At 72.3% G+C, this 57220-nt stretch carries 53 protein-coding genes and 3 pseudogenes; 47 read left to right on the forward strand and 9 right to left on the reverse strand.

Features of this window, described 5'->3' with window-relative positions:
- Window positions 1-724 (forward strand): enoyl-CoA hydratase/isomerase family protein (locus ACFY3L_RS03620; RefSeq protein WP_389318341.1); only part of this gene is annotated, 724 nt, incomplete at its 5' end.
- A gap of 2 nt (window positions 725-726) precedes the next feature.
- Window positions 727-1212, forward strand: coding sequence for a MaoC family dehydratase (locus ACFY3L_RS03625; RefSeq protein WP_389318343.1), 486 nt, complete (start codon window positions 727-729; stop codon window positions 1210-1212).
- Window positions 1213-1267: 55 nt separating this feature from the next.
- On the opposite strand, the gene ACFY3L_RS03630 is transcribed toward ACFY3L_RS03625, so the two are convergent.
- From ACFY3L_RS03630 to ACFY3L_RS03640, 3 genes are read right to left on the reverse strand one after another with little or no spacing between them, the layout of a single operon-like run.
- On the reverse strand, window positions 1268-1780 hold the full coding sequence (locus ACFY3L_RS03630) for a flavin reductase family protein (protein WP_389318345.1): 513 nt from the start codon (window positions 1778-1780) through the stop codon (window positions 1268-1270).
- Window positions 1777-2622: a VOC family protein gene (locus tag ACFY3L_RS03635; RefSeq protein ID WP_389318347.1), complete on the reverse strand. Its 846-nt coding sequence runs from the start codon at window positions 2620-2622 to the stop codon at window positions 1777-1779. The genes ACFY3L_RS03630 and ACFY3L_RS03635 overlap by 4 nt, the downstream gene beginning before the upstream one ends.
- On the reverse strand, window positions 2619-3341 hold the full coding sequence (locus ACFY3L_RS03640) for an enoyl-CoA hydratase/isomerase family protein (RefSeq protein ID WP_389318349.1): 723 nt from the start codon (window positions 3339-3341) through the stop codon (window positions 2619-2621). The genes ACFY3L_RS03635 and ACFY3L_RS03640 overlap by 4 nt, the downstream gene beginning before the upstream one ends.
- 191 nt (window positions 3342-3532) lie before the next feature.
- Between ACFY3L_RS03640 and ACFY3L_RS03645 the strand changes: the two genes are divergently transcribed.
- The 12 genes from ACFY3L_RS03645 (at window position 3533) to ACFY3L_RS03700 (ending at window position 19067) form a co-directional block, all read left to right on the forward strand.
- Window positions 3533-5059 carry an ABC transporter substrate-binding protein gene (locus ACFY3L_RS03645; RefSeq protein ID WP_389318351.1) on the forward strand — a complete coding sequence of 509 codons (1527 nt, stop codon included), beginning with the start codon at window positions 3533-3535 and terminating at the stop codon, window positions 5057-5059.
- Between the two features lie 2 nt (window positions 5060-5061).
- Complete coding sequence (locus ACFY3L_RS03650) at window positions 5062-5979, forward strand: ABC transporter ATP-binding protein (RefSeq protein WP_389318353.1); 918 nt, start codon at window positions 5062-5064, stop codon at window positions 5977-5979.
- Complete coding sequence (locus ACFY3L_RS03655) at window positions 5961-7082, forward strand: ABC transporter permease (RefSeq protein WP_389318355.1); 1122 nt, start codon at window positions 5961-5963, stop codon at window positions 7080-7082. The genes ACFY3L_RS03650 and ACFY3L_RS03655 overlap by 19 nt, the downstream gene beginning before the upstream one ends.
- A 4-nt stretch (window positions 7083-7086) precedes the next feature.
- Window positions 7087-7974, forward strand: a complete 888-nt coding sequence (locus tag ACFY3L_RS03660) for an ABC transporter permease (RefSeq protein ID WP_389318357.1) — start codon at window positions 7087-7089, stop codon at window positions 7972-7974.
- Complete coding sequence (locus ACFY3L_RS03665; RefSeq protein WP_389318359.1) at window positions 7971-8762, forward strand: ABC transporter ATP-binding protein; 792 nt, start codon at window positions 7971-7973, stop codon at window positions 8760-8762. Before ACFY3L_RS03660 ends, ACFY3L_RS03665 begins: the two co-directional genes overlap by 4 nt.
- A gap of 32 nt (window positions 8763-8794) precedes the next feature.
- Window positions 8795-10228 carry a zinc ribbon domain-containing protein gene (locus ACFY3L_RS03670; protein WP_389318361.1) on the forward strand — a complete coding sequence of 478 codons (1434 nt, stop codon included), beginning with the start codon at window positions 8795-8797 and terminating at the stop codon, window positions 10226-10228.
- Entirely contained in the window at window positions 10228-11412 is a 1185-nt protein-coding gene (locus ACFY3L_RS03675) for an acetyl-CoA acetyltransferase (RefSeq protein ID WP_389318363.1), read from the forward strand. The genes ACFY3L_RS03670 and ACFY3L_RS03675 overlap by 1 nt, the downstream gene beginning before the upstream one ends.
- Window positions 11409-12314 carry an SDR family NAD(P)-dependent oxidoreductase gene (locus ACFY3L_RS03680; RefSeq protein WP_389318365.1) on the forward strand — a complete coding sequence of 302 codons (906 nt, stop codon included), beginning with the start codon at window positions 11409-11411 and terminating at the stop codon, window positions 12312-12314. Before ACFY3L_RS03675 ends, ACFY3L_RS03680 begins: the two co-directional genes overlap by 4 nt.
- A gap of 7 nt (window positions 12315-12321) precedes the next feature.
- Window positions 12322-12816: a VOC family protein gene (locus ACFY3L_RS03685; RefSeq protein ID WP_389318367.1), complete on the forward strand. Its 495-nt coding sequence runs from the start codon at window positions 12322-12324 to the stop codon at window positions 12814-12816.
- A complete protein-coding gene (locus ACFY3L_RS03690; RefSeq protein ID WP_389318369.1) occupies window positions 12816-14327 on the forward strand; it encodes a class I adenylate-forming enzyme family protein in 1512 nt (503 codons plus the stop codon). The genes ACFY3L_RS03685 and ACFY3L_RS03690 overlap by 1 nt, the downstream gene beginning before the upstream one ends.
- A gap of 168 nt (window positions 14328-14495) precedes the next feature.
- On the forward strand, window positions 14496-16043 hold the full coding sequence (locus tag ACFY3L_RS03695; protein WP_389318371.1) for a class I adenylate-forming enzyme family protein: 1548 nt from the start codon (window positions 14496-14498) through the stop codon (window positions 16041-16043).
- 324 nt (window positions 16044-16367) lie between these two features.
- A complete protein-coding gene (locus ACFY3L_RS03700; protein WP_389318373.1) occupies window positions 16368-19067 on the forward strand; it encodes a discoidin domain-containing protein in 2700 nt (899 codons plus the stop codon).
- A gap of 265 nt (window positions 19068-19332) precedes the next feature.
- Here ACFY3L_RS03700 and ACFY3L_RS03705 read toward each other — a convergent pair whose 3' ends face one another.
- Complete coding sequence (locus ACFY3L_RS03705) at window positions 19333-20304, reverse strand: MBL fold metallo-hydrolase (protein WP_389318375.1); 972 nt, start codon at window positions 20302-20304, stop codon at window positions 19333-19335.
- A gap of 67 nt (window positions 20305-20371) precedes the next feature.
- On the opposite strand from ACFY3L_RS03705, the gene ACFY3L_RS03710 reads away from it, so the two are divergent.
- The 13 genes from ACFY3L_RS03710 to ACFY3L_RS03770 all read left to right on the forward strand — a co-directional run bounded on the left by ACFY3L_RS03710 (window position 20372) and on the right by ACFY3L_RS03770 (window position 33167).
- Window positions 20372-21919 carry an AMP-binding protein gene (locus ACFY3L_RS03710; RefSeq protein ID WP_389318377.1) on the forward strand — a complete coding sequence of 516 codons (1548 nt, stop codon included), beginning with the start codon at window positions 20372-20374 and terminating at the stop codon, window positions 21917-21919.
- Window positions 21906-23057, forward strand: coding sequence for an acyl-CoA dehydrogenase family protein (locus tag ACFY3L_RS03715; protein WP_389318379.1), 1152 nt, complete (start codon window positions 21906-21908; stop codon window positions 23055-23057). The genes ACFY3L_RS03710 and ACFY3L_RS03715 overlap by 14 nt, the downstream gene beginning before the upstream one ends.
- Window positions 23058-23069: 12 nt before the next feature.
- Window positions 23070-24050: an acyl-CoA dehydrogenase family protein gene (locus tag ACFY3L_RS03720; RefSeq protein ID WP_389318381.1), complete on the forward strand. Its 981-nt coding sequence runs from the start codon at window positions 23070-23072 to the stop codon at window positions 24048-24050.
- Between the two features lie 84 nt (window positions 24051-24134).
- Complete coding sequence (locus ACFY3L_RS03725) at window positions 24135-25229, forward strand: LLM class flavin-dependent oxidoreductase (RefSeq protein WP_389318383.1); 1095 nt, start codon at window positions 24135-24137, stop codon at window positions 25227-25229.
- Window positions 25226-26224, forward strand: a complete 999-nt coding sequence (locus ACFY3L_RS03730; RefSeq protein WP_389318385.1) for an LLM class flavin-dependent oxidoreductase — start codon at window positions 25226-25228, stop codon at window positions 26222-26224. Before ACFY3L_RS03725 ends, ACFY3L_RS03730 begins: the two co-directional genes overlap by 4 nt.
- Window positions 26221-27753 (forward strand): class I adenylate-forming enzyme family protein, encoded by a 1533-nt coding sequence (locus tag ACFY3L_RS03735; protein ID WP_389318387.1) that lies wholly within the window; start codon window positions 26221-26223, stop codon window positions 27751-27753. Before ACFY3L_RS03730 ends, ACFY3L_RS03735 begins: the two co-directional genes overlap by 4 nt.
- On the forward strand, window positions 27750-28739 hold the full coding sequence (locus tag ACFY3L_RS03740) for an LLM class flavin-dependent oxidoreductase (RefSeq protein WP_389318389.1): 990 nt from the start codon (window positions 27750-27752) through the stop codon (window positions 28737-28739). Before ACFY3L_RS03735 ends, ACFY3L_RS03740 begins: the two co-directional genes overlap by 4 nt.
- Window positions 28740-28749: 10 nt before the next feature.
- Window positions 28750-29727 carry an enoyl-CoA hydratase/isomerase family protein gene (locus ACFY3L_RS03745; RefSeq protein ID WP_389318391.1) on the forward strand — a complete coding sequence of 326 codons (978 nt, stop codon included), beginning with the start codon at window positions 28750-28752 and terminating at the stop codon, window positions 29725-29727.
- Window positions 29724-30707 (forward strand): LLM class flavin-dependent oxidoreductase, encoded by a 984-nt coding sequence (locus ACFY3L_RS03750; protein ID WP_389318393.1) that lies wholly within the window; start codon window positions 29724-29726, stop codon window positions 30705-30707. Before ACFY3L_RS03745 ends, ACFY3L_RS03750 begins: the two co-directional genes overlap by 4 nt.
- Window positions 30704-31018 (forward strand): VOC family protein, encoded by a 315-nt coding sequence (locus tag ACFY3L_RS03755; protein WP_389318395.1) that lies wholly within the window; start codon window positions 30704-30706, stop codon window positions 31016-31018. Before ACFY3L_RS03750 ends, ACFY3L_RS03755 begins: the two co-directional genes overlap by 4 nt.
- 69 nt (window positions 31019-31087) lie before the next feature.
- On the forward strand, window positions 31088-31816 hold the full coding sequence (locus ACFY3L_RS03760; RefSeq protein ID WP_389318397.1) for an SDR family NAD(P)-dependent oxidoreductase: 729 nt from the start codon (window positions 31088-31090) through the stop codon (window positions 31814-31816).
- Window positions 31817-31889: 73 nt separating this feature from the next.
- Complete coding sequence (locus tag ACFY3L_RS03765) at window positions 31890-32573, forward strand: hypothetical protein (protein ID WP_389318399.1); 684 nt, start codon at window positions 31890-31892, stop codon at window positions 32571-32573.
- Between the two features lie 33 nt (window positions 32574-32606).
- Complete coding sequence (locus tag ACFY3L_RS03770; protein WP_389318401.1) at window positions 32607-33167, forward strand: hypothetical protein; 561 nt, start codon at window positions 32607-32609, stop codon at window positions 33165-33167.
- Between the two features lie 113 nt (window positions 33168-33280).
- Here ACFY3L_RS03770 and ACFY3L_RS03775 read toward each other — a convergent pair whose 3' ends face one another.
- Both ACFY3L_RS03775 and ACFY3L_RS03780 read right to left on the reverse strand, forming a co-directional pair.
- Window positions 33281-33715: a hypothetical protein gene (locus ACFY3L_RS03775; RefSeq protein ID WP_389318403.1), complete on the reverse strand. Its 435-nt coding sequence runs from the start codon at window positions 33713-33715 to the stop codon at window positions 33281-33283.
- Window positions 33716-35119 carry a KamA family radical SAM protein gene (locus ACFY3L_RS03780; protein WP_389319137.1) on the reverse strand — a complete coding sequence of 468 codons (1404 nt, stop codon included), beginning with the start codon at window positions 35117-35119 and terminating at the stop codon, window positions 33716-33718.
- 144 nt (window positions 35120-35263) lie between these two features.
- Here ACFY3L_RS03780 and ACFY3L_RS03785 point away from each other — a divergent pair, with 144 nt between their 5' ends.
- The 19 genes and pseudogenes from ACFY3L_RS03785 to ACFY3L_RS03875 all read left to right on the forward strand — a co-directional run bounded on the left by ACFY3L_RS03785 (window position 35264) and on the right by ACFY3L_RS03875 (window position 53934).
- On the forward strand, window positions 35264-37774 hold the full coding sequence (locus ACFY3L_RS03785; RefSeq protein WP_389318405.1) for a nitrate- and nitrite sensing domain-containing protein: 2511 nt from the start codon (window positions 35264-35266) through the stop codon (window positions 37772-37774).
- Window positions 37771-38181, forward strand: a complete 411-nt coding sequence (locus ACFY3L_RS03790; protein WP_389318407.1) for a roadblock/LC7 domain-containing protein — start codon at window positions 37771-37773, stop codon at window positions 38179-38181. The genes ACFY3L_RS03785 and ACFY3L_RS03790 overlap by 4 nt, the downstream gene beginning before the upstream one ends.
- A gap of 257 nt (window positions 38182-38438) precedes the next feature.
- Window positions 38439-38825: a DUF742 domain-containing protein gene (locus tag ACFY3L_RS03795; protein WP_389319139.1), complete on the forward strand. Its 387-nt coding sequence runs from the start codon at window positions 38439-38441 to the stop codon at window positions 38823-38825.
- Entirely contained in the window at window positions 38806-39387 is a 582-nt protein-coding gene (locus ACFY3L_RS03800) for an ATP/GTP-binding protein (protein WP_389318409.1), read from the forward strand. Before ACFY3L_RS03795 ends, ACFY3L_RS03800 begins: the two co-directional genes overlap by 20 nt.
- Window positions 39388-39449: 62 nt before the next feature.
- Window positions 39450-39990, forward strand: a pseudogene (locus tag ACFY3L_RS03805) (zinc-binding alcohol dehydrogenase); the annotation flags it as partial.
- A gap of 497 nt (window positions 39991-40487) precedes the next feature.
- A pseudogene (locus ACFY3L_RS03810) lies at window positions 40488-41039 on the forward strand (hypothetical protein); the annotation flags it as partial.
- Window positions 41036-42592, forward strand: coding sequence for an amidohydrolase (locus ACFY3L_RS03815; protein ID WP_389319141.1), 1557 nt, complete (start codon window positions 41036-41038; stop codon window positions 42590-42592). The pseudogene ACFY3L_RS03810 and the gene ACFY3L_RS03815, both read left to right, overlap by 4 nt.
- 22 nt (window positions 42593-42614) lie before the next feature.
- Window positions 42615-44204, forward strand: coding sequence for a lysine 5,6-aminomutase subunit alpha (locus ACFY3L_RS03820; RefSeq protein ID WP_389318411.1), 1590 nt, complete (start codon window positions 42615-42617; stop codon window positions 44202-44204).
- Window positions 44201-44932 carry an OAM dimerization domain-containing protein gene (locus ACFY3L_RS03825; RefSeq protein ID WP_389318413.1) on the forward strand — a complete coding sequence of 244 codons (732 nt, stop codon included), beginning with the start codon at window positions 44201-44203 and terminating at the stop codon, window positions 44930-44932. Before ACFY3L_RS03820 ends, ACFY3L_RS03825 begins: the two co-directional genes overlap by 4 nt.
- Before the next feature lie 8 nt (window positions 44933-44940).
- Complete coding sequence (locus ACFY3L_RS03830) at window positions 44941-45330, forward strand: hotdog domain-containing protein (RefSeq protein WP_389319143.1); 390 nt, start codon at window positions 44941-44943, stop codon at window positions 45328-45330.
- Window positions 45331-45354: 24 nt separating this feature from the next.
- The gene (locus tag ACFY3L_RS03835; protein ID WP_389318415.1) at window positions 45355-46659 is read left to right on the forward strand and encodes a glutamate mutase L; all 1305 of its coding nucleotides are present in this window, start codon (window positions 45355-45357) and stop codon (window positions 46657-46659) included.
- Window positions 46660-47389: 730 nt separating this feature from the next.
- Window positions 47390-49000, forward strand: coding sequence for an apolipoprotein N-acyltransferase (lnt, locus tag ACFY3L_RS03840; RefSeq protein WP_389319144.1), 1611 nt, complete (start codon window positions 47390-47392; stop codon window positions 48998-49000).
- Window positions 48997-49791, forward strand: coding sequence for a polyprenol monophosphomannose synthase (locus tag ACFY3L_RS03845; RefSeq protein WP_389318417.1), 795 nt, complete (start codon window positions 48997-48999; stop codon window positions 49789-49791). Before lnt ends, ACFY3L_RS03845 begins: the two co-directional genes overlap by 4 nt.
- 9 nt (window positions 49792-49800) lie before the next feature.
- Complete coding sequence (locus ACFY3L_RS03850; RefSeq protein WP_389318419.1) at window positions 49801-50328, forward strand: FxsA family protein; 528 nt, start codon at window positions 49801-49803, stop codon at window positions 50326-50328.
- A gap of 22 nt (window positions 50329-50350) precedes the next feature.
- The gene (locus ACFY3L_RS03855; RefSeq protein WP_389318421.1) at window positions 50351-50965 is read left to right on the forward strand and encodes a uridine kinase; all 615 of its coding nucleotides are present in this window, start codon (window positions 50351-50353) and stop codon (window positions 50963-50965) included.
- Window positions 50962-52026 (forward strand): DUF4037 domain-containing protein, encoded by a 1065-nt coding sequence (locus tag ACFY3L_RS03860; RefSeq protein ID WP_389318423.1) that lies wholly within the window; start codon window positions 50962-50964, stop codon window positions 52024-52026. The genes ACFY3L_RS03855 and ACFY3L_RS03860 overlap by 4 nt, the downstream gene beginning before the upstream one ends.
- 177 nt (window positions 52027-52203) lie before the next feature.
- Entirely contained in the window at window positions 52204-52749 is a 546-nt protein-coding gene (locus ACFY3L_RS03865) for a hypothetical protein (RefSeq protein ID WP_389318425.1), read from the forward strand.
- 42 nt (window positions 52750-52791) lie between these two features.
- On the forward strand, window positions 52792-53268 hold the full coding sequence (locus tag ACFY3L_RS03870) for a GNAT family N-acetyltransferase (protein WP_389318426.1): 477 nt from the start codon (window positions 52792-52794) through the stop codon (window positions 53266-53268).
- Window positions 53269-53454: 186 nt separating this feature from the next.
- Complete coding sequence (locus tag ACFY3L_RS03875; protein WP_389318428.1) at window positions 53455-53934, forward strand: hypothetical protein; 480 nt, start codon at window positions 53455-53457, stop codon at window positions 53932-53934.
- Between the two features lie 115 nt (window positions 53935-54049).
- On the opposite strand, the gene ACFY3L_RS03880 is transcribed toward ACFY3L_RS03875, so the two are convergent.
- Window positions 54050-55378 (reverse strand): MFS transporter, encoded by a 1329-nt coding sequence (locus ACFY3L_RS03880; protein ID WP_389318429.1) that lies wholly within the window; start codon window positions 55376-55378, stop codon window positions 54050-54052.
- 118 nt (window positions 55379-55496) lie between these two features.
- On the opposite strand from ACFY3L_RS03880, the gene ACFY3L_RS03885 reads away from it, so the two are divergent.
- Complete coding sequence (locus ACFY3L_RS03885) at window positions 55497-55985, forward strand: STAS domain-containing protein (RefSeq protein WP_389318431.1); 489 nt, start codon at window positions 55497-55499, stop codon at window positions 55983-55985.
- Here the strand turns inward: ACFY3L_RS03885 and ACFY3L_RS03890 are convergent.
- Window positions 55942-56748: pseudogene (locus tag ACFY3L_RS03890) on the reverse strand (pentapeptide repeat-containing protein); the annotation flags it as partial. The gene ACFY3L_RS03885 and the pseudogene ACFY3L_RS03890 overlap by 44 nt on opposite strands.
- Before the next feature lie 65 nt (window positions 56749-56813).
- A complete protein-coding gene (locus ACFY3L_RS03895; RefSeq protein ID WP_033364323.1) occupies window positions 56814-57158 on the reverse strand; it encodes an RNA polymerase-binding protein RbpA in 345 nt (114 codons plus the stop codon).
- Between the last annotated feature and the right edge of the window lie 62 nt (window positions 57159-57220).

Consider the following 57220-nt stretch of genomic DNA (forward strand, 5'->3'; position numbering starts at 1 on the left):
GAGCGGGCCCGTGGTGGTAACCCGGCGCGGGGCCGCGCTGTGGGCGCGGATCGACCGGCCCGGCGCCGGCAACGCGTGCAGCTCCGCGGTCATGGCCGGCCTGGAGGAATGGCTCGCCGCGGCCACGGAACCCGGCATCCGCGTCCTCGTGCTCACCGGCACCGGCCGCAGCTTCTGCGCCGGCGCCGACCTCACCGAGGCCACCGCGCTCCTCGGCGACCTGCCCGCGCTGCGGTCGTTCCTCGACCGGGGCCGGCGGCTGGTCCGTGCGGTCATGGCGGCAGATGTACCGACCATCGCCGCCGTCAACGGTGCCGCCTTCGGAGGTGGCCTCGAACTCCTGCTCGCCTGCGACGTCGCCGTCGCCGCGGACACCGCCCGCATCGGTGACCGGCACATCGCCGTCGGACAGGTCCCCGGCTGGGGCTCCAGCGTGCTGCTACCGCTCGCGGTCGGGCCGGCGCTCGCCCGGCGGCTGCTCATCGCGGGCGAGACCTGGACCGGCGAGGACGCCGCGCGCCGGGGTCTCGTCAGCGAGGCGGTCCCCGCCGCGGACCTCGACCGGCACGTCGACGCCCTCGCCGAGCGGATCGCGGCCCTGGACGAGGCGGCGGTGCGGCGCATGCTGCGGGTCGCCCGGCCGGTCGTCGCCGCCGACGCATGGGACCGCGAATGGAACACCCTCACCGAGCACGTCGCCGCCCTCGCCACCGAATCGGAGTGACCATGCGACCCGTCCGCCTCACCACCGTGTCCGTCCCCGACGACCTGCTCGGCCTGGTCGGTCAGGAGCTCGGCGCCAGCGAACCGCAGGTGGTGACCCAGGAGCAGGTGGACCAGTTCGCCGACGTCACCAGGGACCACCAGTGGATCCACGTCGACGTCGAACGCGCCCGCTCCGGCCCGTTCGGCACCACGATCGTGCACGGCTTCCTGACCCTGGCCCTGGTGCCGCGCCTGCTCGCCGACATCCTCGAGGTGCGGACCTCCTCGATGGGGGTCAACTACGGCCTGGACCGGGTCCGCTTCGTCAAGCCCCTCCCGCCCGGCGTCCAGATCCAGGGCACCGCGACCCTGCTGTCCGCGAAGCGGATCGAAGCCGAGGCCGGCCGCCCCGCCGGCGTGCAGGCCAAGGCGTCGGTGATCGTGGAGTTCGCCGAGAGCGGCGAGACCTGCTGCGCCGCGGAGATCCTGTTCCGGTACTACAGCTGACCGCCGCACACGCAGCACGGCCGGCGCCCCCACCGGGCGCCGGCCGTTTGCTCTGCTACTCGGTGGGGCCGGTGGGGGCGACGAAGCGGCCGCGGTAGAACGACAGGGCCGGGACCTTCGTCGGCTTCAGGTGCACGTGGTCGACGTCCAGCAGGATGATGACGTGGTCGCCGCTGGTGATCACGTCGTCGCGGACCCCGGTGAGGATCGCCGGGGTGCCGGGCAGCAGCGGCACGCCGTCCGGGCCGGGCGACCAGGACACACCGCTGAGCTTCTCCGCGCCGGACAGCCCTGAGGTGGCGAACCGCCGGGCGATGTCCTCCTGGTCCTGGCCGAGGATGTGGATCGCGATCCGGTCCGCAGCGACGAGCACCTTGAAGCTCGACGACGACGTCGCCACGCAGAACAGCACCTTGGCCGGGGACAGCGAGACCGACGTGAACGAGTTGACGGTCAGCGCGGCCACGGCGCCGCCGGCCGCCGTCGCGGTCACGGCGGTGACCCCGGTGGGGAAGTGGCCGCAGACCTGGCGGAACTCGGCGGAGTCGAACAGGGGCTCGGTCGTCATCGGTCCACCGCCGGGTGAGAGGAGTCGGGGGCGTCGGGGCGCAGGCCGCCTTCGAGCTGCACCAGGCACAGGGTGTGTCCACCGGGGTCCTTCACCAGGTGGAGCCGCCCGTGCGGGCTGTCGACGGGGCCGACGGTCGGCGTGCCGCCCAGGTCGGACACCTGCGTCAGCGCCGCGTCGAGGGAGCCGACGTTGAAGTACGTGATCCACTTCGACGGGATGATGTTCGGCCACTCGTTGTCCAGCTCCAGGACCCCGGCGACCGGCACGTCGCCGAGCATGAGGACCGTGTACGGGCGGGCGGTCGGCGAGTCGTCGCGCTGCTGGGTGGTGTAGCCGAACAGGTCCTGGTAGTAGGCGACCGAGCGCTGCGGCTCGCCGGTGTCCAGCTCGTTCCAGCACAGGGCGCCGACGGTGTTGAGCGTCTGCACGCCCGCGCGGGACTCACCCTGGTACAGGCCGAACGCCGCGCCGAACGGGTCGACGACGACGGCGCCGGTTCCGGCCGCCGGCAGGTAGCGCGGCGGGGTGACGAGCTCCCCGCCGAGCGCGACCGCCTGGTCCGCGGACCGCGTGACGTCGTCGACGGCGAAGTAGGCGATCCAGCCGCGGGGGCGTCCGCCGTGCAGGCCCGCGGCGTCGGAGATGCCGGCGACGTCACGCCCGTCGACGCTGCACATCCGGTACGTGGTGGCGCCGAGGTGCTCGTGCCGCACGGTCCAGCCGAGCAGCGAGCGGTAGAAGTCCTCGGCCTGCTGCGGGTCGGTGGTGCACAGCTCCACCCAGACGGCCTCACCAGACTGGAACGCTGCCTGGGACGCTGCCCGGAACGGCGGGTTCATGCGGTCACGCTCGCGACGATCGTGCGGGCGGAGACCTCGTAGGCGCGCTCCGGGGATCCGGTGGCGAGGCTCGACTCGACCACCTCGACGACCGCGCGCAGGGTGTGCGGCGGCACTGCCGCCAGGGCTTCGACGAGGGCGTCGACCTCGCTGTCGAGGTCGTCGTCGGCGACGACCCGGGCGACCAGGCCCCAGCCGAGCAGCTGCGCGGCGGTCGCGGTGCTCGCGCCGGTCACCAGCGCGTAGGCGTGCGGGCGGGGCAGTGCGCGGGCGATGGTGTAGCCGACGCCGGCGGGTGCGAAGCCGAACCGCGCCTCGGGCAGCGACAGCCGGGCGCCGGCCGCGGCCACCGGCAGGTGGATGGCGCTGAGCAGGCCGGCGCCGAAGCCGATGACCTGCCCGCGGACCGCGCTGACCACGGGGACCGGCAGCTGCCTGATGCGGTGCAGCGCGGCGTCGCTGTCGCGCAGACCCGCGGCGACCGCCTCCTGTGTGGTGCCGGCGAGCGCGGCGAACGACGTGGTGTCCCAGCCGCCGCAGAAGTGCCGGCCGGCCATGTCGAGCCGGATCACGGCGCAGGTGCCGTCCGCGGCGGCGGTCTCCATCGTGGCGACGAGCTCGGCGAGGGCGCCGTCGTCGAGGCAGTTGCCGCGGGCCGCGTTGTCGTAGCGGACGCGGGCGACGCGACCGTCGTGTTCGCGGGTCAGGTTGATGGCCACCGCCGGATCATACATACCAGTCGGTATGAAGACAATGACGCTGGCAGACGGGGGTGTGTCACGCGGTCGTTACGGGAGCGACACCAGTTGGACCTGTTGACTTGATACCGGCTGGTCGGTACTTTGTGGCCAGCGTCACGGCCGCGGCTCGCGGCGACATGACGGGTCCATCGTTGTGAAGGACGTCCATAATGCTCTCGAACTCCTTGCGGTCCCGGCGGCCGCTGGCGCTGGTCGCCTCCCTTGCGATCGCGAGTGCCAGCCTCGCCGCCTGTGGTGACTCGAAGCCCGGCACCGCCCAGTCGGCCGGCCCGTTCACCGTCCGGGCGCTGCTCGCGGCCCAGCCCGCGACCCTCGACCCGATCGTCGGCGCGCGGTCGGCCCAGATCGTCTGGGCCACCATGCTGGAGCCGCTGATCAACACCGACGCCAGCCTCAAGGCCGTCGACACCGGCCTCATCACGAGCTGGACCCGCACCGACCCGACCACCTGGACGTTCAAGGTCCGGCCCGACATCAGCTTCAGCAACGGCGAGAAGGCCGACGCCGCCGCCGTCGCCAACACCCTCACGCTCACCCGTGACACCGCGGCGTCGCAGCTGAAGTCGTACTTCACCAACGTGTCCGACATCCAGGCGCCGGACGCCACCACGGTCGTGGTGAAGACCAAGACCTCCCAGTACAACTTCGCGGACCTGCTCACCACCGTCTACCTGGTGCCACCGAAGTACTACCAGGAGAAGGGCTCGGCGGGCTTCGCCGCGGCACCCGTCGGCACCGGCCCCTACGTGTGGGCGGGCTCGAACGCGGGCCGCGACATGTCGGTCAAGAAGAACCCCGACTACTGGGGCCCGAAGAAGGCGATCAACGACGGCATCACCTTCACCTGGGCGAACGAGGCCGCGCAGCGGCTCGCGCTGATCCAGAGTAAGAGTGTGGACGTCTCGTTCGACCTCCCGCCGGCCCAGGCCACCACGGCCAAGAAGGCGGGCATCACGGTGACGAGCACCGAGACCGCCATCAAGATCATCGCGTTCCTCGACTCGACGAAGCCGCCCTTCGACGACCCCAAGCTGCGCGAGGCGGCCGCCCTGGCCATCGACCGGGACGCGATCGTCAAGGGCATCTTCGACGGCCAGGCCGTCGCCGACGCCGGCCTGCTCAACGTCAGCCCCGGCCAGAAGCCGGCGCAGAGCGTGACCGCCGACCCGGCCAAGGCCAAGGAGCTCGTCGGTGCCGCCGCCCCGGCCGTGCAGATCCACTACCCGGCGGCGCAGTACACCAACATCGAAGAGGTCTCCCAGGCTGTCGGCGGCGCCCTCGAGAAGGCCGGCTTCAAGGTCACGTACGTGCCGATCGACTACGGCACCCTGGTGAAGCGGGTCGTCGGCCGTCAGGTCCCCGGCATCGCGATCTTCGCCGGCGTGCCCAACGTCGCCGTCCCGGACTTCTTCGCCAGCGGCTTCATGAAGACCAAGTCGATCACCGGCAACTGCCCGGACCCGCAGATCGACGACCTGGCCCAGAAGGCGCTGGAGCAGACCGACGCCGCCGCGGCCGCCCCGATGTACGAGCAGCTCAACACCATCGGTGTGGTCGAGAAGCACTGCTACGTGCCGCTGTACCGGCAGGTGTTCAACTACGCCACGGCCGGCAGCGTCAAGGGTCTGGTGTTCGGCCCGCTGAACACCGTCGACTTCACCCAGACGACCCGCTGACAATGTCCGACGTCGTGCAGAACGGGATGCCGGGCGGCGACGCCCGGCACCCCCACGCCCTGGACCAGACCACCGACCGGGTCGCAGCCCGGTCCGCGTTCCGGGCCACAGACCGGGTCACGGCCCGGGGCCCGGATCGGGACGCGCCGGTGCTCGAGGTCGATGACCTGGTCGTCGAGCACCGCAACCGGCGCACCGGCGAGGTGTTCCGGGCCGTCGACCACGTGTCGCTGCGCATCGGCGCCGGCGAGAGCGTCGCGGTCGTCGGCGAGTCGGGCTCGGGCAAGACCACCCTCGCGATGGCCGCGACCGGGCTCGGCACCCGCGGCGAGGGCGACATCCGGCTGCTCGGGCACTCGCTGTCCTCGGTCGGCCGCAAGCAGCTGCGCCGGCTGCGGCCCGAGGCGCAGGTGGTCTTCCAGGACCCGCACGGCTCGCTCGACCCCCGCCAGTCCGTGCGGTCCGGGCTGCGGGAGCTACGCTCGCTGCAGCCGGAGCGCACCTCGTGGATCGAGGACACCGACCTGCTCGCGCGGGTCCGGCTGGAGCCGTCGATCCTCGACCGCTACCCGCACCAGCTCTCCGGCGGGCAGGCGCAGCGGGTCTGCATCGCCCGGGCGCTGCTGATGCGGCCCCGGCTCATCGTCGCCGACGAGCCGACCTCCGGCCTCGACGTCTCCGTGCAGGCCGATGTGCTGGCCCTGCTGAAGGAGATCCGCGCGACGACCGGCGCGGCCCTGCTCATGATCAGCCACGACCTCGCCGTGGTCCGCTCGGTCTGCGACGTCGTGCACGTCATGTACCACGGCCGGGTCGTCGAGTCCGGGCCCTGCGAGACCGTCTTCGCCCGGCCCGAGAACGACTACACCCGCGAGCTGCTCGCCGCGATGCCAGGAGCGCGATGGAGGTCACGGCAATGAAGACCAGCCCGGTCCCGCCGGCGAAGGGCTCCGCGGACCCGCCGGCGAACAACGTCGCGGTCCCGCTGACCAAGGCCGGCGGGCAAGCGGCCACGGAACCGACGGCGACAGACCCGACGGCCCCGGCCACGGCGGCGACGGCCGGCGGGGCGACCCCGGCGGCGAAGCGCGGCCGGTCCGCGCGGGCCGGCACGCTTCGCCGCGCCGCCGCCCGCTTCGCCGCCCTGCTGGCGTCGCTGCTGATCGCGCTGAGCATGGCGTTCATGCTCGGCCGGCTGTCCGGCGACCCGACCACGACCATCCTCGGCCCGATGGCGACCCCCGAGCAGCGTGAGGCCCTGCGCCACGAGCTCGGCCTCGACCGGCCGCTGCTGGTCCAGTACCTCGACTACCTCAAGGGCGTCTTCACCGGCGACCTCGGCCAGTCGCTGCAGTTCTACCAGTCGAACACCTCGATGATCATGGACCGGCTGCCGTTCACGCTGCAGCTCGTCGCGGCCGGCATGGCCCTCGCGATCCTCGTCGGCGTCCCGCTCGGCGTGCTCGCGGCCAGGCGCGAGGGCACCTGGTGGGACCGCGCCGCGTCCACCGTCGCCCTGCTCGGCCAGTCAGTGCCGGTGTTCTGGTTCGGGATGATGCTGGTGGTGCTGTTCGCTGTGAACCTCGGCTGGCTGCCGGCCGGGCAGTCCGGCACCCCCGCGCACCTGGTGCTGCCGGCGCTGACGATGTCGGTGTACCCGATGGCGCAGATCGCCCGCCTCACCCGTGCCTCGATGAGCGAGGCCCTCGCGGAGCCGTACATCGACGCCGCCAAGGCCCGCGGCATCACCGGCCGGCGGGTGGTGTGGCGGCACGCGTTCAAGAACGCCATGATGCCGATCCTCACCATCGTCGTGCTGCAGACCGGCATCCTGCTCTCCGGCGCGGTCGCCGTCGAGTACGTGTATTCCTGGCCCGGCCTCGGGCAGCTCGCCCTGCAGGCCATCCAGTTCCGCGACTTCCCCCTCGTCCAGGCGATCGTCGTGTTCGGCGCGCTGGTCTTCGTCCTGCTCAATCTGCTCGTCGACGTCATCCACTCGATCGTCGACCCGAGGGTGAGGTGACAGCATGAGCGAACTGGACCTGCAGCTCAAGACGAGCGAAGGCGCGGTTGTGCAGCCCCGCCGGTCCAGGCGGACGTCGGCGTTCTGGCTGGCGGTGCCGATCGCCGTGGTCGCCGTCGCCGTGTTCGTCCTGCCGCTGACGGGCCTGCTCCCGGCCGCCGGCCAGGACCTCGACGCGACCCGGCAGCCACCCGGCTTCCTGAGCGGCGGCTCCTGGTCGCACCCGCTCGGCACCGACAAGCTCGGCCAGGACCTGCTCACCCAGTTCGTCGAGGCGGGCCGGCTGACCATCATGATCGGCCTGGTCGGCGCGATCGTCGCGATCGGCCCAGGCACCCTGCTGGGCCTGCTCGCCGGGTACTTCCGCGGCTGGGTCGACCGGGTCATCTCCGTGCTCATCGACGCCCAGCTGGCCCTGCCGTTCATCCTCGTCGCCCTGGCGATCATCGCGAACCGCGGCAGCTCCCTGCCGGTCCTGTTCCTGGTCCTGGCGCTCACCGGCTGGGCCGTCTGCGCCCGGGTCACCCGCTCGGCGACCCTCGCGATCCGGGAACGCCAGTTCGTGCTCGGCCTGCGCGCCGCCGGGGCGTCGGAGCTGCGCATCGTGTTCCGGCACATCCTGCCCAACCTCGGCGGCACGATCGTCGCGCTCGGCACCCTCCAGGTCGGCACCGCGATCCTGATCGAGAGCGCGCTCAGCTTCCTCGGCCTGGGCGTGGTGCCCCCGATGAACAGCTGGGGCTCGCTGCTGGCGGCCGGCCAGGACGAGCTGAGCACGGCCTGGTGGATCGCGTTCTTCCCCGGCCTCGCGGTCACCGTCCTGGTGCTGCTGGTCAACCTGCTCGGCGACGCACTGCTCACGCACTACGACCCCCGCAAGAGGCGCCGATGACCAGCCTGCTGCACGTGTCCGGCCTGTCCATCTCGGCCCGCCTCACCGGCGGGCGGCTCCGGCTGCTCGACGACGTCGACCTCGACGTGGGCCGCGGCCAGATCGTCGGCGTCGTCGGCGAGTCCGGCAGCGGCAAGACCACCCTCGCCCGTGCCGTCGTCGGCCTGCTGGAACGCAACGTCACCGTCGAGTCCGGCGCCGTCGAGCTGGCCGGCGACGTGGTGGTCGCGCCCGGCGTCGACCGCACGGACCGGATCCGCGGCACCGCCGTCGGCATGGTCTTCCAGGACGCGTCCCGGTCGCTGAACCCACTGATGAAGGTCCGCACCCAGCTCGGCGAGGTGCTGCGCCGGCACGTCCGCGGCATCGCCAAGGCCGACGTCGAGCGGCGCTCGGTCGAGGTCCTCGAGCAGATGCGGATCAGCGACCCGGCCCGGGTCCTGGACAGCTACCCCCACCAGCTGTCCGGCGGGCTGCGCCAGCGGGTCGCGATCGGCCTGGCCGTCGTCACCCGCCCGGCGCTCGTCATCGCCGACGAGTGCACCACCGCGCTCGACGTCACCACCCAGACCAAGGTCGTCGGGCTGTTCCGCACCCTGGTCGACGAGCTCGGCATCGGCCTGCTGTTCGTCACCCACGACCTGATGCTCGCCAGCGACCTCTGCGACCGGATCGCGGTGATGAGCCGCGGCCGGGTGGTCGAGCAGGGCGGCGTCGAGGACGTGCTGGACCGGCCGCGGGAGGACTACACCCGGCGGCTGCTCGCCGCCATCCCCTCGTGGACCTGACCGCTGTGGACCCGACCTCTGTGGAGCCGTACTTGACTGACCAGGGTATCGACGCGTACGCGGCCTACCTGCCCGCCTACGTGCTCACCGACAACCGCCTCGACCCGACCGGCCCGCCCGCCGCGGCCAAGGGCCCGGCCCGCGGCGTCGCCGGCTACGACGAGGACGTGATCACGATGGCCGTCGAGGCGCTGCGGCACCTCGCGTCCGCCACGCCGTCCGGCCGGCACCTGCTGCTCGCCACCACCAGCGCACCGTACGAGGCGAAGACCTCCGCCGGGATCGTGCACGAGGCGCTCGGGCTCGACCCCGGCGTCAGCGCCGTCGACCTGCGCGGGCACCGGTCCGGCGCGGCCGCCCTCGACCTGGTGGTCCGGGCCGGTGCCGTCGCCGCCGCGGCCGACCTGCGCACCACCCGCCCCGGCGCCCCCGACGAGCTCGCCCAGGGCGACGCCGCGGCCGCGTTCGCCGGCGGCACCGGGCACGCCGCGGTGCTGCTGGCCCGCGCCGGGCACACCACCGAGATCCTCGAACGGTGGCGGCTGCCCGGCGAACGCCACGACCGGGTCTGGGACGAGCGGTTCACCGCCGAGATCCTCGCCGCCGCCGGCCTCGACGCGGCCCGCCGCGCCCTCGCCGAGGCGTCCCTGGACGCCGTCGACCACGTCGTGGTCGCCTCCTCCAACCCACGCGCGGCGGCGGCCCTGCGCCGGGCGCTGCGCGGCACCGCGCCGTCCCAGCAGGACGCGGCCCTGGAACGGGCCACCGGCTTCACCGGCGCCGCCCACCCGGGGCTGCTGCTCGCCGCGGCCCTCGACGACGCCGGCCCGGGGGAGACGATCCTGCTGCTGTCCGCGACCGAGGGCGCCGACGCGTTCGTGTTCCGCGCCGGCGACGGGGTCCGCGAGGCCCGCCGCGGCCCGTCGGTGCGCGACCAGCTGGCCGCGCGGCAGACGCTCGGCTACGGCCGGTACCTGCGCTGGCGCGGGCTGCTGGACGTGCAGGGACCGGCCCGCCCCGCGGCACCGGCGCCGGCGGCACCGCCGATGCACCGCCGGGCCGGCTGGAAGTACCGCCTCGAGGGCAGCCAGTGCGGCGCGTGCGGCCGGGTCACCACCCCGCCGAGCCGGGTCTGCGCCGCCTGCGGCATCGCCGGGGCGGGCGAGGCGAAGGTGTCGCTGCGGGACCGGACCGCCCGGGTCGTCTCCGTGACCCGCGACCACCTGACCACGATGCCGGAGCCGGAGGTCGCCGTCGTCATCGCCGACGTCGACGGCGGCGGCCGGCTCAGCGCCTACGCCACCGACGTCCCGCCCGGCGACGTCACCGTCGGCATGCCGATGACACCGACGTTCCGCCGGCTGTGGACCACCGACGCGATCCACAACTACTTCTGGAAGCTCCGCCCGGCACCGACCCTGACCTTGACTCAGGCCCAGACTCCGGACACGGAAGGAACGCACTGATGGGCAGCAGACGCACCACCCACGACGTCGCGATCGTCGCGATGGGCTGCACCCCGTTCCGCGACCACTGGCACTCCTCCGCCGACGACCTGCTCGTCGACGCCGTGCAGGAGTGCGTCGGGTCGCTGCCGTCGGTCACCCTCGACGACGTCGACGCGTTCTGGGTCGGCACCCAGGGCTCCGGCATGTCCGGGCAGACCCTGGCCCGGCCGCTGCGACTGACCGGCAAACCCGTCACCCGCGTCGAGAACTACTGCGCCACCGGCTCGGAGGCGTTCCGCAACGCCGTGTTCGCGGTCGCCTCCGGCGCCTACGACATGGTGATGGCGACCGGCGTGGAGAAGCTCAAGGACTCCTCTTACTCCGGGCTGTCGGCCGTGTACCCGCCCGCTGACGGCACCGACGTCGACTGGACCGCACCCGCCGGGTTCTCCCTGCTGGCACCGGCCTACCAGGAGGCGTACGGCGTCGACGCCCGCGACATGCGCAGCGCCCTGACGAAGGTCGCGATGAAGAACCACGCGAACGGGGCCCTCAACGAACGCGCCCAGTTCCGCAAGGCCGTCACGGCCGAGACCGTGGAGAACTCCCCTCGCATCGCCGGGCCGCTCGGTGTCATGGACTGCTCCGGGGTGTCCGACGGCGCCGCCGCCGCCATCGTCGTGCGGGCCGAGGACGCACACCGGTACACGAGCAAGCCCATCTACCTGAAGGGGATGAGCTTCGTCGCCGGGTCCGGTGCGGGCCTGGCCTCCGACGGCTACGACTTCACCAGTTTCCCCGAGGTCGTCGCCGCGGCCCGCCAGGCGTACGAGCAGGCGGGCGTCACCGACCCGGCCACGCAGATCTCGCTGGCGGAGGTGCACGACTGCTTCACCCCGACGGAGGTGGTGCTCATGGAGGACCTAGGGTTCTCCGAGCGTGGCAAGGCGTGGCGGGACCTGCTCGACGGCCGCTACGACCTGGGCGGCGCGCTGCCGGTCAACACCGACGGCGGCCTGAAGTCCTTCGGCCACCCGATCGGCGCGACCGGGCTGCGGATGATGTTCGAGTGCTTCACCCAGCTGCGGGGCGAGGCCGGGGCCCGCCAGGTCCCCGGCGCGAGGCTCGCCGTCGCGCAGAACCTCGGCGGCCAGCCGGGCTCCTGCGTCGCGTTCGTCGCCGTCCTGGGGAATGAGCGATGAGCGGCGCGGTCAGGCTGGACGGCCGGGTCGTGATCGTCACCGGCGCGGGCAACGGCATCGGCCGGGCGCACGCCCTGTCCCTCGCGGCGCACGGCGCGTCCGTCGTGGTCAACGACCTTGGCGGCGGCGTCGACGGTACGGGCAGCGGCGGCGCGGCCGAGAAGGTCGTCGAGGAGATCCGGGCGTCGGGCGGCACCGCGACCGCGTCCACGGACTCCGTCGCGACGCCGGCGGGCGGGGCGGCCCTGGTGCGGGCCGCGGTCGACGCGTACGGCACGGTCGACGCCGTCATCCACAACGCCGGGATCCTGCGCGACCGGACCCTGGCGAAGCTCACCGACGACGACGTGCAGGCCGTCCTCGACGTGCACCTCACCGGCGCGTTCAACGTGCTGCGCCCGGCCTGGCCGGTCATGGCGGCGCAGGGGTACGGCCGGATCGTGCTCACCAGCTCGTCCTCCGGGCTGCTCGGCAACTTCGGCCAGTCCAACTACGGCGCCGCGAAGGCCGGCCTCGCCGGGCTGATGCAGGTGCTGTCCTTGGAAGGCGCCCGCCGGGGCATCCTGGTCAACACGATCGCCCCGACCGCGGCCACCCGGATGACCGACGGACTGCTCGGCGACCTCGCCGACCGGTTCGACCCGCGGCACGTCGCCGCCGTCGGCACGTTCCTCGCCTCGGAGCAGTGCACCCTCAACCGGCACATCCTTACCGTCGGCGGTGGCCGCGTCGGCCGGATCTTCCTGGGTGTCACCCCGGGCTGGTACGGCGGCGCCGAGCCCGCCTCGCCCGACGACATCCTCGGCGCGCTCGACGAGATCTGTTCCCTGGACGGCTTCATCGTCCCGGACAGCGGCGCCGACGAGGTCGAACTGATCCAGCAGGTACTTTCCGGAAAGTGAGCTATTGATGCCGGTCAGCGAAGTGCATCACGTGGCCATGACCGTGTCCGACGTGGACCGGGCCGCCGACTTCTACGAGAAGGCCCTCGGCTACCGCAGGACCCTGCGCACCGACGTCGGCGGGCCCGGCATCGAGGTCTCGCTCGGCCTGCCCGCCGGGACCACCGGCCGGGTCCAGTACATGCAGGGGCCCAGCAAGATCGGGCAGCTCGAGCTCATCGAGTGGAACGGCACCAAGACCAGGACCGCGACCGCCGGCCACCTCGAGCTCGGCACGTTCCTGCTCAGCTTCGAGGTGCCCGTCGAGGAGATCGGCGACCTGCACCGGCGGATGACCGAGCTCGGAGCCGAATGCCTCGGCGAACCGAACCGGGTGCTGCTGGAGAACTACGGGTACATCACCGCGTTCGCGGCCCGCGACCTCGACGGCAACCTCCTGGAGTTCGTGTCGCTGCCCAGCCGGGAGGAGATCCTGGCGTACCGAAGCGGAAGCGCGAGCTGATGGCCACCAGCAACTTCGCCGAGACCCTTCGCCGGCAGGCGCTGCGCCGCGCGGACCGGGAGGCGCTCGTCGACGGCGCCGGGCGCTGGACCTACGCGCAGCTCGACGCCGACGTCGACCGGCACGCCGCGGCCCTGCTCGACGCCGGCGTCACCGACGGCGCCCTCGTCGGCGTGCTCGGCCGCAACACCGCGACGTACGTCATCGAACTCCTCGCGCTGGCCCGTGTCGGCGCGGTCTCGGTGCCCCTCAACTGGCGGCTGCACCCCAACGAGCAGGCGTACGTCATCAACCAGGCCGGTATCACCTGCCTGCTCTACGACGACGACTTCGCCGGCACCGCCGCGCAGCTGCTGGCCACGACCGGGATCGCGACCGCGGTCGCCAACGGCGCACAGGTCGTCGGCGACGCGCAGCGCCTCGAGGTCCTTCTCGAACGGCAGCCGGCCGGGGTCCGGGTCCCGGACGCGGAGAAGGCGCCGGGCGACATCCACCGGCTGCTGTACACCTCCGGCACCACCGCGCACCCGAAGGGCGTCATCCACACCTGCGGGAACCTCACCGCCAACCACCTCGCCCAGGTCCTCGAACTGGAGCTGACCCAGCACGACCGGATCCTGGTGTCGGCGCCGCTGTTCCACGTCAGCGGCCTGGAGGCGCCCGGGCTGGCGGTCTTCGTGGCCGGCGCGACGATGGTGCTCACCCCCACGTTCAAGGCCGCCGACATCGCCCGGATCGCGGCGGGGGAGCGCATCACCGGCATGGTCCTCGCCGCGCAGATCCTGTTCGGCCTGCTCGACCTGCCGGATCCGCCGGACCTGTCGGCGCTGCGGTACCTGCTGTTCGCCGGGGTCGCGCCCACCGTGCGGCGCGACGTGAAGCGGCGGCTGCCGCATGTGCGGCTCATCGACACGTTCGGGATGACCGAACTGTGCAACGGCGTCTGCTACATGGACGCCGCGCACGAGGACAGCAAGATGGGCGCGCTCGGCGCGGCGTTCCCCGGCGTGCACATCAGGGTCGTCGACGAGCACTTCCGGCAGGTCCCGCCCGGCACCGACGGGGAGATCGTCATCCGCGGGGAGAAGATCTCGCCCGGGTACTGGAACGACGAGGAGGCGAACCGGCGCACCCGCCGCGACGGCTGGTTCCTCACCGGCGACGTCGGCCGCGTCGACGAGGACGGCTACCTGTGGTTCGTCGACCGGCGCACCGACCTCATCAAGTCCGGCGGGGAGAACGTCGCCGGCGCCGAGATCGAGCGGGTCATCGCGCAGCACCCGGACGTCGCCGAGGTCGCCGTCATCGGCGTCCCCGACCCGCAGTGGGACGAGGTGCCGAAGGCGTTCGTCATCCTCCGCGACGGCGCCGCGGCCACCGGCACGGACATCCGCGAGCACTGCCGCGCCAACCTCGCCGGGTTCAAGGTGCCGAAGTACGTCGACGTGGTGGCGTCGCTGCCGCGCAACGACTCCGGCAAGGTCCTCAAGCGCGAGCTGCGGTCGTCATGAGCGGCCAGCGGAGCGTCTTGGGCCGCTCATCGTGTGGCAGTTGTGGCTCAGGCTGGCGCTGGAGCGCAGCGGAGGTGACGGCATGAGCGGCCAGCGGAGCGTCTCGGGCCGCTCATCTTGTGGCAGGTTGGGCTCAGGTTGGCGCCGGAGCGAAGCGGAGGTGACGGCGTGAGCACCGCGAACATCGCCGCCATGCTGGGCGGCAACGCGCTGCGGTTCGGCGACGCCGACGCGCTCGTCTTCGAGGGCCGGCGGTGGACCCACCGGCAGCTCGACGCCGACGTCAACGCCCTCGCCGCGGGCCTGACCACCGAGGGCGTCCGGCAGGGGAGCCGGGTCGCGATCGTGGCGAACAACGTGCCCGAGTTCCTCATCCTGTCCCTCGCCCTGGCCAAGCTCGGCGCCGTCTTCGTCCCGCTCAACTACCGGCTCACCGCGGGCGAGCTCGCCCACCTGCTCGGCCACGCCCGGGTGGAGGCGGTCGCGACCGTGCCGGAGTTCGCCGAGCTGACCGCCGCCGCGATCACCGGCCTGCCCGGCGTGCGGAAGCTCGCGCTGGAGCCGGTCGACGGGTGGACCGACCTGCGGGCGCTCGTCGAGGCGCACCGCGGCGAACGGGTCGCCGACGCCGAGCTGACCGACGACGCCCTGCAGCGCATCATCTACACGTCCGGCACGACCAGCCTGCCCAAGGGTGTCATGCTCACCCACGGCAACGTGAACATGAACATGCACGCCCAGATCGTCGAGCTGGGGCTGCGACCGACCGACCGGATCCTCAACTTCGCGCCGCTGTACCACGTCGGCGGCACCGACCTGCCCGGCTACGGCATCTGGCACGTCGGCGGCTGCATGGTGCTGCAGCGCCGGTTCGACCCGGCGGCGGTCAAACGCGCGATCGAGACCGAACGGGTCACCGGCATGGTCATGGCCGCCACGATGCTCGACATGGTCCGCCGCGAGACCGGGACGGACGCGGACCTCGGCTCGGTGCGGTGGCTCATCTACTCGCAGGTGACCTCGGCGCTGTTCGCGGTGGCGCGGGAGCTGTTCCCCAACGCCCGGCTGATCGAGGGCTACGGCCTCACCGAGACCTGCAGCGGCCTCACCTACCTCGACCATGCCCACATGGAGTCCAAGCAGGGCTCCGTCGGGATCCCGGTGCCGTGGGTCCAGGTCCGGGTCGTGGACGCCGACGACAACGACGTGCCCGTCGGCGAGAACGGCGAGGTCGTCGCCCGCGGCCCGAAGGTGAGCCCCGGCTACTTCGACGACCCGGAGGCCACCGCGCACGCGTTCCGCGGCGGCTGGTTCCACACCGGCGACGTCGGCTGCTTCGACGAGGACGGCTACCTGTACATCCGGGACCGGCTCAAGGACATGATCCGCAGCGGCGGCGAGAACATGTCCAGCGCCGAGATCGAGAACGTCCTCGCCGACCACCCGCTCGTCCTCGCCGCCTCGGTGGTCGGCGCGCCGCACCCGAAGTGGCAGGAGGTCCCGGTCGCGTTCGTCATCGGCCGGCCCGGCCTGACCGCGGAGTCGCTCATCGAACACGCCCGGCAGCGCCTGGGCAAGTTCAAGGTCCCGAAGGAGATCTACCTCGTCGACGAGTTCCCGACCAACCCGTCCGGCAAGGTACTGAAACGCACCCTGCGCGACCAGCGTCCCACGCTGCGCCCCGACTGGACCTACGAGCCGCTTCTGCACGACTGACGGCCGTCAGCTCCCGCGGCAACTCGCCGGTGGCAGGCGGAGATCCTGGGTCTGCCGGCGCTCGTCGAAGCATCGGAGCCGGACGCGTCCGGCGGTGCCGGAGCGCTTCAGAGAGCGCTCCCAGAGGTGGGCAATCGGGGGTGTCGCTGATCAGCGTTCCGTTACAGCGCCCTGGCCTGCGTGTAAGGCAGCGGTGGTCAGAGGTCGTACGTTCCTCGTGAAGCATTGACACCTCTCCAAGAAGCGGTCAAAGTGACGTCTGCGAGAGCGCTCTCTCACGCGCGTGACACACCGCCGACACCCCAGCTTCACGAAGGAGTCCCTATGGAATGGTCGGAACCCCGCCCCGGCCATAGACGTTCGTCCGGATCATCGACGAGCCGGCGCGCCCTGCGCATGGCCGCCATCGTGACCGCGGTAGCGGCCATGCTGGTGACGTACATCGTCGTGGTCACGACCCGCGCCGACGCGGCCGAGACCCTGCTGTCGCAGGGCCGGCCGACGACCGCCTCGTCGACGGAGAACGCCGGCACCCCCGCCAGCAGCGCGACCGATGGCAACACGGGCACCCGCTGGTCGAGCACCTTCAGCGTCCCGCAGTGGATCCAGGTCGATCTCGGCTCCGCCCAGTCGATCACCCGGGTCGCACTCAACTGGGAGGGCGCGTACGCCACCGCCTTCCAGATCCAGACCTCCGCCGACGGCAGCACCTGGACGAACGTCTACTCCACTACCACCGGCACCGGCGGCCAGCAGAGCCTGCCGGTCACGGGCACCGGCCGCTACGTGCGCGTCAACGCGACCGCGAAGGCCACCCAGTGGGGCGTGTCGCTGTGGGAGTTCCAGGTCTTCGGCGGTACCCCGGACAACCCCGGCACCTGCGGCACCACCAACGCTGCCCAAGGCAAGACGGCGACCGCGTCGTCGACGGAGAACGCCGGCACGCCCGCCTCGGCGGCGGTGGACGGCAACACCGGCACCCGCTGGTCCAGCGCGGCCGCCGACCCGCAGTGGCTCCAGGTCGACCTGGGCAGTACCGTGACCGTCTGCGGCGTCCGGCTGAACTGGGAGGCCGCGTACGCGACCGCCTACCAGATCCAGGTGTCCACCAACGGCACGAGCTGGACGAACATCTACAGCACGACCGCCGGCACCGGTGGTGTGCAGAACCCGGCCGTCACCGCGACCGCCGGCCGCTACGTGCGCATGAACGGCACCGCCCGGGCCACCGTCTACGGTTACTCGCTCTGGGAGTTCCAGGTGTTCACCGGTTCCGGCCCGTCCAACCCGACCTCGCCGTCGCCCTCGACGTCGTCCAGCGGACCGGCGCTGCCGACCTCCGACACGCCGGACTTCGGCCCGAACGTGCGGATCTTCGACCCGTCGACCCCGGTGGCGACCATCCAGTCCGCGGTGGACCAGGCGTTCAACGCGCAGCTGCGCAGCCCGACCGCGCAGTTCGGCACCCAGCGCCACGTGTTCCTGTTCAAGCCCGGCACGTACGGGCGGGTCTGGGCCAACGTCGGCTTCTACACCACGGTCGCCGGTCTCGGCCTGAACCCCGACGACGTGACGATCAACGGCGCGGTCAACGTCGACTCCGGGTGGAACTACGGCGACGAGCTCAACGCCACCCAGAACTTCTGGCGCAGCATGGAGAACCTGTCGATCGTGCCCGAGGGCGGGATCAACCGGTGGGCCGTCTCCCAGGCCGCCCCGATGCGGCGCATCCACATCAAGGGCAACCTGACCCTGGCACCGTCCAACCAGGACGGCGGGCAGGGCTACTCCAGCGGCGGCTACCTCGCCGACTCCGTCGTCGACGGCTACGTGACCTCCGGGTCGCAGCAGCAGTGGTACAGCCGGGACAGCCGCATCCAGCGCTGGGACGGCGGCGTCTGGAACATGGTCTACTCCGGCGTGCAGGGCGCACCGCCGAACGCGTTCCCCAACCCGCCGCACACCACCCTCGCCACCACCCCGGTCACCCGGGAGAAGCCGTACCTGTACGTCGACAGTGCCGGCCTGTACCGCGTCTTCGTGCCGTCCATCCGGCGCAACTCCGCGGGCGCCACGTGGCCGAACACCCCCGGCACCTCGATCCCGATGCGGCAGTTCTACGTCGCCAAGCCCGGTGACAGCGCCGCCCGGATCAACTCCGCCCTCGCCCAGGGCCTGAACCTGTTCTTCACCCCGGGCACCTACTCCCTCGACCAGACGATCCGGGTCACCCGGGCCGACACGGTGGTCACCGGCATCGGCTACCCGACCCTGATCCCGGTCGGCGGCGTCGAGGCGCTGAACATCGCCGACGTCAACGGGGTCAAGGTCAGCGGCCTGACCTTCGACGCCGGCACGACCAACAGCCCCACGCTGATGAGCGTCGGCACGGCCGGTGCGCACACCGACCACGCGGCGAACCCGATCAGCATCCAGGACGTGTTCTTCCGCATCGGCAGCAGCGTCCAGGGCAAGGCCACCACCACCCTCGCCGTGCACAGCGACGACACGATCATCGACCACATCTGGGCCTGGCGGGCTGACCACGGCGGCGCGCCCACCGGCTGGACGGTGAACACCGGAGACACCGGCCTCCTCGTGAACGGTGACGACGTCCTGGCCACCGGCCTGTTCGTCGAGCACTACCAGAAGTACGAGGTGATCTGGAACGGCAACCGCGGCAAGACGATCTTCTTCCAGAACGAGAAGCCGTACGACGTGCCCAACCAGGCAGCCTGGATCGGCCCCCGGGGCAACGGCTACGCCGCCTACAAGGTCGCCGACAGCGTCACCGACCACGAACTGTGGGGCGGCGGCGTGTACTGCTACTTCAACGTCAACCCCGCTGTCCGTGTGGACCGAGGCTTCGAGGTGCCCAACCGGACCGGCGTCCGGCTCCACAGCGTCATCACCGTCTCCCTCGGCGACGTAGGCACTATCGCCAACGTCGTCAACGACACCGGCGGCGCCGTCCCCAACCCCGCCGGCAACACCACCCCGCGCCAGGTCGTGAACTACCCCTGACCCCAACCCCGCGACACTGACGTGAACCAGGCGGCCACCGGTGCGACCCGCACCGGTGGCCGTTCGGCTGTACCCCGGTGTTCGCGGCATCCGGCCGCTCGCCGGCGCCGTCGACGGTCCGATGAGCGGGCACGTCGTCCTGGCCGCCCGCCGAGGGATTCCCGTCGCGGGCAGGCCGGCCGCACCGCGCGGGCGACCCTCTTCCGGCTCGTCATGCCCTGCTGAACCAGGCCGGCGCGCCCGGCCGTCCCGGGCGTGCCGGCGGTCAGCGGGCGTTGCGGAGCAGGGCCAGGGTGTGGACGAGGGAGAAGCGGCGGGTGCCGCGGCCGAGCTCGTCCCACGGCTTCTTCCACGGCATGCGGCGGGCGACGTCCCAGGCGGTGTCGCCGGGGCCGGCGATGGTCCGGACCTGGTCGACCTCGGCCCGGTGGAAGGCCTTGAGCTCCTCGGCGCGGCCGGCGACGTCCCGGTACGGGAACTGGTGGGCGGGGCAGGCGATGGTGGCGCCGAGGTCCCGGATGCGGTCCAGGGTGCGCAGCAGGTCGCCGGCGGGGTCGTCGCCGGGGCGGCTGACGATGGCGAGCTGGGTCGGGCCCTCGGCCATCATCGTGTCGCCGGTGAAGACCAGCCCGCGGGTGTCGTAGTAGACGGTGTGCCCGTACGTGTGGCCCGGGGCGGGCACGGCGCGGATCGTCACGTCGCCGAAGGCGAGGTCGGTGTCGCCCTGCAGCGCGACGTCCAGGCGCAGTGACTCGTGGTGCTCCGCGACCTTCACCGCGTCGGCGTACATGGCGTCGACGACGTCGGCCGGCGCGCCGGTCAGGTCCAGGGCGGTGCCGAGCTGGTCGAGGAAGCCGCCGCGGACGCGGTGCATCGCGGCGAAGTCGTCGGCGGCGCCCATCAGCACCCGGGCGCCGGACACGGTGCGGACCCGGTCGGCGAAGCCGACGTGGTCGGGGTGGTTGTGGGTGAGGAGGACGGTGGAGATCGCCTCGACGCTGTGCCCGATCGAGGTCAGGGACCGCCGGAACGAGGCCCAGCAGGAGGGGTGGTCGTAGCCGGCGTCGACGAGGACGAGCCCGGCCCGGGTCTCGATCAGGAACACGGTGACGGCCCGCAGCGCACTGCCGTGCAGGGGCACCGGAACGGCCCACACACCCTCGATGACCTGGACGGGGGCCGGGACCTCACGGGCGCGGTAGCTGGCGGCGTGCGCCTCGCTCACGGGTATGGACATCGCGGGGGGCCTCCCTTACTGTTGGCAAGAACATACCGGATGGTCGGAATTTAGTTCAAGGAGTCCGATGACCGAGGACCGGACCGGTTTCCGGCTGTGGGCAGCCGCCGAACCGGACTTGTGCGCGATCGTGACCGCCGACGACCGGCGGATCTCCTACGGTGCGCTGTTCGCCGAGGTCAACCGGATCTCGCACGGGCTGCGGACCCGCGCGGGGCTGCGGGTCGGCGACACCGTCGCGGCGGTGATGACCAACAGCCCCGGCATGGTCGCGCTGTACCTCGCCGCGATGCAGTCCGGGCTGTACCTGGTGACCCTCAACTACCACCTGACCGAGCCCGAGGTCGGCTACATCCTCGCCGACAGCGGGGCCAAGGTCGTCGTCGGCTCCGAGCGGGTCAAGGACGTCGTCACCGCCGCCGCACCGCCCGGGACGCTGCTCTACATCGACGGACCCGACGGCCTCGCGGGGCCCGACGGCGGGCTCACCGACGGAATGCCGGACACCAGCCCGCAGGACACCCCGGCCGGCTCGCTGATGATGTACACCTCCGGCACCACCGGCCGCTCCAAGGGGGTGAAGCGTCCGCTCAGCGGCATCGACGCGGACACCGGCGCGCGCACCTACGTGTGGCTGTTCAACGAGTTCGGGATGCAGCGCTCCGCGTTCCGGTCGTGGCTCGTGTCGGCGCCGCTCTACCACTCCGCCAACATCACCCCGGCGATGGGCGCGCTGCACGCCGGCGGCACCCTGGTCCTGATGGACGGCTGGACCCCGGAAGGATTCCTGCGCCGCGTCCAGGACCAGCGGGTCACCGGCACCAGCATGGTGCCGACGCACTTCTACCGGCTGCTGCAGCTGCCCCGCGAGACGCGCGACGGCTACGACATCTCCTCGCTCGCCTACGTGCTGCACGGCGCGGCGCCGTGCCCGCGCGAGGTGAAGCAGCAGATCCTCGACTGGTTCGGCCCGGTGGTGTACGAGTACTACGGCTCGACGGAGGTCGGCACCACCGTCGCCCGGCCGCACGAGTGGCTCGCCCACCCCGGCACCGTCGGCCGGCCCGCCTCGATCTCCACCCTGAAGATCCTCGACGAGCAGGGCGCCGAGGTCCCCGTCGGGCAGACCGGCATCGTGTACATGCGCCAGGGCAACGACAAGGTCGAATACCACAACGACCCGGGCAAGACCGACGGCGCCCGCCGCGACGGCCTCATGACGGTCTGGGACGTCGGCCACGTCGACGAGGACGGCTTCCTGTACATCACCGGCCGGGCCGCCGAGCTGATCCTGGTCGGCGGGGTCAACGTCTACCCGGCCGAGATCGAGGCGGCGCTGCTCACCCACGACTGGGTCGCCGACGCCGCCGTCATCGGCGCGCCCGACCCCGAGTTCGGCGAGGTCCCGCAGGCGCACCTCGTCCTGCGCGACGGCGCCCCCGACCAGGACACGGTCGTGGCGGCGCTGCGCGCGCACCTGGAGAGCCTGCTGGCGAAGCCGAAGCGCCCGCGCGACTACGTCGTGCACGACGCGCTGCCGCGGGATCCGAACGGGAAGTTGTACAAAAAGCGGCTCACGCCGGTAGGGGAGGTCACCGCCAATGGACTTCGATGACAGCGACACCGACCTGGCGTTCCGCCGGGAGGTCGGCGGCTGGCTCGACGAGGCGCTGCGGGACGTGCCCGACCAGGAGGAGCTGACCCAGGAGCAGCGCGAGCACTGGTCACGGGTCTGGCAGGACCGGCTGTGCGCCGGCAACTGGGCCGGGCTGTCGTGGCCGGCCGAGCACGGCGGCCGCGGCATGGACTCCCTCGCCCAGGCGATCTTCAACGAGGAGGCGGCGGTCCGCGGCGCCCCCTACCCGCTCAACGGCGTCGGCATGATGCTGGCCGGGCCGACGATCATCGCCCACGGCACCCGCGAGCAGCAGGCCCGGCACCTGCCCGGCATCCTGCGCGGCGACGAGTACTGGTGCCAGGGCTTCAGCGAGCCCGGCTCCGGGTCGGACCTGGCCAGCCTGCGCACCGCCGCGACGAAGGTGGACGGCGGCTGGCTCGTCAACGGGTCGAAGATCTGGACGTCCAACGCGCACAACGCCTCCAAGTGCCTGCTGCTCGCGCGTACCGACGCCGCCGCGCCGAAACATCAGGGCATCAGCTACCTGCTGGCCCCGATGGACCGGTTCACGGTGCGCTCCCTGGTGATGATCAATGGGGACACCGAGTTCAACGAGATGTTCCTCGACGACGTGTTCGTGCCCGACGAGGACGTGCTCGGCGGGGTGGGCAACGGCTGGAAGGTCGCCCTCACCACGCTCGCGTTCGAGCGCGGCAGCATGGCGCTGAACCTGTGGGTGTGGGCGCGGCAGGCCGTCGACCGGGTCATCGACGTCGCTGTCGAGCGTGGCGTCGCCGGCGACACCGCGTTCCTCGACACGGTCGGCCAGCTGCAGTGTGACGCCGAGGCGGTCCGGATCGGCTCGATGCGGATGCTCGGTGAGACCCAGGCCGGCGGGGTGCCCGGGCCCGAGACCTCGGCGCTCAAGAGCCTGTGGGCCGGCGTGGTGCAGAGCGCCAACCGGCTCGCGGTGCAGCTCGACGACGGCGGCGGGGTGCTGCTGGACGGTGCGGGCGCCGCCGCCCGGATGCGCCGCTACCTGCGCGCCCGCGCGCACACCATCGAGGGCGGCACCGAGGAAGTCCAGAAGTCGATCCTCGCGGAGCGGGTCCTGAACCTGCCCCGTTCACGCTGAGCGGAGTCCGGCATGCGCGCGACATTCACCCAGGAGCAACTGGAGATCGCCAAGACCGTCCGGTCTCTCGCGGAGGGGGAGCGGGTCACCGCCAGGGCCGCCCTCGACGGCGGCTGGCAGGCCCCGGCGTGCGACGGCCCGCTGCTGCGCGACTTCGGCCTGCTCGGAGTGCCGGAGCAGGCCGGTGGCATCGGCTCGGACCTCATCGACCTGCTCGTCGCCGTCGAGGTCCTCGGCGAGCACCTGGTGCCGAGCCGGTTCCCGGCGCACGCCGCCGCGGTGCAGCTGCTCAGCGGCGGCGGCCCACTTCCAGAGGACGTCCTCGCGGGGGAGCGGGTGCTCACGCCGGCGGTGGACGCGAGCGGGGCCGGGGCCGGTCTCGTGCGGTACGCGGCCCAGGCCGACGGCCTCGCGGTCCTGCTGCCGGGCCGGGTCGGGATCGCCCCGGTCGAGGGGGTCGTCGCCCGGCAGTCCGTCGACCCGTCGGTGCCGCTGGCCGACGTCACCCTCGCCGAACCGGCGAAGGTCGCCCCGCCCGGCACCGGGCCGTGGCGGGCCACCCTGGTCGTCGCCGCCGAGCTGTGCGGCGTCGCGCAGGGCGCCATCGACCTCGCCGCCGAGCAGGCCCGCACCCGCGAGCAGTTCGGCCGGGTCATCGGCTCCTACCAGGGGGTCGCGTTCCAGCTCGCCGAGGCCGCCACGGTCCGCAAGGCCGCCTGGGACCTGACGCTGTACGCCGGGTGGGCGGTCGACAACGGCCGGCCCGATGCGGAGCTGCAGGTGCACGCCGCCAAGGCCGCGGCGGGCCGGGCCGCGGTCTTCGCCGCCGAACGCTGCATCCAGGTGCACGGCGGCATGGGCATCACCATGGAGGCCGACCCGCACCTGTTCCTGCGCCGCGCGCTCGTGCTCGACGCGCTGCTCGGCTCCGGCGCCTGGCACCGCCGCCAGGTCGGCGCCCTGCGGGTGGCGGCGCGTCAGGCGCGGCCCTGAAACAGGCACTGGCCTGCGTCATCTTGCGAACACCAGCGCGGTGCCCGTAACATACCGGCTGGTCGGAATAAACGAGGAGAGATCGTGAAGTTCGGCATCATGAACCTGTTCCCGGTGAACGAAGGCACATCGGACCACCAGGTGCTGCGGGAGACGCTCGACGAGATCCAGCTGGCCGACGAGCTCGGCTTCGACTCGATCTGGCTGGCGGAGCATCACTTCTCCAAGTACGGCATCCTCGGCAGCCCGATCAACTTCGGCATGGCCGTCGCGGAGCGGACCAAGCGCATCACCATCGGCACCGCCGTGCTCGTCCTGCCGCTGCACCACCCGCTGCGCCTCGCCGAGGACATCGCCGCCCTCGACGTGCTCAGCGGCGGCCGGGTGTCGATCGGCGTCGGCCGCGGCTACCAGCCGTCGGAGTTCGCCGGGTTCGGCGTGCCACTGGAGGAGTCGAAGCAGCGCTACCAGGAGACCCTGGAGATCCTGCGGCTCGCCCTGTCACAGGAGAACTTCTCCTACCACGGCGAGATCTTCCACTACGACAACATCACGACCTACCCGCGGCCGTTCACCCCGGGCGGGCCACCGATCCTGCAGGGCACCGTCTCGCCGGACAGCTTCCGCGAGCGCGGCGCCGTCGGCGAGTCGATCATCACCTCGCCCAACTTCACGCCGCTCGGCATCATGCAGAAGAACTTCAGCCTGTACCAGCAGGCCATGCGCGACAATGGCTTCGACATCTCCACCTACGACCTGCCGTTCATGCAGCAGGTCTGGTGCGGCGACGGCGAAGCGGGGCTGCGCCAGGCCGCGCACGCCGCGATGCAGTACTACAAGTCGGTCGGCAAGGTCATCCCGGGCTCGGAGGAGGCGATCGAGAAGGAGCGCTCCTACTACGCGGCCGTCGCCAAGAACATCGAACTGCTGACCCTGGAGCAGACGCTGACCCACGGCGGCAACTTCGGCTCCGCGCAGCAGGTCATCGACACCATCGAGAAGCTCCGCGAGCAGCTCGGGATCAACCACTACATCGGCTGGCTGCGGATCCCGACGCTGGACCGCGCGGCCGCGCTGCGCTCCATGGAGGAGTTCGCCGCCAAGGTGATCCCGCACTTCCGTGCCCAGGCCCAGCACCAGACCCCGTCCCAGGACAAGGCCGCGGCGGTCGTCGGGTGAGGATCAGCTGCTTCCTGAGCGCCCAGTTCGACCCCTCGGTCTCCGCCGCCGAGGGCATCGACGACGTGCTCGCCCAGGCGGCCGCCGCCGAGGCCGCCGGGTTCCACGCCGTCTACCTCGGCCACCACTACCTGGCCAAGTCCGCGTTCGTCCAGCCGGTCCCGCTCGCCGGCTATCTCGCCCGCGCCACCACCCGGGTCCGGATCGGCTTCGGCGTGCTGCTCGCCCCGCTGCTCAACCCGATCGCGCTCGCCGAGGACCTCGCATCGCTGGACGTGCTGTCCCACGGCCGGCTCACCGTCGGCCTCGGCGCCGGCTACCGCAAACGCGAGACCGCCGCCTTCGGTGTCGCGTGGGACGACCGGCTGCGCCGGCTCAGCGACTACGTCCCGCTGCTGCGGGCCCTGTGGAGCGGCGCCACCCTCGACGCGCACGGCAGCTGGGGCGAGGTCCCCGCCGCCTCCCTGGCGCTGCGGCCCGTGCAGCCCGGCGGGCCGCCGCTGTGGATCGGCGCGTTCGCCGAGGCCGCCGTGCGCCGCGCCGCCCGCCTCGACGCCCCGTGGCTGATCGGCCCGAAGGGCGACGACACCGAGCTCGCCCGGCTGCTCGGCGTCTACCGCGACGTCCTCGCCGAACACGGCCACAGCCCCGACCGGGAATACCCGATGAGCCGTGAGGCGTGCGTCGGCGACACCTACGCGTCGGCCGCCGCCGCCGTCCGGCCGCACCTGCAGCGCCAGTACGCCGGCTACAAGTCGTGGGACGACGCCCAGGCCATCGACGTGGACCGGTACCTCGCGGAGGACTGCCTGGTCGGGTCCGCGGACGAGATCGTGGCGAAGCTGCGCCGCTGGGAGACCGAGCTCGGCATCACCGAGGTGTCGCTGCGCCACCAGTTCGTCGGCGCCGGCCAGGACGAGGCCATGGAGCAGCTCGCCCGCTTCGGCGCCGAGGTCATCCCGCGGGTCACCACCCCCGCCGAGGTGACCCCATGAGCAGCCTTGCCCGGATCCTGGAGCACCGTGCCGCCGACCGGCCGCGGGTGCCCGCCCTGCACGGCGACGACGGCCGGTCCTGGACGTTCGAAGAGGTCGACGGGCTCGCCGGGGGCGTCGCCGAAGCCCTGCGCGCCGAAGGCGTCGGCGCGGGCGACCGGGTCGCCTGCTACCTCACCAACGGCCCCGAGATCGTCTTCTTCCTCTTCGGCGCCTGGAAGATAGGCGCCGTCCCGGTCACGATCAGCAGCCTGTACAACGCCGCCGAGGTCGCCGAATCCCTGGCCAAGACCGCTCCACGGCTGCTTCTCGTCGACGACCGGCGTCCGGACGTCGTCGCGGAGCTGCTCGCCGGTGGCCTGGACACCGACGTCCGGGCCACCGGCGCAGCGCTCGCCGGGGTGCCGGAGCTGCCCTGGCGGCAGCAGGTCAGCGTGCCCGCCGTGGACGTCGCCGACGACGCCGAGGCGTGCATCCTGTCCACCGGCGGCACCACCGGCCGGCCGAAGTCCGTCAGCGTCACCCACGGCGGCACCCGCGCCTCCCTGGAACGCCTCGCCCGGGTCTCCACCGGCAGCGACGCCGAAGGTACCGCCGCCGCCGACGCCAAGGCGAACCTGATCGCCCTGCCGTTGTTCCACAGTGGGGGCCAGCACTCGCTGCTCTTCGCGTTCTTCGTCGGCCGGCCCGCGGTGGTCTGGGAGCGCTTCGGCGTCGACCGGCTCGCCGAGCTGATGGACCGCTTCGCGTTCGACAACTTCTTCTTCCTGCCCACCATGGTCTTCGACATCGTGCACTCGGACCGGGACCTGCCCTTCGCCGGGGTCAAGTCCGTCCTGGTGGCCGGGCAGGCGATCTCGTGGCCGGTCCGGCGCGCCTTCGAGGAGCGCTACCACGTGCCGATCCTGGTCAACTACGGCTCGACCGAGGCCGGTCACATCGCCGGCTGGACCGGCCGGGACATGAAGGCCGGCCGGTGGAAGCCCGGCTCCGCCGGCCGGGTCTACCCCGGCGTGGAGCTGGAGATCCGCGACGGGGACGGCACGGCCCTGCCGACCGGCGCCGAGGGTGAGGTGGTCGTGCGGTCCGAGCTGACCAAGGGCTACGTCGACGACGCCGAGGCGTCCCGCGAACTGGTCCAGGACGGCTGGGTGCACACCGGCGACATGGGATACGTCGACGCCGACGGAGTGCTGTTCCTCGTCGGACGCAAGCGGGACATGATCAAGTGTGGCGGGTTCCAGGTGTGGCCCGAGGAGATCGAGGACGAACTGCGGGAGCACCCGCTCGTCCACGACGTGCGGGTGCTCGGCCGGCCCGACGACCGGCTCGGGGAGATCCCGGTGGCGCTCGTCGTGCGCGCCGCCGACGACACCGTCACCGACGGCGAGCTCGCCGACCGGATCGTCGCGTTCGCCCGGGACCGGCTCGCGCACTTCAAGACGCCGCGGCGGATCGAGTTCGTGCCGGTCCTGGAACGCAGCAGCACAGGCAAGATCAGCCGGGCCGGCGGAGAGGGGCACCGATGAAGTTCGGGATCATGGCGTCGCACCAGTACCCGCACGGCGACGACCTCGGCAAGCACCTCAGTGACCTGTTCGGCACCGTCGAACTGGCCGCCGAGCTCGGCTACGACTCGGTCTGGACGATCAACCACTTCCAGTCCAACCTCAACACCCCGCAGCCGATCTCGATGACGGCGAGCCTCATCCCGCGCTCCGGGAACATGCTCATCGGCACCGGCATCCTGCTGCTGCCGATGTTCCACCCGGTGCACATCGCCGAGGAGTTCGCCACCCTCGACCACCTGTCCGGCGGCCGGGTCGTCCTCGGCGTCGGCGCCGGCTACCGCGAGAACGAGTTCGCCGCGTTCGGCATCGACCCCGAGACCCGCTTCCGCCGCCTCGACGAGAGCCTGCGGCTCATCCGGGCGCTGTGGAGCGGGGAGCCGGTCACCACCGACGGCGAGTTCTACCCGCAGACCGGCGCCACCATCGGCGTGCGGCCACTGACCCCGGGCGGGCCGCCGATCTGGATCGGCGCCGGCGGCAAGAAGGCGGTGCGGCGGGCCGCCCGGCTCGGCGACGGCTGGTACGCGCCCGGCAACTCGCCGAGCCGCCGGTTCCTGCCCGAGCACCTCGCCGTCTACAACGACGCCCTCGCCGAGTACGGCCGCGACACGTCCCGGATCTCCCGGCCCGTCGGCGTCGAGCTGTACTGCGCACCGACCACCGAACGGGCCGTCGAGGAGGCGCTGCCACACGCCCGGGTCGAGTACTCCACCTACGCGGAGTACCCGGCGCTGCGCTGGCAGCGCGACCGCTTCGACGAGCTGGTCCGCAACACCCTGCTGCTCGGCTCGCCCGAGTTCCTCATCGAACGCATCAGCGCGCTGCGCGACCTGGGCTTCGACCATCTCATCTTCCGGCCCGGCTGGCTCGGCATGCCCACCGACCAGGTCCGTGCCTCCCTGCGACTGTTCGCCTCCGAAGTGTTCCCCGCCTTCCGTCATTAAGGAATCCGCCGTGAAGAAGACCGAAGCCGAGCTCCTGGAAAACCAGTGGGACGTCGAGAACATGGAGGTCGACCCGGAGGTCCTCGCCAAGTACGTCCGCTACGACGTCGACGAGGCGCGTGCCGTCGCCACCATCACCTTCGACCGTCCGGACCGGCTCAACGCGATCCCGGTCGCGGCGTTCGAACGGGTCGGCGACCTGGTCCGGGAGGCCGAGGCCGACGACCGGGTCAAGGTGATCGTGTTCAAGGGCGAGGGCGAGCACTTCGGCACCGGCGCCGACGCCGCCGAACTCGGCCACTACATCGGCTACAGGTCCGGCACCGACAAGGCCTCGCGGCGCCGCCCGGCGCAGCGGCAGCGCATCCTGCCCGACCGCAACGTGCTCAGCTCCGGCTTCACCCGGCCCATCATCGAGTCGCTGAAGGCCACGATCTGCCAGGTGCAGGGGTACTGCTACGGCGGGCACTTCCAGATCGCGCTGTCGGCCGACATCGTCATCGCCGCCCCCAACGCCCGCTTCACCCACCCGGCGTTCCGCTACCTCGGCCCGGCCCCGCAGGACATGTACCACTGGATCGAGAAGGTCGGCCTGACGACGATGAAGGACGTCATGCTCACCATGCGCGCCATCGGCGCCGAGGAGGGCGAGCGCAAGGGCCTCGTCACGAAGGTCGTGCCGCTGGAGGACCTGCAGCGCTGGACCGACGACTACGCCGACGCGATCGCCGTGATGCCCCTGGACTCGCTGATGATGGGCAAGTCGATGATGCAGGTCGTCATGGAGGCCCGCGGCAAGGGCCTCGGCGCGATGACCGGCTGGGTCGGGCACGGCTGGGCCACCAACGTCAGCTTCGACGAAGGCGACTGGAACTTCCTCAAGGAGCGCCGCGAGAAGGGCATCCGGCAGGCCCTCGAGGACCGGGACCGGATGGTCGCGCCGTACTTCCGGCTCAGCGAGTCCCGTTCGCAAGAGGACCCCGCGTGAAGTTCGGCATCCTGCTGGACCACCAGTACGAGCCCGGCGACGACCTGCACCGCCGGACCGGCGAGATCGTCGAGTACGTCCAGCACGTCCGAGATCTCGGCTACGACTCGGTCTTCGGCATCCACCACTACCTGTCGTCGCTGTCGACGCCGCAGCCGCTGCCGCTGCTGTCCCGCCTGATCGACCACTCCGGGACGATGCAGCTCGGCACCGGCATCCTCATCCTGCCGCTCGGGCACCCCGTGCACTGGGCCGAGGAGATCGCCACCATCGACCAGATGTCCGGCGGCCGGTTCGTCCTCGGCATCGGCTCCGGCTACCGCGATGACGAGTTCGCCTCGTTCGGCATCGAACGCCGCACCCGGGTGTCCCGGATGAACGAGGCGCTCGACGTGATGCGGCAGCTGTGGACCGGCGAGCCCGTCACCCACAAGGGGCAGCACTTCCAGCTCGACGGGGTGCGGTGCAGCGTCCTGCCGGTGCAGCGGCCGCACCCGCCGGTGTGGGTCGGCGCCAACGGCCCGATCGGCATCGCCCGGATCGCGAAACAGGGCCTGCCGTGGCTCGCCCCGTCCAACGTGCGCCGCAACTGGGCCGTCGGCAACCTCGCCGACTACCGTGCGCAGCGTCTCGCTTCGGGATTCTCCGAGGAAGGCGCGGTCTTCCCGATCCACCGGGACCTGTGCGTGGCGGACTCCTTCGATGCCGCCTACGACCTCGCCGGCACGGCCGTGCGCCGCTCCTACGGCGAGTACGTCCAGTACGGCATGGACTACTTCGAGACCCAGTGGGAGGGCATCAAGGAGAAGGCGCTGTTCTTCGGCTCGCCCGACGACATCGCCGCGAAGGTGCGGGACTTCGCCGACGCCGGCTTCAACCACTTCGTGTTCCGGGCCCAGTGGCTCGGCCTGCCGATCGCCCGCTCGATCGAGATCGTCGAACGCTTCGCCCGCGAGGTCATGCCGAGGTTCCGCCCATGAAGATCGGTCACGTCATCGTCCCCGCCGACGCGCTCGACGCGCAGCTGGCCTTCTACACCGCGCTCGGGCTGACGACCCGGTTCCGCGACGGCGACCGGTACGCCGCGATCACCGACGGCACGGTCACCATCGGCCTCGCCGACGCCTCGCAGCAGCCGGTGCCCGGCCGGACCGTGCTGAGCATCCAGGTCGACGACCTCGCCGCGCTCGGCTACTCCGGCGACGAGGTGGTGACCGGCCCGCACGAGCGGCGCGTGCTGGTCACGGACCCGGGCGGCAACCCGGTCGTGCTGTACCAGAAGCTGGCATGACCAGACCGCCGTGGGGCGGGCACCCATGCCTGTGGACCATCGACATCTGAAGTAACGACAGGAGCCAGGGTGGATCTCACCAACACCGCCGCCATCGTCACCGGGGCCGCGTCCGGCCTCGGCGCGGCCACCGCCGCCGCGCTCACCGCGGCGGGAGCGACCGTGCACGGCTTCGACCTGACCGACTTCGACGGGATCCAGGTCGACGTGACGGACCCGGACGCGGTCCGGGAGGCGGTCGCGGTCGCGGCGGCCGGACCCGAACCGCTGCGGGTCGTCGTCAACTGTGCCGGGATCGCCCCGTCGGCCCGGATCCTCGGCCGCGGCGGCGTGCACGACCTCGCCATGTACGCCAAGGTCGTGCAGGTCAACCTGGTGGGCACGTTCAACGTCATGGCGCTCGCCGCCGAGCGGATCGCGGCGACGGCCCCCGACGCGCACGGCCAGCGGGGTGTCATCGTGAACACGGCGTCGGTCGCGGCGTACGAGGGCCAGATCGGACAGGCGGCGTATTCGTCCTCGAAGGGCGGCATCGTCGGTCTCACCCTGCCCGCCGCCCGCGACCTCGCCCAGCACGGCATCCGGGTCATGACGATCGCCCCGGGGATCATGTTCACCCCGATGCTGGAGACCGTGTCGGAGGAGTACCGCGCTGGCCTCGCCGCCGGGGTTCCCTTTCCGGGCCGCCTCGGCACCCCGGCCGAGTACGCCGCGCTCGCGCTGTCGATCGTCGCCAACGACTACCTGAACGGCGAGGTCATCCGCCTGGACGGCGCCCTGCGGATGGCCCCCCGCTGACCCGCCGCGGCGCCGTCCAACCTGCATCCTAGGAAGCCGTACGCGGTGAGCACTCCGTCATAGGGTGACCGCCGTGGACGCCGAGGATCTGGACTACCGCACCCGCACGCAGACCGGCTGCGTCCCGCCTGACGTGGTCACGCGCCTGATCGAGCTCGGCCATTCCGGCGAGGTGGAGCTGCAGGCGGGTCGTGGGGAGTGGTTCTGCGCGCTGGAGCTGGCCCGCAGGCGGCCGGAGCAGGCGGCGGCGCTGCTCGCCCCGTTCGTGGCGACGGGCTGGTGGACAGCGGCGATGGCGATGGCGGAGCTGCTGGAGGGTCAGGGCCGGGTCGGGGAGGCGATCGACCTGGTCCTGCCGTTCGTGGTGGCCGGGGACCGGCACGCGCTGCACTTCCACGCCGGCCTGCTGCTCCGGCGCGGGAGGGCCGGCGAGGCGTTCGCGATGCTCGTCCCGCACGTCGCCGACGGGCTCCTGGCGGCCGTGCTGGTCGAGGCCGCCGCGGCAGCGGGCCGGGACGAGGAGGCCGCGGCGCTGCTGACGGCCCGCATCGAGGCGGGTGCCGTCCGGTGGGAGCACCGTCCGGCGGTGGTCGTCCTGTTGGCCGGAGTCCGGGAGCGGCAGGGCCGGGTGGAGGAGGCGGTCGCGATCCTGTCGGCGCACAACCGCTTCGCGCTCGCGGGGCTGCTGGCACGGCACGACAGGGTCGAGGAGCTGCGGACCCTCGTGGCGACCGACCATGACGGGCAGGATGCGTAGCGGCTGGCGGAGCTGCTGGAGGAGCGCGGTGACGTGGAGGGCGCGATCGCCGTGTACCGCGACGCTCCGGAGATCCGCTGGTTTCACGGTGCGCCGAAACTTGCCAGGCTGCTGGTGCGGCACGGCCGTCCCGAGGAGGCGACGGAGGTGCTGCGGGAGCTGGCTTCCGCGTGCCGGGACGAGTGGACCGTCGACCTGCTGTGCACCCACTACGCGGCCCAGGAGCGCGCCGAGGACGGCCTGGCCTTCCTGGACGCCATCGGCGACGCCTGGTGGGGGTACTTCAGGATCCGGCTGGAGCTGATGGCCGGCTGTGGCCGCCTCGACGAAGCGCTCGAACTGGCCCGGGCACATCCCGCGGGCGACACCGACCAGGCGGCAGGGCACATCGCCCACCTGCTCGCCGATGCCGGCCGTCTCGAGGAGGCGGTCGATCTCCTCGAGCGCCGTGACCCCGGCTGGCACCGGCGAGCGCTGGCCGGCTACCTGCTCGACCTCGGCCGGGTGAAGGATGCCGAGACGGTGCTGCAACGCCGGGTGCTCAGACCGCCCCTGCCGGCTCCGGATGGTCCGGCCGACGAGTGCCCGTTCTGAGCGGCGCCGACAGCACTCCAATCCTAGCGTCCTAGGATGCCTTAGACGACGTGGCTACCGCCACGTCAGAACAAAGACTTGCCGCTGCGCGGCAGACTTCCGTTTTTGCTTGCTCAGGGACCGCTGCTCGGCGCCGTCGACGGGCCGGAGCGTTGGGTGATCGGGGACTGGCAGGCGACGACCGCTTCGAGGTGCCAGCCGAGGGGTTCGTGGGACCGGAACGTGAGCACGGCGACGGTGTGGGCCTTGGCGTCGAAGGCGATGTCGATGCGGTCGGGCTGCTCGTACACCGTGTGGAGGCCGGCGAGGAGGGTCTTGGAGCGGGCGGTGGCCCAGGCGGTCGCGAGCTGTTCGGGGGTGCGGGTTTCGCGGCTGGTGGGGCTGGCGGTCGCGTGGGCGGCGGCGATCTGGGTGCCGGATGCGCATTGGAGGCGGCCGGCGGGGTCGGGTGCGGTGTCGCCGGAGCCGCCGTCGATCGAGTTGATGTACAGGATGACGGCAGCTCCGGCGAGGCTCACCCCGAGCAGGCGCAAGATGTTACGGCGCACTCACCCAGCGTAGGCGACGAGGGGGAGTTGTGCTTCGGCACGCCATTTGGCGATGCCGGAGGCGGGGAGGGTGTCGATGGGGTCGTAGTACGGGTAGGTGCGGTCGAGGTCCATGGAGGAGTCCTCGATGCTGGTGCGGTAGTTCTTGGTCCAGTAGGTGATGCCGCGTTCGCGGTCGTATTCGGTGACCATGTGGACCCAGCGTTTGCCGACGAAGGGGACGTCGCAGACGATGCGGGGGGTGGCGTAGCCGGGGAGGTAGCCCATGATGTCGTGCTGGAGCTGCTGGGCCTGCCAGACGGCGACGCGCCAGTGTTCGGCGTTGGGGATCATGTCGCACATGTAGAAGTAGTAGGGCAGGATGCCGGCTTCGCCTTGGAGGGCGAAGCAGAGGTCGAGCAGGTCGGCGGCGGTGGCGTTGACGCCGCGCATGAGGACGCCCTGGTTGCGGACGTCGCGGACGCCGACCTCGAGGGCGGTGTGGGCGGCGCGGGCGACGAGTGGGGTGAGGGATTGGGCGTGGTTGACGTGGGTGTGGATGGCGAGGTTGACGCCGCGGCGGGCGGCGGTGCGGGCGACGCGTTCGAGGCCTTCGACGACGGTGGGTTGCAGCCAGTGCTGGGGGAGTCCGGCGAGGGCTTTGGTGGCGAGGCGGATGTCGCGGATGGTGTCGATGTTGAGCAGTCGCATGAGGAAGGTTTCGAGCTGGGGCCAGGGGACGTTGGCGACGTCGCCGCCTGAGACGACGACGTCGCGGACGCCGGGTTGGCCTTTCAGGTAGTTGATCATGGCGTCGTAGCGGTCGACGGGCTTCAGCGTCAGCCGGAGTTTGGCGACGGTGGGGGTGTTGTTGCCGACGAGGTCCATGCGGGTGCAGTGGCCGCAGTACTGGGGGCAGGTGGACAGCAGTTCGGCGAGGACTTTGGTTGGGTAGCGGTGGGTGAGGCCTTCGGCGACCCACATGTCGTGTTCGTGGAGGGAGTCGCGGGTGGCGTGGGGGTGTGAGGGGAAGTCGGTGAGCCGGTCGGAGGCGACGGGGAGCATGTAGCGGCGGACGGGGTCGGCGCGCAGTGTCTTGTCGGTGATCTCGCCGGTGGGGACCATGGTGTTGATCATTTGGGGTGGGACGAGCATCGACATGGTGGCGTGGGTGGCCTGGTCGAGGGCGAGGTCGTCGTAGAAGTCGGCGGTGATGAGGTCGCCGTAGACGGTGCGGAGCTGGTTGATGTTCTTGACGCAGTGGGCCCGCTGCCATTGGGCGGATTCCCATTCTTCGCGGGTGACGTCTCGCCAGCCGGGGAGGCGTCGCCAGTCCGGCTCGATGAGCTCGTGGCGTTGATACGCGTACGGCTGCACGACACACCTCCAGAAATCCTGCGTTAGAACTGTCACAGTAGCGAAGATTCTCCGGTTCTTCGAGTCTGGGCGGGAGGATCTTCTGTCTGTCATCCGGCTGGTCGGAAAACCGGACCCGCGGACACGACGGTCGGTCACGCCGGAACCCGCCTACGGTGGCGGTCCGCAACCGAACCGCACCCGAGGTCCTTGATGACGAACCGTTGGTCCATCCGCGCGAAGATCACGGCGATGCTGGCGATCCCGATCGTCATGCTCGTCGCGATCTGGTTGTTCGCGGTGAGTTTCACCCTGCAGCCGGCGCTCGACCTGCGGAACTCGAAGCTGGTCAGTGACAAGGTCACCGAGCCGGCCGAGGCGATGGTCGAGGAGCTGCAGGTCGAGCGGCAGCTGACGACGGTGTACGTCGCCGGTGGCCGGAAGAACAGCGCGGCGCTGCGGGAGCAGCGGGCGAAGACGGACGTGGAGGTCCAGGAGTTCCGTGACCTGAGCTCCGACAAGGACTTCCTGGCGGTGGCGAGCGACGAGACGATGGCGGCGATCGCGACGTCGGTGAAGGCCGTGGACGGCCTGGCGGCGCTGCGGCAGCTCGCGGACGGCTCCGGGCAGTCGAGTCAGGTGCGGCAGGCGTACTCGCAGATCATCACCGGCACGTACGGCATCCCGGAGTCGGTGACGAACCACCAGTCGTCCGAGGTGACGGAGGAGGCGACGGGTGTGTTCGTGCTCGGCCTGTCCCGTGACCTGTTCTCGCAGGAGGACGCGCTGGTCACGGAGGCGGCGGTGAGCGGCGTGTACACGGCGCAGGCGCACACGGAGCTGGTGGCGTTGATCGGTCAGAAGCGGCTGATCCTGCCGTACGGTGTGACGCTGCTGGCGGAGGAGACGCAGCAGCGGTTCGGTGCGATCTCCGGTGGTCAGGCGATGTCGAAGCTGACTTCTCTGGAGAATCAGCTGCTGGGGACGGCGCCGGGGTCGGCGGAGTCGGCGGGGATCGACCTGCAGGCGTGGCGGTCGGCGTTCGATCCGGTGAACGTGGAGCTGAAGAACTTCCGGGCGCAGGTGCAGCGGCACAACGTGCAGGCGGCGCAGGACGCGGCTGACGCGATCTTCTGGCGGCTCGGGATCGCGGGTGTGCTGGGTCTGCTCGCGGTGGTGTTGTCGCTGCTGCTGTCGGTGCGGATCGGCCGGTCGCTGGCCCGGCGTCTGGACGGGCTGCGGGTCGCGGCGCTGGAGCTGGCGGACGAGCGGCTGCCGTCGGTGGTGTCGCGGCTGCGGCGGGGTGTGCAGGTGGACGTGGCGGCGGAGGCGCCGCCGTTGCGGCTGGGCACGGATGAGATCGGTCAGGTGGGTGAGGCGTTCAACTCGGTGCAGCGCACGGCGGTGGCGTCGGCGGTGGAGGAGTCGTCGGTGCGTCAGGGCATGAACGAGGTGTTCCTGAACATCGCCCGCAGGTCGCAGACGCTGCTGCACCGGCAGTTGTCGCTGCTGGACGGGATGGAGCGGCGTACGTCGGAGCCGGATGACCTGGCGGACCTGTTCCGGGTGGATCATCTGGCGACGCGGATGCGGCGGCATGCGGAGGACCTGGTGATCCTGGCGGGTGCGGCGCCCGGCCGGGGTTGGCGGAATCCGGTGTCGGTGATCGACGTGGTGCGTGGTGCGGTGTCGGAGGTCGAGGACTACGCGCGGGTGCAGGTGCAGCAGATCGGTGAGGGTGCGGTGGTCGGCCGGGCGGTCGGTGACATCATCCATCTGCTCGCTGAGCTGATCGAGAACGCGACGGCGTACTCGCCGCCGCACACGCGGGTGAACGTGACGGGTCAGCTGGTCCCGAACGGTTTCGTGATCGAGATCGAGGACCGTGGGCTGGGGATGTCGGTGGAGGCGATCGCGGAGGCGAACCGGCGTCTGGTGGAGCCGCCGGAGTTCGACCCGGCGAACAGTGCCCGGCTCGGGTTGTTCGTGGTGGCGCAGCTGGCGGCGCGGCACGGGGTGCGGGTGGTGCTGCGGTCCTCGCCGTTCGGTGGGGTGACGGCGGTGGCGTTGCTGCCGACGGATCTGGTGGTGGCGCAGCCGTCGAAGGGGGCGTCGCCGTTGCCGGCGGGTGCGCCGGCGGATCTGTCGAGCACGCATGAGATGCGGGTTGTGGCGCGGGAGCCGTTCTCGTGGCTGCCGCAGGACGGTGCCGGTGAGGTCGCGGAGCACACGCAGGTGCTGCCGGCGTCGTCGATCGGGCAGCGGCCGGCGCTGTCGGTGGTGCACAACGAGCAGGTGGCTGCGGGTGGTGTACCGGGTGGGCGGCGGTCTGGTCCGGGGCCGCTGCCGCGGCAGCGGTCGGCTGGGCGGGACGGTGCGCATTCGACGGTGTCTGGTTCGCGGTCGTCGGCCGGTGCGTCCGGCGGTGCTGGTACCTCCGGTGGTGACGCTGCGGGTGCTGCGGCGGGTGATGGTGCGCCGGTGGGTCCGCGGGGGTTGCCGAAGCGGGTGCGGCAGCAGAGCTTGGCGCCGCAGTTGCAGCAGGATTCGGCGGCCGGTGGTGTCGACGAGGTGGAGGTGCCGCAGGTGGGCCGGTCGCCGGAGCAGTTGCGGCGGATGATGTCGTCGTTCCAGGCGGGGACGGCGCGGGGCCGGCACGCGAGCGCCGGTGATGGTGACAGCGATGACCAGAGCAGCACGGGTCGTGACGGGGTGGCGGGATGACGGCGGCGCAGGGCGGCAACAGCGGACTGAACTGGCTTCTTGACGACCTGGTGGATCGGGTGCCGTCGGTGCAGCGGTCGGTGGTGCTGTCGGTGGACGGGTTGATGATGGGTGCGTCGAAGGGCCTGTCGCAGGAGGACGCGGAGCATCTGTCGGCGGTCGCGGCGGGGTTTCAGAGCCTGGCGCGGGGTGCGGGGCGGCATTTCGGTGGTGGCCCGGTCCGGCAGACGATCATCGAGATGGAGTCGGCGTTCCTGTTCGTGACGGCGGCGGGTCGGGGTGCGTGCCTGGCGGTCCTCGCGGAGGCGGACGCGGACATCGGTCTGATCGCGTACGAGATGGCGATGCTGGTGCAGCGGGTGGGGCAGAACCTGTCGACGTCGGTGCGTCCGGCGGCCGGCGGATGACGACGTCGCCGGGCCGGCATGCGGCCGGCCAGCCGGACCGCGGCGACCCCGGACGTGATTCTGGTCGTGACTCTGGTCGGGAGGTGCCAGGTGGTGCCGAGCAGCTGTGGGTCGAGCAGCAGTGGGCGGAGCAGCAGCGCGCCGACCAGTACCGGGCGACCTGGAGCGCACAGAGCGCACAGAGCGCGCAGGGTGTGCAGGGTGCGGACGGTGGCGGGTCGGGGGAGCACATGTGGCCGGAGCCGCGGCGTGGTGACCTGTCGGCGGAGCCGTGGACGGATCACACGTGGGTGGACCGGGATGCGGGTCCGGTGGTCCGTCCGTATGCGATGACGGGTGGCCGGGTGACGCCGGTGTCGGGGTCGTTCGACGTGGTCGCGATGGTGGTGGCGAACCGTGCGGCGCTCGCCGACGCCGGGTACGGGCTGCAGCCGGAGCACCGGGCGATCCTCGCGTATGCGCGGGATCCGCTCGCGGTGGCGGAGCTGGCGTCGCACCTGGACCTGGCGTTGGGTGTGGTGCGGGTGCTGCTGGGTGACCTGCTGGGTCAGGGCCTGATCGAGATGTACGACCCTCCGGCGGCGGGCGAGCTGCCGAGCGAGAGCATCCTCAAGGCGGTGATCAATGGACTCCGGGCGCTCTAGCCGGCCGGTCCCGACGGCGATCAAGATTCTGGTCGCGGGTGGGTTCGGGGCTGGGAAGACGACCCTGGTGGGTGCGGTGAGCGAGATCCGGCCGTTGCAGACGGAGGAGTCGCTGACGGCGGCCGGGGTCGGCACGGATGACCTGACCGGGGTGGAACGCAAGTCGACGACGACGGTCGCGATGGACTTCGGGCGGATCACGATCGGGCAGGATGTGGTGCTGTACCTGTTCGGTACGCCCGGGCAGGACCGGTTCTGGTTCCTGTGGGACGAGCTGGCGCTGGGTGCGTTGGGTGCGGTGGTGCTCGCGGACACGCGCCGGTTGGCGGACTGCTTCCCGTCGATCGACTACTTCGAGCGGCGGGGAACGCCGTTCGTGGTGGCGGTGAACTGTTTCGAGGACGCGTCGTCGTACACGGAGGCGGAGGTGCGGGAGGCGCTCGATCTGGACGGGCATGTGCCGTTGCTGTTGTGTGACGCGCGGGACCGGGAGTCGAGCAAGGCGGTCCTGATCGGTCTGGTCGAGCATGTCTTGGCCATGTCCACCACCCGATCACGGTAGTTCTTCCCGCGCTGCGGCTGGTGCGCCGGAAAATCTTCGGCTAACTTGTGGCAGTGCGGGAAATGACTTCGCCTATCGGGTTGCACCGGGTCCTGGCACCGGCCGGGGTGCTGCCGCAGGCCGCTGACCGTCTCGACCCGGACCCGGTCATCGGCGCCGACGAGGTCCGCATCCGCGTCGAACGGCTCAACCTCGACGCCGCCTCGTTTCACCAGCTGCGCTCCGAGCACGGCGGCGACGGCGGCAAGGTCCGCGCCGCTGTCCTCGACATCGTCCGCAGCCGCGGCAAGATGCACAACCCGGTCACCGGCTCCGGCGGCATGCTCATCGGCACCGTCGAAGCCGCCGGCCCCGCCTCACCGCTCGGGCTGCGTGAGGGTGACCGGGTCGCGACGCTCGTGTCGCTGACCCTGACGCCGCTGCACATCGCCGACGACCTCGCCCGCTGGGACGGCCTGTCGGAGCAGGTCCCCTGCGACGGCCACGCCATCCTGTTCGCGCGCTCGATCGCCGCCGTCCTGCCGGCCGACCTGGACCCGCAGCTGTCCCTCGCGGTCCTCGACGTGTGCGGCGCCCCCGCCCTCGTCGCCCGCGTCGTCACCCAGGCCCTGCACGCCCGCGCCACGTCCCCCACCGGGTCCGTCACCGCGTCCCCCACCGGGTCCGTCACCACGTCCCCCACCGCGACCGTCGCCGGATCTCCCGCCGGATCTCCCGCCGGGCGGCCGTTGACGGTCGCGGTGCTCGGCGCCGCCGGCAAGAGCGGCTCCCTGTCCCTCGCCGCCGCCCACGACGCCGCCCGCACCTTCACCCAGCGGCTCACCGCCACCACCCCGACCCCCACCGGCGCCACGAACACGACCGGGCAGACCGCCCCCATCGCCACCGCGCCCACCGCCGGCCCGCCAGCCGCCACGAGCGCGATCGCCGCCACCGCGTCCGCCACCGGCCCGATCGCCACCACCGGCACCGTCAGCACCGGCACGGTCAATGACGCGGCGACCGGAACCGCAGTCACCGCCACGCCCCCCGGCGCCGTCAACGAGGCGGCAACGGGCACGCCCCCCGACGGCGTCGCGGCCACGACCTCCGGCGCCGGCGGCGTGGCGACCCCCGGCGCCGCCGTCGTGGTGACCGGCGCCGGCGCGCATCCCCCGGCGGGCGGTCACGACCCGGCGGAGGCCGGCGGCAGCACGTACACCAGCGGCGGCGGACAACCGGCAGCGCTGGTCCGGACCGTCGGGGTGGTCCGGGACGCGGCGGAACGGGACCGGCTCGCCGGCACCGGCCTCGCCGACGCCGTCGTCATCGCCGACGCCCGCGACGCCGTCGGGCTCGCCGCGGCCCTCGACAGCACCGGTGGGGCGGCGGACGTCACCGTCGTCTGCGTCGACGTGCCCGGGTGTGAGCACGCCGCGGTCCTCGCCACCGCCGCCGGCGGCACCGTCGTGTTCTTCTCCATGGCGACGTCCTTCCCCGCGGCGGCGCTCGGCGCGGAAGGCCTGGCCGCGGACGTGACAATGCTCATCGGCAACGGCTACGTCCCGGGACACGCCGACTACGCGCTGCGGCTGCTGCGGTCCGACAGTGGTGTCCGCGGCCTGTTCCAGGCGCGGCTGCGGTCCGAAGCGCCGCCCGGGTTGGCAGACTGAGCCACATGCGAACCCTCTTCCGTGGCGGCCGCGTCCACACCCCCGCAGACCCGTCCGCGACCGCGTTGCTCGTCGACGGTGACACGATCGCCTGGCTCGGCCCCGACGCGGACGCCCCGACCCGCGCCGCGGGCAGGGTGGACCGGGTCGTGGACCTCGACGGTGCGCTCGTCACCCCGGCGTTCGTCGACGCGCACGTGCACACCACCGCGACCGGGCTCACGCTGCGTGGCCTGAACCTCGCCGGGACGAGGTCCCGGCAGCAGGTCCTCGACGCGGTCGCCGCGCACGCCGCGACCCTCCCACCGGATGCGATCGTGATCGGGCACGGGTGGGACGAGTCAGGGTGGGCGGACCAGTCGACGCCGGCCGCCGCCGAGCTCGACCGGGCCGGTGGCGGCCGTGCCGTCTACCTGTCCAGGACGTGTGTGCACGCTGCCCTCGTCTCGTCGAAGCTGCTCACCGACGCCGTGAAGGTAGCAGCGGGGTACGACAGTTCCGGGTGGCTGCGCCGCGACGCCCACCACCTCGTCCGGGAGGCCGCGTACGGGTCGGTGAGCCGGGCGCAGATCGTGGACGCGCAGCGTGCGGCGCTGGGCCGTGCGGCGTCGCTGGGGATCGCGTCGGTGCACGAGTGCGGCGGGCCCGGCACGTCCGGGGAGGACGACTTCGTCGCCGCGATGTCGCACGGGCAGTGGCTGCCGGAGGTGTACGGGCTGTGGGGTGAGCCGAACGCGGCGGCGAAGGCGAAGCAGCTGGGTGCGGTCGGTGCCGCCGGTGACCTGTACGCCGACGGTGCGCTCGGCGCCCGCACGGCGCATCTGAGCAGCGCGTACCTGGACGGGCGGGACGAGCACGGGCAGCGGGTGGATGAGCACGGGCACGGGTACCTGACGGTGGAGCAGGTGACGGAGCATGTCGTGGACTGTGTGCGGCACGGGGTGCAGGCCGGGTTCCACGCCATCGGCGACCAGGCGATCACGACCGTCCTGGACGGGTTCGCGGGTGCGGCGAAGCAGGTCGGGGTGGAGCGGATCCGGGACGGCCGGCACCGGATCGAGCACGTGGAGCTTCTGGACAAGCAGGCGATCGCGCGGCTGGTGGACTTCGGGATCGTGGCGAGTGTCCAGCCGGCGTTCGACCGGCTGTGGGGTGGTGAGCGCGGCATGTACGCGCAGCGGCTCGGGAAGGCGAGGTCGCTGGCGTCGAACCCGATCGGTGCGCTCGCCGGGGTGGGGGTGCTGCTGGCGTTCGGGTCGGACTCGCCGGTGACGGACCTGGACCCGTGGGGGTCGTGCCGGGCGGCGATGCGGCACCACAACCCGGTGCAGCGGATCGGGGCGAAGGCCGCGTTCGCGGCGCACACCCGCGGCGGGTGGCGGGCCGTCGGTGTCGACGACGAAGGGGTCCTCAACCCCGGGTGGTCGGCGACGTTCGCGGTGTGGGACACGACCGACGACATCGGTGAGGTCCTGCACACCGACACGAACCCGCAGGCGCGGGTGACGGTGCTGCGGGGCCGGCCGATCCATCACCGGCAGGAGCCGCGATGAACAGTGACTGGCGGGAGCGGCGATGAGCAGCGGGAAACTGAGACTCGACCAGCGGACGGTGAAGACGGCGCGCCGGCTGGCTGCCGCGGCGGGCCGGCCGGTGGTGGACCTGGCGCGCAGCCACACGACCGTGTCCGTCGAACGGGCCACGCTGCGGCTGGCGGGGATCACGGGCGCGGACCCGGACGGGATCCCGTGGGTGAACCGGCTCGTCGACGTCGTCCGGGACCAGGTCGGTCTCGGCGGTGGGGTGACCGGGCCGGTGTTCCAGGCGCTGACCGAGGACGGGCACCAGGACCTGACGCTGCTGGCGCAGAAGGCGGCGGCCGGCAGCGTCACGTTCCGCGGCGGGCCTGCCGGTACGGTGGCGAAACGGGCCGCGGTGAAAGCGGTGAAGGCCGGGCTGGCGCGCATCGACCGGCGGCGGGCGGAGCGGGAGCGGCTGGTCAGGCGGCATGGGGACCCGCGGCAGCGGCCGTGGATCTACCTGATCGTCGCGACCGGCGACATCTACGAGGACATCCCGCAGGCGCAGGCGGCGGCCCGGGCCGGCGCGGACGTGATCGCGGTGATCCGGTCGACGGGGCAGTCGCTGCTGGACTACGTGCCGGAGGGCGCGACCCGGGAAGGGTTCGCCGGGACGTACGCGACGCAGGAGAACTTCCGGCTGATGCGGGCGGCGCTGGACGACACGTCGAAGCAGGTCGGGCGGTACGTCAGGTTGACGAACTACGCGTCGGGGCTGTGCATGCCGGAGATCGCGGCGCTCGCCGGTCTCGAACGGCTCGACATGATGCTGAACGACTCGATGTACGGGATCCTGTTCCGGGACATCAACCCGATCCGGACGTTCGTGGACCAGCGGTTCTCCCGGCAGATCCACGCCCGCGCCGGGATCATCATCAACACCGGTGAGGACAACTATCTCACCACCGCCGACGCGGTCGACGCCGCGCACACGGTCACGGTGTCGCAGCTGCTCAACGAGTACTTCGCGCATGAGGCGGGGCTTGAGGACTGGCAGCTGGGGCTCGGGCACGCGTTCGAGATCAACCCGGAGGTGCCGGAGTCGTTCCGGTTGGAGCTCGCGCATGCGCTGCTGGCGCGGGAGCTGTTCCCGGACGCGCCGCTGAAGTGGATGCCGCCGACGAAACACATGACCGGGGACGTGTTCCGGGGGAACCTCCTCGACGGGTTCTTCAACCTTGCCGGTGCGCTGACCGGGCAGGGGATCCTGCTGGTGGGGATGATGACGGAGGCGGTGGTGACGCCGTGGCTGTCGGACCGGGACATCGCGTTGCAGAACGTGAAGTATGTGCTGAACGCGGCCGGGAACCTGCACGAGGATTTCACGCCGGGCGCGTTCATCCGTGGCCGTGCCGGCACCGTGCTGGACGAGGCGGTGACGTTGCTGCGGCAGATCGGGGAGCAGGGGCTTCTGGAGGCGATCGGTGCGGGCACGTTCGGGATCATGCGGCGGCCCGCCGACCGTGGGAAGGGTCTCGACGGGGTCGCGGCCCGGGACGCCGGGTACTGGAACCCGGCGATCGACCTGCTGGACAGAGGCCTGGACAGAGGCCTGGACAGAGGCATGGACGGGGGCGTGCGATGAGTGCGGTGATCCGCCCGTACGGTGACACGACCGGCGACGGGATGGTGCAGGTGAGTTTCACGTTGCCGCTGACCGCGGACAAGCGGGGTGAGGGGGCGGCGCTGCAGCTGGCGGGGAAGATGGGGATCGACCCGGCGATGGTGGTGCACGCGAAGCAGATCGGTGACGCGCACACGTTCTTCGTCGTGTACGGGCGGGTCAACCATCTCGTCGAACCCGGCAAGGTGGTCGTCGCCGAACGGGACTACCCGCTGCTGTCGGCGAAGGAGGTCAACGCCGGGATCCGGGCGAAGCTGCGCCGGAAACTCGTCGTGGTCGGCGCGTGCATCGGCAGCGACGCGCACACCGTCGGGATCGACGCCATCCTCAACGTGAAAGGGATCGCCGGTGAGAAGGGTCTCGAGTACTACCGGGAGTGCCGGGTGGTGAACCTCGGTGCGCAGGTCGCGGTGCCGGCGCTGGTGGAGCAAGCGCGGGTCGAGAAGGCCGACGCGGTCCTCGTCAGTCAGGTCGTCACGCAACGTGACGCGCACCTGCACAACACGCGGGAGATGTCGGCGGCGTTCCGGGAGGCGTTCCCGGCGGCGCGGCGGCCGCTGCTGGTGGTCGGTGGGCCCAGGTTCGACGAGCTGCAGACCTCGGACCTCGGCGTCGACCGGATCTTCGGCCGGGGCACGACGCCGCGGGAGGTCGCGTCGTACCTCGTGCACGCGGTCGGTGCCCGGTGACGGGCGCGGTGACGGGCGCGGCCGTCGGGGTGACGGTCCAGCACCGCCGGTATGTGCCGTACTCGCACGCGCACTACGCGGGGAACCTCGTCGACGGCGCGTACAGTCTCGCGTTGTTCGGTGACGTGGCCACGGAACTGTGCATCCGCACCGACAGCGACGAAGGGTTGTTCGCCGGGTACAGCGGTGTCGTGTTCCACGCGCCGGTGCGGGCGGGGGACGTCCTGGAGGTGACCGCGACGATCGTCAGGGTCGGGACCCGGTCGAGGACCGTGGAGTTCACGTGTCATGTCGTCTGCCGCGGTACCCCGGAAGCCGGCGCGTCGGCGGCCGTGGTGGTGGACCCGCCGCTGCTCGCCGTGTCGGCGACCGGCACCGTGGTCGTCCCCGGCCCCTGAGGACGCCCCGATGGTGAGGTCGGTATGACGCTCGTCGCGTGCCTGGACGTGGGGTCGACGGACACGAAACTCGCCGTCGTCGACGTGACCGACGGGACCCTGGTCCGGACCGGCACCCACCCCACCACCCGCGGTGACGTCCTCGACGGCATCGACGCGCTCCTCGCCGATGCCGGGCCGGTGCACGACGTGTACTGCTGCTCGTCCGCCGGCGGCGGGCTGCGGCTCGCCGTCATCGGCTACGAGCAGCTCGTGTCCGCCGACGCCGCGCACCGGGTCGCGTTGTCCGCGGGGGCGCGGGTCGTGCACGTCGCCGCCGGGCCGCAGACCCCGGCCGGGATCCGGGCGGTCCGGGCGGCGGCGCCGGACGTGGTGCTGGTCGTCGGCGGCACCGACGGCGGTGACGGTGACGTGCTGCTGCACAACGTTCGCAGGCTCGCCGCCGCCAGGTGGCGGGTGCCGGTCGTCGTCGCCGGGAACGCCGACGTGCGTGACCTCGCCGTCGACACGCTCACGGCGCGGCGGGTGCCGGCGGTCGGCGCCGGGAACGTCCTGCCCCGCATCGGTGTCGTCGACCCCGGCCCGGCACGCGCCGCGATCCGGGACGTGTTCCTGCGGCACGTCATCGGCGGCAAGCACCTGTCCCGCGGGCCCCGGTTCGGGCGGCTGGTGCGGATGGCGACCCCGGACGCGGTCCTGACCGGGGTGTCGCTGCACGCCGACACCCTCACCGGGGACCTCCTCGTCGTCGACGTCGGCGGCGCGACGACCGACGTGTACTCGGCGCTCGTCCCCGACGGTGGCAGCGCCGCCGTCGCCGGGACACTGTGGCGGGCCCGGACCGTGGAAGGGGACCTGGGGGTGCGGTGGAACGTCGACGGTGTCCACACCGCCGCCGCCCGGGAACACGTCACCGTCGGCGACGGGCCGCTCGGCGTCGCGGCCGCCGCGACCGTGATCGCGGTGCGGCGGCACGCGCGCAGCGGCCGGGACCTGCGTGACGTCGTGTCGGTCGTCGCGTCCGGTGGCGTGTTCCGGCACGCGCCGCGGGCGGCGGCGGTCGCGGCGCTGAGCCCGCTGCTGAGCGACCACGCCGGTGGGTGGGCGCTGCCGCGGCACCCGACGGTGAGCGTCGACGACCGGTACGTCCTCGCCGCCGCCGGGCTTCTCGCTGGTGAACACCCCGCGGCGGCCGCGGCGCTGCTCCGGCAGTCCCTCACTATGGGTGACGGAGCGCAGGTCCGGGGTCCTTCATCCACGGCGGGTGAACTTCACCGGACGCCGACCGACACACCGGACCCGACGCACCCGACACGCCGACTGCGGTGAATTACATCGCGTGCGACGGTTGACATTCCCCCCGGGCCACCGCGTAACGTCTTTGCGTCCTACTTCGGCGCGGGTGACCACGGTTCGCTACTCTCCAACGCCCACTGATCGGACGTTCCCGCCAACCGGCGGGAACGCCACCTGATGCAGCGGGCGGGGGTCGGCGGGGGCCGCGGGCCGGGCATCCACCGGTGTCAGGGCAGGGGGGTCACGCGACCAGTAGACAACGACACGGCCCGGGCAGCCAGCCCGTGCCGCGCCGGAACGAAGGCCGCGGCTGGACCCGACCTGCCCACCGGCCGGACGAAGGGCCTGGGAGCGCGGGGCGCGACTCCGGTCGCGCCCCGATTCAGCCCCTCCGCACAGCCCGGCACAACGCCGTACGGCGCCGACGGCGTCCCGGCCGGCCCGGGTCGGCGGTCACCGGTAACGGTCGCGAGGGTGTGGTGACGGCCGGTTCGGTTGCGGTCCGGACACAGTCCAGCCACATCCCAGCACATTCACAGGCGCCCTGGCCGCTCCGATGCCGTGTCCCGGGCCAGGTGGCCGCATAATTGGCGCCGCAGGCCGAACCGGCCGTGCACGCCCGCGCACCCGCTGCGGGCGCGGGTGACGACGGCCAGGAGAGTTGGCGCAGGTGACGTTGGTCAGCACCAGCAGCGCAGCGGACGGTTCCGACGAAGCGGCCGCCGCGCGCGTCCCGGCCGGCCCGGAGCAACCGGTCACCGGCATGCCGCTGTGGGTTGCGACGCTCCTCGCCGCCGCCGCTGGAACGGTGATGCTCGTCGCGTTCCCTCCGTACGGGTGGTGGTGGGCGGCGCCGGTCGCCGTCGCGCTCGCCGCCGCGGCCGTGCACGGGCGGCGGCTGCGGGCCGGGTTCGGGCTCGGCACCCTCACCGGCGCGTTGTTCTTCACGCCGCTGCTGTCGTGGACGAACCTGCACACGGGGATGGTGCCGTGGCTGCTGCTGTCGACGCTGCAGGCGCTGTTCATCGGGCTGCTCGGCGCGGCGACCGCGTGGATCAGCGGGCTGCGGGCCCGGGCGTGGGTGTGGGCGCCGGCCGTCGCCGCGCTGTGGACTGCGCAGGAAGCGTTGCGGGACCGGGCACCGTTCGGCGGGTTCCCGTGGGGGCGGCTCGCGTTCTCGCAGGACACGTCGCCGCTGCTGCGGCTCGCGTCCCTCGGCGGCGCGCCGCTCGTCACGTTCGTGGTCGCGCTCACCGGTGCCCTCCTCGCTGTGCCGTTCATCCGCGACGCCAGTACATCCCGCGGCGCCGCTGACACCACTGTCACCCCCGGGTGGTTCCGGCGGGTGAAACCGTTCACCGGGCCGTTCACAGGGCCGGTCGCCGCGGCGGTGATCGTCGTGGCGGCGCTGCTCGTGCCCGTGCACCGGGCGGCGGGACCCGGCGTGTACGTGGCGGTCGTGCAGGGCAACGTGCCGCGGCTCGGCCTCGACTTCAACGAGCAGCGCCGCGCCGTCCTGGACAACCACGTCCGGGCGACCGTCGAGCTCGGCCGGAAGGTCACCGAAGGTGGGGCGCGGCGACCGGACCTGATCGTGTGGCCGGAGAACTCCTCCGACATCGACCCGCTGCGCAACGCTGACGCGGCCGCAGCGATCGCGACCGCCGCCCGCGCCGTCGGTGTCCCGATCCTCGTCGGTGCGGTCCTGTCCGACCCGGCCGTCGGTGTCGAGAACGCCGGTCTCGTCTGGGAACCCGACGTCGACGCGGCCGGGAACCCGCGGCAGGGTGGCGTGTCCGCCCGGTACACGAAACGGCATCCGGTGCCGTTCGCGGAGACGATGCCGCTGCGGGACATCGCCCGGATCGTCAGCAAGGAGGTCGACCGGGTCTCCGACATGACGCCCGGTCACACGCCGGGTGTCCTGCGGGTCGGGCCCGCCGTCGTCGGTGACGTCATCTGCTTCGAGGTCGCCTACGACGGGCTCGTCCGCGACACCGTCACCGGCGGTGCGCAGCTGCTCGCCGTGCAGACGAACAACGCGACGTTCGACGAGGCCGAGGCCCGGCAGCAGCTCGCCATGGTCCGGTTGCGGGCGGTGGAGCACGGGCGGGACGCGTTGATGGCGTCGACCGTCGGGATCTCCGCGTTCGCGGACCCGTCCGGCGGGACCAGCGACGAGACCCGGTTCAACGCCGGCGCCGTGATCATGCGGGAGCTGCACCTCGGGTCGGGGCGGACGGTCGCGACCACGGTCGGCGCCGGACCCGAATATGTGATCGTGATGCTGGGTATCGGGGCGTTGGTGGCCGCCGCCGCCGTCCGCAGACGCATCCGGCAGCACCCGGCATCACCGACCGAGGAGGACGCGTGAACGAATACCCTGGGGTCGGTAGGGTCCTCGTCATCATCCCCACCTACAACGAGGCCGACAACATCCGGCCGATCGTGGAACGGGTCCGTGCCGCCACCCCCGGCGTCGACGTGCTCATCGCCGACGACAACAGCCCCGACGGGACCGGCCGTATCGCCGACGAGCTCGCCGGCGCCGACCCGGGTGTGCACGTGCTGCACCGGCCGGGGAAGCAGGGGCTCGGCGCGGCGTACCTGGCGGGGTTCGCGTGGGGGACCGACCACGGCTACGACGCCGTCGTGGAGATGGACGCCGACGGGTCCCACGCCCCGGAGGAACTGCCGAGGCTTCTGGACGCGTTGCGGGACGCGGACGTGGTCCTCGGGTCCCGGTACGTGAAGGGCGGCAAGACGGTCGGGTGGCCGTGGCACCGGCACCTGATCTCCCGCAGCGGGAACCTGTACGTGCGGACGGCGCTCGGCATGCCGTTGCGGGACGCGACCGGCGGGTACCGTGCGTACCGCGTCCCCGTCCTCGACAAGATCGACATCGGGTCGATCGCGTCGCAGGGGTACTGCTTCCAGGTCGACCTCGCGTGGCGCGCCTACCGCAACGGGTTCCGGGTGCAGGAGGTCCCGATCACGTTCGCGGAACGGCAACGCGGGCACTCGAAGATGAGCTCCAACATCGTCCGGGAAGCGTTGTGGCTGGTGACCGTGTGGGGGGCGTCGCACCGGTGGGCGGCGCTGCGCCGTGGTGTCGCCGGCGGCGGACCCCGCGACGCCCGCGCCGACGCCCGGCAAGGCGGCTGAGGAGCGTTCATGCGGAAGCTGGGCTTCGCCGCCGCCGGAGCGTTCCTGCTGGTGATCGTCGAGATCGTCGTGTTCGTGCTCGTCGCGCACGCCGTCGGCTGGTGGGTCGCGGTCCTCGCCGGCGTCGTGACCACCGTCCTCGGTGGGGTGCTGCTGAAACGTGAGGGGGTCCGGGCGTGGCAGCGGCTGCGGACCGCGGTGAGTGACGGCCGGCCACCCGGCGGTGACGCCGGGACCGGGGTCGCGGGGCTCGCGGCGGCGCTGCTGCTGCTCGCGCCCGGATTCATCACCGACACCGTCGGGCTGCTGCTGCTGATCCCGCCGGTGCGGGCGTTCACCGGCCGGCGGATCCGGCAGGCGACCGAGTCGCGGATCTCCGCCGCCGCGGCCGGTGACCTGTTCGGGCCCAGGATCGTGAAAGCGACCCGCGCCGACCCGGGGCCGGTCCCGACGCAGGCGGGCGGCGGGGAGGTGCTGCAGGGTGAGGTCATCGAAGGTGACGTGATCGACCCGCAGCACCGCCACCACACGCCGTGACCGCCGCAGTTCTGGGTGGGTCGTGAAGGCCCGGCCGGTCACCGTCGGGGGGCTCGCGTCCGACATCGCCGCGCGGATCGTGCGTGCCGGCGCGACCCGGGTCGCGGTCGACGGCGCACCCACCGCCGCCCCCGACGTCCTCGCCGGGCGGATCGTCGACGCCGTCCACGGCGACGGCGGGCACGCCGTCCACATCCCCGCCGGCGGGTTCCTGCGGCAGGCGTCGCTGCGGCTCGAACGGGGCCGCACCAACCCCGACGCGTACTACGAGGACTGGCTCGACCTGCGCGCCATCACCCGGGAAGTCCTCACCCCCGCCGCGCCCGGCGGCACCGGACGGGTCCTGCCGTCACTGTGGGACCCCGTCACCGACCGGGCGACCCGCGCCCCCTACCTGGACCTGCCCGCCGGCACGGTCGTCGTCGTGTCCGGCACGATGCTGCTCGGCGCCGGCCTCGACTTCGACCTCACCGTCCACCTCACGCAGACCGCGGCCGCGCTCGCCCGCCGCACCCCACCGGAAATGCAGTGGACGTTGCCGGCGTTCCAGCGGTACAACGACGAAGCCATGCCACACGAACACGCCGACGTCGTCGTCCGCGCCGACGACCCGCGGCACCCGGCCGTCGTCCTGTGACCCCGGAATTACCCCCGGCGTCGACCCCCGTGTCGACCCCGGCGTTCCTGCCCGGGGTCCGGTTGTGCGAGGTGTTCTACACCGACGCGGTCCGGCCGCTGCTCGACGCGTACTACCCGGGGCTGCCGCACGCCGCGGCGCGGATCGGACCCGGCTCCGACGTCCTCGGCTACGACACGCCCCGCTCCACCGACCACGACTGGGGGCCGCGGCTCACCCTGCTGCTCGACCCCGCCGACGCCGACCGGCACGGCGCCGCCATCACCGGCATGCTCCGGCAGCGGCTGCCACGGCAGGTCCTCGGCTGGCCGACGCACTTCACGCCACCGGACGCGCGGGTGCGGGTCATGACCGCCACCGACGGGCCCGTCGACCACCGCGTCGACGTCACCACCGTCGACGCGTGGACCGTCGCACAGTTCGGGGCGCCGTTCACCGGGACCCTGCTGGACTGGCTCGCCACCCCCACCCAGGTGTTCGCCGAAACCGTCGGCGGCGCCGTCTACCACGACGACCACGGCCGGTTGACGCGGCTGCGGGCGCGGGTGACGTGGTACCCGGACGACGTGTGGCGGTACGTGCTCGCCGCCCAGTGGACACACATCGCGCAGGAGGAGGCGTTCCCGGCGCGGGCCGTCGAAGCCGGCGACCCGGTCGGGGCGCGGATCGTGACGGCGCGGCTGCGCCGGGCGGTGATACGGCTCAGGCTCCTACAGGCCCGCCGGTACCCGCCGTACAGCAAGTGGCTCGGCACCGCGTACAGCCGGCTCACCGGCGACAGCGTCGAAGACCTGTGCGGCGCGTACGAGACGAGCGGCCGGATCCAGAACACGCTCGGGCTGTCCGCGGCGGTCGACGCGACCCGCCGCCAGTTCCACGACCGGCCGTACGAGGTGATCGACGCCGGACGGTACGCGGCCGCGCTCCGCGACGCGATCAGCGACCCCACGCTGCGGGCGCTGCCACCCGTCGGCGGGATCGACCAGTACGTCGACAACACCGACCTGCTGTGCACCCCGGCGCTGCGCAGGGCCGTCGCCGCCGCCGTCCTCACGCCCTGACCGCCTGCTGAACCGTCAGGGTCGTGGCCCGGGGTCGTGGCCGGGTCCTGGCCGGGTCGTGGCCCGGGGTCGTGGCCGGGTCCTGGCCGGGTCGTGGCCGGGTCGTGGCCCGGGGTCGTGGCCGGGTCCTGGCCGGTCGGGGCACGGACCGATCGTGGACGGGCTACCGTCGGCTACGTGAAGACGTTCTGGCTCGACCGCGACCGGGACCGGTACCTCACCGCCGTCCGGGACCGGGCCGCGGACTTCGCCGGCACCATCGGCGACATCGCCCCCGTCGGGTTCGCGTGCGCCGCCTGGACCGCCGCCACCCCGCCGCTGCTGGACCCCGGGTACGTGCGGTGGCACCGGCGGGTCCTGTCCGCGACATGCGTGCGGAACCCGTTCGACGGTGGGCTCACCGCCCGCGTCGAGCTGGTGTCGCCGCTGCCGGCGCCGCTGACCGCGTCCCGGACGTGGTGGCGGGACCGCGGGTGGCGCGGCTGGCCGGAACTGTTCGGGCAGTTCGTGCAGCCGTCCGCGCAGGACCTGTCCCGGCACCCGCACCTGCGCGGCACCCTGCTGCTGGAGACGCCGCTGCCACTGGACGGGCTGCCGCTGCCGACGGAGAACCGGCACATCGACGCCGCCGCCGAACGCGCCGTCACCGTCCTCGTCCGGCACCTCGACGACGTCGTCCGGCCCGTCGTGGAGCAGCTGGACACCGACCACGCAGCGCGGTAAATCCCAGTTGTGTCCCGGCGGGCGAATCGGCATGGTCCAACGGTGACCCGCCGCTTCGACACCCGGCAGCTCGCCGGCGACGACTGGCAGCTGAAACGGCGGCTGCGGCTCGCGGCGCTGCTGGACAGCCCGGGCGCGTTCGCCAGCAGCCACCTGCGGGAAGCGGCCCGGTCCGAGGCCGAATGGCGGGACTGGCCACGGCACGGCAGCTACTTCGCGGCGTTCGACGGCCCCGACCCCGTCGGGATCGCGTGCGGGTGGATCACACCCGGCGCGCCGGACGTCACGCACCTGATCAGCATGTGGGTGTGCCCCGCCGCCCGTGGCCGCGGGGTCGCCGGGCGGCTCGTCGTCGCCGTCACCGGATGGGCCCGCGGGCAGGGCAGCCGCCGGGTCGAGCTGGAGATCGCCGCCGGGAACACCGCGGCGCTGCGCACGTACACGCGGGCCGGGTTCACCGTCACCGGCCGGGATCCGTTCACCGCCGGCGGGGCCGTCCTGGAGTTCCCGCTCGCGTAGGGCGGCGCTGTTTCGTTTGTGTCGCTCCTGTACCGGTTCGTCCGGTGAACGAGTCGCGCCGGCAGGCGTCACGGGCTGCCCTAAAGTCCTCCAGCCTTTGACTGAAAGGATGACGCGTTTTGCGCATTTTGCGGCTTTCAACTACATAGTGTTACCGCGTCATCACGACATGAGGGGGAGTCAAAGATGCGCAACACCACACAGCGGTTCCTGGCCCTGGCGGGCATGACGTTGGCCGCCGGCGCGGTCCTCGGCATGGGCGCCACCACCGCCTCGGCCGCACCGTCCGCCGACAACACCACCACCGCCGTCCAGCCCGGCCCCGGCGGCGGGCCCGGCAACCACAACGGCGGGGGCAACAACCAGGGCGGCGGCAACCAGGGCGGCGGGAACAACCAGGGCGGTAACCACCACGGCCCCGGCGGCTGGGACAACGGCAACGGCAACGGCAGCTGGAACGGCAACTGGGACGGCCACCGCCGCGACAACCGGTGGGTCCGCTCCTGGGCCGTGAAGACCTACCCGAACAAGAAGGCCTGCAACTTCGCCGGCTGGATCGGCGAGGTCCGCGACCGCTGGGACGACAGCGACTGCTACCGGATCGGCAACAAGGGCAAGTACCTGCTCGTCGCCCACGTCTACGGCGGCCGGCACCACCACCGCTGACCACAGCGGCACAACACGGCGGGCGGCACCCCATCACCCGGGGCGCCGCCCGCCGGCGTCTCCACCCCGCCGCTGATGACAGCTCGGGCAAACCCGCTCCGGCAGCCTGGCCCGGTCACCGCCGTCGAACCGAGGCGGCACGACCGGTCCGCAGCAGCACCACACCCAGCACCGCGGCCGCCACGTGCCCCGCGGCCAACACACCGACCAGCACCGCCGGCGACGCACCCGCCAGCAGCGTGAACGTCGCCGCCCCCACCGACGCCGCCGTCAGCTTGATCCCCGCCCCCAGCGTGAACACCTGCGTCCGGGTCCCCGGCGGCGCCTCCCGCGACCGGACCTCCAACACCGACGACAGCAGCGGCCCGTCGATCACACCCGTCACCGCGAACACCCCGACCAGCACCGCCCACGGCGCCCCCGCCACCACCACAGCGGCGGCACCGGCGAGCGCCGCCCCGACCCCGACGAGACACGCGAGGACCACCCGGTGCGCCGGCACCCGCAGCGGGAACCGCGCCACCAGCAACGACCCGCACAACGCCCCCACCCCCAATGCCGTCACCAGCAGTCCACCACCGGCCGGCCGCCCGGCCGCCACACCCAGCACCACCGCCACCGGCGTGATCATGCCCGCCGCGTACGAGGCGACAGCGGTCGCCGCCGTCACCGCCAGCAGCGGCCGGCTCCGCACCATCGCCGCCAACCCGTCCCGAAGCCCCGGCTTCCGCTCGCCGGAACCCACGCTGTCCGGGCCGGCCCCACGCAGTCCGGCACCCGCACCTTCCGGTGCGCCAGGCACGGAAGGACCGGAAACGGGGACGGCGGCAGCGGGAGCGCTGAACGCGGGAATGGGCGCGGCGGATTCGGGCCCGGGTGTGGATGCGGTGGCCTCCGTGGCGGCCGGGGCGACGGTCAGCAGCGTGGCCGCCGCGAGCAGGCACGCCGCCGACAGGGTCACCGCGGCGACCGGGACGCCGAACACCGCCACCAGCAACGCGCCCGCCGCGGGGCCCGCGATCTCCGCCACGTTGTACGTCGCCGCGTCCAGGCCACGGGCATGCGGGCGGCGCGCTGCCGGTACCACATCATCGACGCGACTCGACAGACCGCCGAAGATCATCGGACCGCACGTGCCGGCGACGACGGCCAGGGCCAGCACGACCGGCAGCGGCGCCACCCCCGTCAGCAGCAGCACACCGCCGAGAGCCAGCCCGAACACCGCCGCGAACCCCGCGTGCACGAGCCGGGGCCGGCGCGCCCGGTCGGTGACGAGACCGACGACCGGTCCGGCGACCACGTGCGGGACCAGCAGCGCCGCGAGGACCGACGCGCCGGTCGCCGGGCCACCGAAACGCTGGACGGAGGCGAGGAGCAGCACGACCGTGGCGCCCGCCTCAGCGGTCCGCGCCAGGACCGCGGCGGTGAGCAGCCGGGCGAGCACCGGGTGACCGTACCCGCCCGTGGACTCCGGGATCCCACCAGGCCGGACAACGCCCTGGTGGGGCCGGTGCCGCACTCGCTGTCCTGCGCGCCGGAGCGTTCCGGGGCAGGATCGGGGTATGGATGTTGCAGTGACGGACTGTGCCGGCGGTGTCGTGCTCGTGACGCTGCGCGGCGCTCTGGACATCGACTCCGCCCCGCAACTGCGTGCGGCGATGCACGGCGCGCTGGACCGCGGCAGGTTCAGCGTCGTGGTGGACCTCGGCGACGTCGACTTCTGCGACTCGGTCGGGCTCGGCACGTTCGCGTACAGCCACAACCGGTGCGTCGCCGGGGGCGGTCACCTGCGGCTGGCGGCGCCGACACCGTTCCTCGCGAGGTTGCTGGACACGGTCGGGCTCACCGGCAGGATCCCGGTGTACGAAACGGTCAGCGACGCCCTGACCGCGGACCCTGCCGCTGGCCCGGCTTCGAACCAGGCGTCGAACCAGGCGTCGAACCAGGCGTCGAACCAGGCTTCGAACCAGGCTTCGAACCAGGCGTCGGGGCCGGCTGACCGTCGGACCGGGGACGCGGAGGCGACGCGGTCCAGTGGCCCGGCCGGGTGAGGGTCGCCGGCAGCCGGGTCGTGGCGTCACCACGGGCGGCGTCCAGCTGCGACTGGATCAGGAACAGCGCCTGACGCAGGTCCGCGCCGCGCAGGTCGGCGCCCCGCAGATCCGCGCCGGTCACGTCCGCGCCGCTCAGGTCGGCGCCGCGGAGGTCAGCACCGACGGCGATCGCCCCGCGCAGGTCCGCGCCGCGCAGGTCGGTGCGGCGCAGGTCCTTCCCGACGAGGTGCCTGCCCTGGAACGGCTGCCGCCCACGCTGATGCTGCGCCCTGGCGAGCTCACCGGCGCGGCGCAGCAACGGCACCACCCGGGTCCGGTGGGCGTCGACGTCGACGCCGGCGAGCTGTGCGGCCGGCAGGTCGGTGAGCCCACGGATCGTGGTGAGGGCGGCGTCGAGGTCCGCGTGCACGGGCGCGGCAGCCGGCAGGTCCCGGGCCTCCGACAGGTACCACAGCAGCTCATGCAGGTGGCGCATGGTCGCGAACACGTCGAACATGAGCGGCGCGGACCGCGGGTCCTGCCGCCAGTCACGGCCGGCGAACGTCACCTGCGCGACCTTCTGCCCGGCGCCGAAACAGTCGTAGACGGTGCAGCCGGCGAACCCGCGCTGCCGCAGGTCGGTGTGGATGCCGCAGCCGAACGTGGCGCCGAGGTTCGGGCAGGCGTGCCCGGCGGGTTTGTCGATCGCGAAATCCGCGGACCTGGCGAACGCCGGCGCGACGCAGCACAGCCCGAAACAGTTCGCGCAGTCCGCACGCAGAGCGCCCCGGCGGTCGTCGACCGCCGGGGCGTGCGTGCTGTCCGGTGTGCTGATGCGGATGTCCCTTACGCGGAACGGCCGCGGCGGTGGCGGACCTCTTCGAGGCGCTCGTTGAGGATGTCCTCGAGCTCCGCGATCGAGCGCCGCTCCAGCAGCATGTCCCAGTGAGTCCGCGGCGGCTTCGCCTTCTTCGCCTCCGGCTCGTTGCCGTCGACGAGCCGGGCGACGCTGCCGTCGAACTTGCACTCCCAGGTCATCGGGACCTCAGCGTCGACGGCGAACGGCACCTCGAACTGGTGCCCCTTGGCGCACAGGTATTCTCGGGTCTGACGCGGGGCCAGCTCGGTGTTGCGGTCGGACTCGTAGCTGACGGCTCCGAGACGGCTGCCGCGCAGCATGCGCTCGCCCATGGTCGGTCTTCCCCTTCGAATCGTGTTGCGCTTCGTTGTAACCAACGACACCGGGTGGTCTG

It is taken from the genome of Dactylosporangium sp. NPDC000521, assembly GCF_042898305.1.
Lineage (GTDB): Bacteria > Actinomycetota > Actinomycetes > Mycobacteriales > Micromonosporaceae > Dactylosporangium.

Excerpts from the sequence above, each read along its gene's own strand:
- ACFY3L_RS03625 (WP_389318343.1), top strand. The coding sequence starts at position 727 with ATGCGACCCGTCCGCCTCACCACCGTGTCCGTCCCCGACGACCTGCTC.
- ACFY3L_RS03630 (WP_389318345.1), bottom strand. The coding sequence starts at position 1,780 with ATGACGACCGAGCCCCTGTTCGACTCCGCCGAGTTCCGCCAGGTCTGC.
- ACFY3L_RS03635 (WP_389318347.1), bottom strand. The coding sequence starts at position 2,622 with ATGAACCCGCCGTTCCGGGCAGCGTCCCAGGCAGCGTTCCAGTCTGGT.
- ACFY3L_RS03645 (WP_389318351.1), top strand. The coding sequence starts at position 3,533 with ATGCTCTCGAACTCCTTGCGGTCCCGGCGGCCGCTGGCGCTGGTCGCC.
- ACFY3L_RS03650 (WP_389318353.1), top strand. The coding sequence starts at position 5,062 with ATGTCCGACGTCGTGCAGAACGGGATGCCGGGCGGCGACGCCCGGCAC.
- ACFY3L_RS03655 (WP_389318355.1), top strand. The coding sequence starts at position 5,961 with ATGGAGGTCACGGCAATGAAGACCAGCCCGGTCCCGCCGGCGAAGGGC.
- ACFY3L_RS03660 (WP_389318357.1), top strand. The coding sequence starts at position 7,087 with ATGAGCGAACTGGACCTGCAGCTCAAGACGAGCGAAGGCGCGGTTGTG.
- ACFY3L_RS03665 (WP_389318359.1), top strand. The coding sequence starts at position 7,971 with ATGACCAGCCTGCTGCACGTGTCCGGCCTGTCCATCTCGGCCCGCCTC.
- ACFY3L_RS03675 (WP_389318363.1), top strand. The coding sequence starts at position 10,228 with ATGGGCAGCAGACGCACCACCCACGACGTCGCGATCGTCGCGATGGGC.
- ACFY3L_RS03680 (WP_389318365.1), top strand. The coding sequence starts at position 11,409 with ATGAGCGGCGCGGTCAGGCTGGACGGCCGGGTCGTGATCGTCACCGGC.
- ACFY3L_RS03685 (WP_389318367.1), top strand. The coding sequence starts at position 12,322 with ATGCCGGTCAGCGAAGTGCATCACGTGGCCATGACCGTGTCCGACGTG.
- ACFY3L_RS03690 (WP_389318369.1), top strand. The coding sequence starts at position 12,816 with ATGGCCACCAGCAACTTCGCCGAGACCCTTCGCCGGCAGGCGCTGCGC.
- ACFY3L_RS03700 (WP_389318373.1), top strand. The coding sequence starts at position 16,368 with ATGGAATGGTCGGAACCCCGCCCCGGCCATAGACGTTCGTCCGGATCA.
- ACFY3L_RS03705 (WP_389318375.1), bottom strand. The coding sequence starts at position 20,304 with ATGTCCATACCCGTGAGCGAGGCGCACGCCGCCAGCTACCGCGCCCGT.
- ACFY3L_RS03710 (WP_389318377.1), top strand. The coding sequence starts at position 20,372 with ATGACCGAGGACCGGACCGGTTTCCGGCTGTGGGCAGCCGCCGAACCG.
- ACFY3L_RS03715 (WP_389318379.1), top strand. The coding sequence starts at position 21,906 with ATGGACTTCGATGACAGCGACACCGACCTGGCGTTCCGCCGGGAGGTC.
- ACFY3L_RS03720 (WP_389318381.1), top strand. The coding sequence starts at position 23,070 with ATGCGCGCGACATTCACCCAGGAGCAACTGGAGATCGCCAAGACCGTC.
- ACFY3L_RS03735 (WP_389318387.1), top strand. The coding sequence starts at position 26,221 with ATGAGCAGCCTTGCCCGGATCCTGGAGCACCGTGCCGCCGACCGGCCG.
- ACFY3L_RS03740 (WP_389318389.1), top strand. The coding sequence starts at position 27,750 with ATGAAGTTCGGGATCATGGCGTCGCACCAGTACCCGCACGGCGACGAC.
- ACFY3L_RS03755 (WP_389318395.1), top strand. The coding sequence starts at position 30,704 with ATGAAGATCGGTCACGTCATCGTCCCCGCCGACGCGCTCGACGCGCAG.
- ACFY3L_RS03785 (WP_389318405.1), top strand. The coding sequence starts at position 35,264 with ATGACGAACCGTTGGTCCATCCGCGCGAAGATCACGGCGATGCTGGCG.
- ACFY3L_RS03790 (WP_389318407.1), top strand. The coding sequence starts at position 37,771 with ATGACGGCGGCGCAGGGCGGCAACAGCGGACTGAACTGGCTTCTTGAC.
- ACFY3L_RS03800 (WP_389318409.1), top strand. The coding sequence starts at position 38,806 with ATGGACTCCGGGCGCTCTAGCCGGCCGGTCCCGACGGCGATCAAGATT.
- ACFY3L_RS03820 (WP_389318411.1), top strand. The coding sequence starts at position 42,615 with ATGAGCAGCGGGAAACTGAGACTCGACCAGCGGACGGTGAAGACGGCG.
- ACFY3L_RS03825 (WP_389318413.1), top strand. The coding sequence starts at position 44,201 with ATGAGTGCGGTGATCCGCCCGTACGGTGACACGACCGGCGACGGGATG.
- ACFY3L_RS03835 (WP_389318415.1), top strand. The coding sequence starts at position 45,355 with ATGACGCTCGTCGCGTGCCTGGACGTGGGGTCGACGGACACGAAACTC.
- lnt (WP_389319144.1), top strand. The coding sequence starts at position 47,390 with ATGCCGCTGTGGGTTGCGACGCTCCTCGCCGCCGCCGCTGGAACGGTG.
- ACFY3L_RS03850 (WP_389318419.1), top strand. The coding sequence starts at position 49,801 with ATGCGGAAGCTGGGCTTCGCCGCCGCCGGAGCGTTCCTGCTGGTGATC.
- ACFY3L_RS03875 (WP_389318428.1), top strand. The coding sequence starts at position 53,455 with ATGCGCAACACCACACAGCGGTTCCTGGCCCTGGCGGGCATGACGTTG.
- ACFY3L_RS03885 (WP_389318431.1), top strand. The coding sequence starts at position 55,497 with ATGGATGTTGCAGTGACGGACTGTGCCGGCGGTGTCGTGCTCGTGACG.
- ACFY3L_RS03895 (WP_033364323.1), bottom strand. The coding sequence starts at position 57,158 with ATGGGCGAGCGCATGCTGCGCGGCAGCCGTCTCGGAGCCGTCAGCTAC.